Raw genomic sequence first — 55,250 nt, 5'->3', positions numbered from 1 at the left:
CGGTGGTGGCCGGCGCGTCCCCGGCGGCGGCGCGGAGGGCGGGGAGGAGGGTCGGTGTCATGAGCGTCCTTGGTCGAGCCGACGGCCAGCGGCCGGCTTTTGTCCGACATAACCTGCGTGTGTCCCGATCATGCCTGAAGATCGGCCGGGGCGCGACTCCGGCGATGGCAGGATGACCGCATGCCCGCGCCGACGCCCTCGCTGCACCACTCGGTGCTGGACGAGCTCGGCTCGCAGATCGTGCGCGGCGAGCTCGCGCCGGGCACCACCTTCAGCGCCGACGAGCGTGCGGAGCGGCGCGGGGTCTCCCGCTCGGTGATGCGGGAGGCGGTGCGCGTCCTCGAGACGCTCGGGCTCGTGACGTCCCGCCGCCGCGCGGGGACGCGGGTCCAGCCTCCGGAGTGCTGGAACGCCCTGGACACGCGGGTCGTCGCATGGGGACTGGACGGCCCGGACCGGCGGCGCCAGCTGCACCAGCTCAGCGAGCTCCGCCTCGGGGTGGAGCCGCTCGCGGCCCGGCTCGCCGCGGCGAACGCGACCGAGGAGCAGCGGCGGACGCTCACGGAGGCGGGCGACGCCCTCTCCACCCACTCCCGCGCAGCCGACCAGTCCGCCTACCTCGCCGCCGACACCGCCTTCCACCGCTCCCTCCTGGCCGCGTCCGGCAACCGGATGCTCGCGCATCTGGGCGATCTGGTCGCCGAGGTCCTCGCCGGCCGCACCCGCAATGCGCTCATGCCGCGCGAGGCCGACTCCACCGCGGTGCGGCTGCACCGGGCGGTGGCCGCCGCCGTCGCCTCGGGCGACGCGGACGCTGCGGAGGCCGCGATGCGGGCGATCGTCGAGGAGTCGGACCGGGCGGTGCAGGAGAGCTGACGGGGTTGCACGCCCGCAGCGCCGCGCGCACAGTGGAGCGCATGGTCGAGGGATACACGTCCGCGCAGGTGCGGGCCGCCGAGGCTCCGCACCTGGCCCGGCGGGAGCCGCTGATGCAGCGCGCCGCCGACGGCCTCGCCCGCGAGCTGCGTCTCGTGCTCGCCGGGCGCTCCGACCGCTCCCGTCCGGCCTCGGTGCTCGTCCTGGTCGGTCCGGGCGACAACGGCGGTGACGCGCTCTACGCGGCCGCCGAGCTCTCCTCCTCCGGAACCGACGTCGTCCTCGTCCTCACGGCCGAGCGGGTGCACCGCCGGGGCCTCGCCGTGGCGCTCGACGAGGGCTGCGGGCAGGTGCCGGCCGACGACGCGCCCGGCCTCGCCGCGGCGGTGGCGCGGGCGGATGTCCTGGTCGACGGGATCCTCGGCATCGGAGCGACGGAGCCCGCGCTGCGGGGGCGGCCGCGCGTCGTCGTCGAGGCGGTGCTCGACGCGCTGGAGCGGCGGGCCGAGCGCCCGGTGGTCGTCGCGGTCGACCTGCCGAGCGGCATCCATCCCGACGACGGGTCGGTCCCCGATCCCACCGTGCTGCGCGCCGATGTGACGGTCGCCTTCGGCGCGATCAAGGCCGGTCTGCTGCTGCCTCCGGGCGACTCCTACGCGGGCCGTCTGCGCCTGGTCGACATCGGCCTCGGCCCGGACCTGGCCGGAGTGGAGCCCGCGGTCCGCGAGTGAGCGAGCGGCTCAGGAGGGAGCGAGGAGGTGCGCCTTCTCGGGGTGCTGCTCGAACCACTGCCCGACGTACCAGCACATCGGCACGACGCTCCGCCCGCCGGCGGCCTCGATGTCGGCGACGGCGAAGGAGACCAGCTCCCCGGCGAGCCCGCGGCCTCGGAAGGGCGGGGTCGTGAAGGAGCGGACGAGGGAGACGCTGCCGGGCGCCTCGCGGTAGTCGAGGACGCCCACCAAGGCGCCGTCGAGGTGGAGCTCGTAGCGCGACGCGTCGTCCGCCCGGCGGAAGTCCTTGGCCATGCCTCCAGAGTAGGACGGCCCGGACGGATCAGGCCTCGTCGCCGAGCATCTCGCCGTCGACGTAGAGCCAGCGACCGTCCTCGCGCAGGAAGCGGCTGCGCTCGTGCACGAGGCCGGGGCCGGCGGGCGAGCGGTAGGAGGCGCGGAACTCGACCAGGCCCTCCTCGTCGCCCTCCCCGCCGAACGAGGTGTCGACGATCTGGAGCCGGCGCCACTGCACGTCGGGATCGAGGTCGATGCGGCGCGGCCGGGTCGAGGGGTGCCAGCTCGCGAGCAGGTAGGGAGCGCTGCCGAGGACGTTCGCGCTGTAGCGGCTGCGCATCAGGCGCTCCGCCGTCGGCGAGGGCTCCTCGCCGAGGTGGGCGGGGCGGCAGCAGTCGGCGTAGTGGCGGCGGCTTCCGCAGGGGCAGGAGTCGGCGGGATGCATCCGGCCAGTGTGGCAGGCGATGCGACGCCCCCGGCCCGCCGAGGCTCCGGCGAGCGCCGCGACTCCCCGGACCGTCCAGGTGTGCATCCCCTCCACATCCGCTCCGCCGCCTTGAGGGTGCCGCCGGATCCCGGCAACGTGGCCCCCTCATCGACCACGGACGGAAGGAACGACCCGATGCTCACGCTCACCGACAACGCCAGCACCGTCGTCAAGACCATCACCGGGCAGACCGAGACCCCCGTCGAGGGAGGACTGCGCATCAGCGGCACCGATCTCGACGCCCGCAACTTCGCTGTCGCGGTCGCCGCGGCCCCCGAGACGACGGACGCCGTCGTGGAGCAGGACGGAGCGCGCGTGTTCCTCGACGTCGCCGCCTCCGTCGCTCTCGGCGACAAGGTCCTCGACGCGCAGGTGGACGAGGGCGGCTCCGTCAGCTTCGGGATCGCTCCGCAGGGCTGACCCCGTCGACCCGGAGGCCGCCCCCACCGCAGTGCGGGAGGGCGGCCTCCGTCGTCCCCGGGATCAGGAGAGGACGTCGCGAGTGGTGAAGCGGCCGATCGCGAGCGACCCGAACACGGCGACGTAGGCGAGCTGGAGCAGCGCGTTCTCGCCGAAGGAGCTCCACGCGATCGGGTCGCGCAGGAGGTCGGCGAAGTCGAACCACCGGTCGGTCAGCAGGAACGGGTGGAGGGCGTCCAGCTGCGAGAGCGAGCCGACGATCTGCGCCGCGATGGAGACGACGACGGTGGCCGCCATGGCGCCGACCGGCACATCGGTCAGCGTCGAGATGAAGAGGCCGATCGCCGAGAGCCCGACCAGCGAGAGCGCCGCGTACACGGCGATCGCCAGGGCCCGGCCGATCGCGTCGCCGAGCGGGACGGTGCTGCCGGAGAGGAGCGTCACCGGTCCCGCCGGGAAGAGCGCCAGGCCGATCAGGATCCCGACCACCATGACGGTGAGTGCTGCGGCGAGGCAGAAGGCGAGGGAGGCGGCGAACTTCACCGCGAGCAGCCGCACGCGGCCGACGGGGCTGACCAGCAGGTAGCGCAGCGTCCCGAGCGAGGCCTCGCCCGCGATCGCGTCGCCGGCGACGACCCCGACCGTGAGCGGGAGGAACAGCGGGACGGCGACCGTGATGGCCGCGAAGCCGGTGAAGAGGCCGTTGCCGGCGATCGCGCCCACGAAGGAGGGCCCGCCTCCGTCGCCGCCCGAGAGCCGCACCGCGACGGCGAGCAGGATCGGGATGGCGGCCAGGGCCGCGAGCAGCGCCCAGGTGCGGCGCCGGCGGAAGAGCAGGGCGAGCTCGGAGGCGAGCAGGGACCCGATCCCTGCTCGGCGGACGGTCGCGTCAGCGCTCGACATCGAAGCCCTCCCCGGTCAGCTCGACGAAGCGCTCCTCGAGCGAGGGGCGGCGGACGGCGAACCCGCGGACGCGGACGTCGGCCCGCACGAGGTCGGCCACCAGCGTCTCGGCCGCGAGCCCGGGCGGCAGAGCGGCGACGACCAGCGGCGGATCGGCGGGGTGCGGGCCCGGCGCGGTGCGCGGCTCCAGACCCCGGGTGTGCAGGGCCACGATCGCGCGCTCGCGGTCGGGCGTCAGCAGCTCGACCGAGGCGGCGTCCCCGCGCAGCTCGTCGAGCCCGCCCTGGGCGACGAGGCGCCCGGTGCGCATGACGGCGGCGTGGGTGCAGAGCTGCTCGATCTCGGCGAGGAGGTGGCTGGAGACGAGGACGGTCGTGCCGTCCTGGTTCAGTCCGCGCACGAGAGCGCGGACCTCGCGGGTGCCCTGCGGATCGAGGCCGTTCGTGGGCTCGTCCAGCACGATCAGGTCGCGCGGCGAGAGCAGGGCGACCGCGATGCCGAGCCGCTGCTTCATGCCCAGGGAGTAGGAGCCGACCTTCTTGCGCGCCGCGGCCGAGAGACCGACGCGGGCGAGGGCCTCCTTCGCACGGGTGTCGCGGGTGCGGGACGAGGTGCCCGCCTCCGCGGCGTCGAAGCGCCGGAGGTTGGCCGCTCCGGAGAGGAACGGGTAGAAGCCCGGCCCCTCGACCAGCGCCCCCACCCGGGGCAGGACCTCGGCCGCGCGCCGGGGCATGGCCTGCCCGAGGACGGTGATGCTGCCCGCGGTCGGCGCGGCGAGGGCGAGCAGCATCCGGATCGTCGTGGTCTTGCCCGAGCCGTTCGGGCCGAGGAAGCCGAAGACGGCGCCGCGGGGAACGGCGAGGTCGAGACCGGAGACCGCCTCCTGGCGCCCGAAGCGTTTGGTGAGGCCCCGCGTCTCGACTGCGAGCTCGCCCGCCGTCACCGAGCGGAGGCCGCGTCGCGGAGCGTCTCGGCCGGGACCGCTCCGGCGAGGACGCGTCCGTCGTCGGTGACGAGGACGGTCAGCAGGGCGGAGGAGAGGATGCGGCCGCCGTCGACCGGCGTGGTGACAGCGTCGAGCGAGGAGAGCGCGTCGGCGTCACCGGCGGGCAGCTCGACGACGCTCGTCCAGCCGGAGCCCGTGGTGACGACGTCGGAGTGCTCGGCCGTGCCCGCGGCGGGCGCGTCGGAGGAGTCCGCCGCGTCGTCGACCGGAGCGGCCTGCTCCGTCACCTCGGCGCCGGCCGGGGGCGTGAAGGAGAAGAGGGACGCGTCGGGCGTCGAGAAGTCGATGCTCGTGTACGCGACGCTGAACGCGGGCGCGGTGCCCCCGCGGGCCGTCACCGCCACTCCGAGCGGGAGGCCCGTCTCGCCGTCGACCGAGACGGTCACCGAGCCCACGAGGGTGCCGCCGTCGCGGGGCGTGAGCACGAGCTCGTACGCGTCGCGCCCGGCGACGCTGACGTCCGAGCCGACCGCGACCGTGGTCGTCGGGTCGATCGCGGCGAGCAGCTGCTCGGCGGCGGACGACGGCGTGACGACCTGATCGCCCGGCGAGGCCTCGGGGGCTCCGCCCGCGGGAGGCACGAGGTGGGTGGCGGTGTTCGCGCTCGAGTCGTAGATCCAGACTCCGTCGGTCGTCGAGGCGACGACGTCGCGCTCGGCCAGCCGGTCGAGCACCTGGAGGCGCGCGCCCTTCTCGGCGTCGACGTACACGCGCGCCTGGTGCGAGCCCGTGGCGAGCTCGACGAGGGAGTCGGCGGGGTCGGCGGACGCCGAGCCGGCCGAGCCGCCGAGCGCCGAGAGGTCGGGCAGGCCGAGGTCCGAGGTCTGCCGGATCTCGCCGGAGAACGCCGTGGTGTCGGTCTCGGCGACGAAGGCGAGGAGGTCGGCGGCGGACTTCTCGGGGAGGTCTCCCGCGGCGCTCGCCGAGAGGGGGAGGGCGACGGCCGCGGCGACGACGACCGCGGGGACGACGGCGACGGGCGTCCAGCGCTTCCAGTCAATGCTCATGCCGGGAACGCTACGCCTCGAACCTCCGCGGCGGGCCGGGAACGTCCCGGTCCACAGCCTTCCGGAAGGGGGTGCGGTCCGAGACCGCGGCCCCTTCCGGAAGGGGGTGCGGTCCGAGACCGCGGCCGGGATGATCAGGGCATGGACCTCCCGTTCGCGCTCCCCGTCGCCCCGATGCTCGCCAAGGCCGTTCCTGCGGTGCCGGAGCAGACCGCCGTCGCGGGCGGATACTCCTACGAGCCGAAGTGGGACGGGTTCCGCGCGATCGTCTCGGTCTCCGGCGGGGAGTGCGAGATCGGGAGCCGCGGCTCCAAGCCGCTGACCCGGTACTTCCCCGAGCTCGTCGAGGCCTTCCTCCGGCTGCTCCCCGACGGCTGCGTGCTCGACGGCGAGATCGTCCTGGCGACCGGCGAGCCGGGTGCCCAGCGGCTCGACTGGGACCTGCTCTCGCAGCGCATCCATCCGGCCGCGAGCCGCGTGAGGATGCTGGCGGAGACCACCCCGGCGATGCTCGTCGCCTTCGACCTGCTCGCCGTGGACGGGCGCAGCATGCTCGAGGAGCCGTACTCGGCGCGGCGGGAGGCGCTCGCCGCGGTGATGGCCGGCGTCCCGCATCCGCTGCACCTCGGCCGCGCCACCGACGACGAGGCCCTGGCGCGCGACTGGCTGGAGCGCTTCGAGGGCGCAGGACTGGACGGCGTCGTGGCGAAGCCCCTGGCCGCGCCCTACTCCCCCGGGAAGCGCGCCGTGCTCAAGGTCAAGCACCACCGCACGGCCGACGTGATCGCGATCGGGTACCGCGAGCACGCCTCCAAGCCGGGCGTGGGCTCGATCCTGCTCGGCCTGCACGGCGACGACGGAGAGGTCCGCCAGGTCGGCGGGGCCTCGGCCTTCAGCGACGAGCGTCGCGTGCAGCTGCTGGAGGAGCTCGCACCCGCGGTCGAGCGCGACGCGGAGGGAGCACCGGTGCGCGGCGAGGGCGAGCGGAGCCGGTTCTCGAGCGGCCGCGACACCTCCTTCGTGCGTCTGCGTCCCGAGCTCGTGCTCGAGGTCCGCTACGACCAGCGCGAGGGCGACCGCTTTCGGCACACCGTGCAGTTCGAGCGCTGGCGCCCTGACCGCGACGCCGCCTCCTGCACCATGGAGCAGCTGGAGCAGCCGACCGCGTACGACCTCGGCGACGTCCTCGGCTAGGCCTTCTTCGCGCGGCTGGGCTGCACGCGGGGCGGCTCGCCCGGCATCTTGGGGAAGTCGGGCGGGAACGGCAGCTCGCCGAGGCCGGCGGCGACATCGCGCTCCCACCAGCCGAGCAGGGCGTCGAGGTGACCGGGGGCGTCGTGCATCCGGGCCCACGGATCACCGCGCTCGGCGAGGCGCGCCGGGACCGTGCGGATCGTGAAGGCCCGCGGGTCGACGCCGTCGAGCTCGTCCCAGTCCAGCGGAGTGGAGACGGGAGCGTGCGCGAGCGGCCGCGGGCTGTAGGCACCGGCGATCGTCCGGTCGCGGTTGGCCTGGTTGAAGTCGACGAAGATCCGCTCGCCGCGCTCCTCCTTCCACCACGCCGTCGTGACCTGCTCGGGCATCCGCCGCTCCAGCTCGCGCGCCGCGGCGATCACCGCGTGGCGGACGTCGAGGAACTCGTGCTCGGCGACGATCGGCGCGAAGACGTGCAGGCCGCGGTTGCCGGACGTCTTCACGAACGGGTCGAGGCCGGCCTCCCGCAGGACCTCCCGCAGCGCGTGCGCGGCGACGACCGCGTCGGCGACGTCGGTGCCGGGCTGCGGGTCGAGGTCGATCCGGAGCTGGTCGGGCAGGTCGGGCGCATCGGCGCGGGACGCCCACGGGTGGAAGACGACGGTGTTCATCTGCGCCGCCCAGACGGCGGCCGCGGGCTCGTCGATCACGAGCTGCGGATGCACCCGCCCGCTCGGGTACGTCACCGGGACGGACCGGACGTACTCGGGCGCGCCCTTGGGCGGGTTCTTCGAGAAGAACTGCTCGCCCTCGATCCCGGAGGAGAACCGCTGCAGCGAGACGGGGCGGCCGCCGTTCGCCGCGACGAACGGCTCGCCGACGGCGATCAGGTACTCCGCGACCTCGCGCTTGGTGATGCCCGGCTCCGGGAACAGCACGCGCTCGGGGCTCGAGATCCGCACCTCCCGGTCGCCGTGCGGTCCGGGGACGGTGAGGACGACGGCGTCGCTGCTGGGCATCTGCTAAGGCTAGCCCGCGGCGCCGCCCGGCGACAGGGGTCCTCCGGGGCGTCGCCGCAGCCGGATCGGGCCCTTCGCCCGCGAGGGGTCGACGACCTGTCCGCCCTGCACGATGTCGATCTCGCCCCGGTCGACCAGGCGGCGCGCGGCCCGGCGGACGGGCTCCATCAGCGGCCGCCACTCCTCGCCGCCGACCCGGCGCGCGACCTCGGACGGGCACGCCGTCGACGACGCCGCTCGCGCGAGCAGGACGGTGCGGATCTCCTCCTCGAGGCGCGCCTCCTCCGGTCCGACTCCGCGACGGCGGCAGGCGTCCGAGCAGTAGCGGACGTCCTCCCAATCCCGTGCCCACTTCGCGCGCCACTCGATCTCGCGACCGCAGGAGGCGCAGGTCTTGCTCTCGGGGTGCGCGGTGGACGTGCGCTGACGGTGGGCCATGCCCTCGAGTCTGCGCGCAGACCGCGGCCGCGGCGACGGGTTGCGCTGAGGGCGAGCGACGGGTGCGCGGGCTCCGGCGCCGAGGACGGGCACCCGATGCGGCGTGATCGGGAACAGGGAGCGGCGGATCGGCGTTCCCCGAGGTGGCGGCGTCATACTCCGCAATAGGGCGGCCCTCCCCCGGTCGGTGCGCCAGTCTGGAGGAGCCGTGCTGCGGCGCGACGGCGGGCCACCACCCCGTGCCGCACCCTCGATCGATCAGGAGTCTCCGATGAGCCGCGAGAACCTCGCCACCACCCCGGACCGCGAGCCGGAGCACCGCGCCTTCGCCGGACTCTCCCCGGAGGACTTCAAGCTCGCGTTCCGCAACCACGCCGCCGGAGTCGCGCTGATCACCGCGGACCCGGGCACCGGCCCGGTCGCCCTGACCGCGACCTCCGTCTTCTCGGTGAGCGCCGAGCCGCCGCTGTTCGTCTTCTCGCTCTCGTCCGCCTCGTCCAGCTCTCCGGCCATCCAGGCGTCCGAGACGCTGGTCGTGCACCTGCTCGGGGCGGAGCAGCTCGACCTGGCGCGTCTGGGCTCGACCAGCGGCATCGACCGCTTCGCCGACACGTCGCTCTGGTCGCGGCTACCCACGGGCGAGCCGTTCTTCCCGGGCGCCGCCGCCTGGATCCGCGGCACGGTGATCAACCGCATGGAGGCGGGATCGTCCACGATCGTCGCCGTGCACGCCCTCGAGGCCCACGTGCCCGAGGACTCCGAGACCACGGCGCCGCTCGTCTACCACAACCGCACCTGGCACCACCTCGGCGAGCACTCGCGCCTGAGCTGAGCTCCGCGCGCGATCCGAAGAAGGCGCTTCAGGCCTCCGACCCGGTCGCCACCGTCCGGCCCGGCGTGCTCGACCACTGCGACCAGGAGCCCGGGTAGAGCGCCGGCGCGAAGCCCGCGAGAGTGAGCGCGACGACGTCGACCGCGGCCGAGACGCCGCTACCGCAGTACACGCCGACGGGGGCGTGCTCCCGCACGCCGAGCGCCTCGAATCCGGCGCGCAGGTCGGAGGCGGGCCGGAACCGCCCCTCGGAGTCGAGCGCCGCGGACGCGGGAGCGTTCCGAGCGCCGGGGATGTGGCCCGCCCGCGGGTCGATCGGCTCGACCTCGCCGCGGTACCGCTCAGGGGCGCGGGCGTCGAGCAGGACGCCCGCCGAGGGCAGCGCCGCCGCCTCGTCGATGTCCAGCACCGGGAGCCGACCGTAGGCCAGCTCGACGTCGCCCCGCTCGCGCGGGACGTCGCCCGTCTCGAGCTCCCGCCCCGAGCGGATCCAGCCGGCGAGCGACCCGTCGAGCAGGCGGACGTCCTCCACTCCCGTCGCCCGCAGCAGCCACCAGGCCCGCGCGGCCGGGACGCTACGCGCGTCGTCGTACACGACGACGGACCGGCCCCGGCGGAGCCCCCAGCCGCGCGCCGCCTCCTGCAGCACCTCGATCGGAGGCAGCGGGTGGCGCCCCTCCTCCGGCTCGCCGTGGGCGGCCAGCTCGTGATCGAGGTCGACGTGCACCGCGCCGGGCAGGTGACCCGCGAGGTACTCCGGGCGGCCGTCGGGCCGGTCGAGGCGCCAGCGCACGTCGAGGACGAGCGGCGGCTCGGTGGAGGCCATGAGCTCGGCGAGCTCGTCAGGGGTGACCAGCAGGCTCTCGCGGCTGGAGGGGGTCGTCGGGGTCATGGCGTCCTTCCGATCCGCGTCGTCGGCGGAGTCCTGCCCCAGCATGCCGGGTCGCCCGGCGGCGCGGGAGCTCGGGCGGCAGCGGAGCATCAGTGCGCAAGGCGCCTTGTCGATGGTCGTCTGCCGGAGAGCCTCTCGCGCAGGCGGGTCGTGTTCACCACTCGAGACCCGCGGGCGCGGCCCGGAGGCCTGCAAGGGACCGCTCGGGCCTGAGAGAGGAGGGCGAGGCTCTCGACGTCGGAGGACAGCCGAAGGCCCGCCCCTCCGGCAGGGGCGGACCTTCGCTGCCTTCAGTTGGACTCGCAGGCGAACCCGTCGTCGTCCCTGTCGAGCCCTGCGACATCGCCGTAGTACGGGTAGTACAGGTCGAAGTACCGCTGAGCTGAGGCCTGGTCCGGGAAGTCGTCGCAGTTCACAGCGTCGCCGGGATAAGCAGGTCGTCCCGGGCCGGGCGCCGGTGCCGGCGCCGGCGCCGCGGCCTGCGTGCTCGCCCAGAGTGCGCGGCCCTGCGGCGAGTAGATCACCAGGTTGCCGTCGTTCTGCATGACCATCCGGGAGCCCGGGCTGCCCGCCGTGCCGGACTGCCAGCGCGCTCCGCCGGAGCCCGCGTAGACCACGGCGTTGCCGTCGGACTGCATCTCGAGCCGGTTGCCGCCTCCGGACGTGCCGGCCGCCCAGCGGGCCGAGCCGCGCGAGTAGACGACGAGGTTGCCGTCGCCCTGCATGACCGCCTCGCTCCCTCCGTCGGAGGAGCGCAGCAGCTGACCGGACGTGAGCCGGTTCCCGGAGGAGAGGGTGTCCCGGACGGCGGGCGCGGGCGGCGCCGGAGGAGTGTCGCTCGCCCACAGCGCGCGGCCCGAGGCGGAGTAGACGACCAGGTTGCCGTCGTTCTGCATCTGCAGGCGGGATCCCGGGTTGCCCGCCGTACCCGAGGCCCAGAGGGGTCGGCCCGAGGCGGAGGTGACCACGGCGTTGCCGTCGGACTGCATCGAGAGCGTCTCGCCCTCGCCCTGGGTGCCGGCGCCCCAGCGGACGTCCCCCCGCGAGTAGACCGCGAGATTGCCGTCGCCCTGCAGGGAGGCGCGCGACCGGCCGTCCGGCGAGGTGAGCTGCTGTCCCCGGCTGAGCCGCGAGCCGGAGGAGAGGACGTCGCGGATCTCAGGCGCGCGCGAGGTCGAGCTCGCCCAGAGCGGCCGTCCGGAGGCGGCGGTGATCACCAGGTTGCCGTCGTTCTGCATCCGCATCCGCGCGCCCGGGTTCCCGGGCGTTCCCGCCTGCCAGCGCACGCCGGACCCGGCGGCCGAGACCACCGCGTTCCCGTCGGTCTGCATCGCGAGGCGGTTGCCCGCTCCGGAGGTGACGGAGCTCCAGCGCGGGGATCCGTCCACGTAGACGACGAGATTGCCGTCGCTCTGCATCGCGGCGCGCGAGCGGCCGTCGGAGGCGGTCAGCTGCTGTCCCGGAGAGAGCTCGCGCCCGCTGTCGAGGACGTCGGCGATCGGCTCCGGCTCGGGCTCCTGCTCGTCGGCCGAGGACCAGGCCGTGTCCCCGTTCGGGCGGACGAGCACGAGCTGCCCGTCGTCCTGGATGAGGGCGAGCGCGCCGGTCTCTCCCGCGGTCCCGGACGCCCAGACGGGCGTGCCGGAGCCGGTCACGACGACGAGGTTGCCGTCCTCCTGCATCCGCACCGTGGTCGCTCCGGTGCCCTGGGTCCTGGTGCTCCAGACGGGGCGGCGCCCGGCGTCGTAGATCACGGCGTTGCCGTCCGCCTGCATCTCGAAGCTCGCGGAGTCTCCGTTCGAGAAGATGCGCTCCCCCGCGTCGAGCGAGTCGCCGCCGAGGAGAGCGTTCGTGTAGGTCTACGATCCGCGCGCCTCTGCGGGCGGAGTCTCCCCCGGGACGAAGGCGGTCGGAGTCTCGGCGACGGCCTGCGTCGCGAGGGCGGACGGCGCCAGAGCGGCGGAACCGCCCGCGGCGAGCAGGCAGGCGAGGGCCATCGCCGCGAGGCGATGAGGAGGTCGTGGCACGGAGAGCCCTTTCGGAGGCGGCGGCGGCGGAAGCCGGGGTCGAGCGGAGCCTGGCACGCGCTCGCCACGGCCGTCCATCCGGGCCGCGCGGAACCACTCAGCCGGAGCGGGCGATCCGCGCCGGCTGCGCGGGCGCCGCCTCCGGACCACGGAGCCTCCGGCCGGCTCGCGCGCCCCGGTCGGGGGCGGCGGCGATCGACGCGGATCGACGGAGGACGTGCTCCCACGGCCGGAGCGCACCCCGCGCGGGCGCCCCGGGAGGCGGCTCGGACCTCCCGCGGCACGGAGGAGGTCCCCGTTCCTCCTAAAATCGGAGACATGTCGAAAGTGTTGAGCAGTCTGCCCGTGGGCGAGCGTGTCGGAATCGCATTCTCGGGAGGCCTCGACACATCCGTCGCCGTCGCCTGGATGCGCGAAAAGGGCGCGGTGCCCTGCACGTACACGGCCGACATCGGCCAGTACGACGAGCCCGACATCGAGAGCGTCCCGTCCCGCGCGGCCCAGTACGGCGCCGAGATCTCGCGCCTCGTCGACGCGAAGAGCGCGCTGGTCGAGGAGGGGCTCGTCGCCCTGCAGTGCGGCGCCTTCCACATCCGCTCCGGCGGCAAGACCTACTTCAACACCACCCCCCTCGGCCGCGCCGTGACCGGCACCCTCCTCGTCCGCGCCATGCGCGAGGACGGCGTCGACATCTGGGGCGACGGCTCGACCTACAAGGGCAACGACATCGAGCGGTTCTACCGCTACGGCCTGCTCGCCAACCCCCGCCTGCGCATCTACAAGCCCTGGCTCGACGTGCAGTTCGTCAACGAGCTCGGCGGCCGCACCGAGATGTCGGAGTGGCTGGTCGCCCGCGGCTTCCCCTACCGCGACGCCACCGAGAAGGCCTACTCGACCGACGCCAACATCTGGGGCGCCACCCACGAGGCCAAGCGCCTCGAGGAGCTCTCCAGCGGCCTCGAGCTCGTCGAGCCGATCATGGGGGTCGCGTCGTGGCGCGACGAGGTCGAGATCGCCTCCGAGGTCGTCTCGGTGCGCTTCGAGGCCGGCCGCCCCGTCGCGCTGAACGGCGTCGAGTTCTCGGACGCCGTCGCGCTCGTGCTCGAGGCGAACGCGATCGGCGGACGCCACGGGCTCGGCGTCTCGGACCAGATCGAGAACCGGATCATCGAGGCCAAGAGCCGCGGCATCTACGAGGCCCCCGGCATGGCGCTGCTGCACATCGCCTACGAGCGCCTGCTGAACGCGATCCACAACGAGGACACCGTCGCCCAGTACCACTCGGAGGGCCGCCGTCTCGGCCGCCTGATGTACGAGGGCCGCTGGCTCGACCCGCAGTCGCTGATGCTGCGCGAGTCCATCCAGCGCTGGGTCGGCTCGGCCGTCTCCGGGGAGGTCACCCTGCGTCTGCGCCGCGGCGACGACTACACGATCCTCGACACGACCGGCCCCGCGCTGAGCTACCACCCGGACAAGCTCTCGATGGAGCGGGTCGGCGACGCCGCCTTCGGCCCCGAGGACCGCATCGGGCAGCTCACGATGCGCAACCTCGACATCGCCGACTCCCGCTCGCGGCTCGAGCAGTACGCGGCCGCCGGCCTCGTCGGCGGTCCGACCGCCGAGCTCGTCGGCGAGCTCGAGATCGGCGAGGCCGACGCGATCACCGAGGGCGGCGGGTCCGCAGCGGCCGATGCGCTCGGACGCGCCACCGACCTGGCCTCGGAGGGTGCGGCGTTCGACGCCGGAACCGACTGAACCCGCCCGCCCGACGCCCCCGCGCGCATCCGTCCCACGGGGACGCGAGGCGCACGGGGGCGTCGTGCTGTGCGGACCGACCCGGCGCGCCGGGTGCGAGGGCGGGCCCGGCGCGAGAGCGGTGCTCCGGCGTTCGTCGCGCCGGCCGTCAGGGCGCGGAGGACCGGACGAGCGCGAGCGCGGCGTCCACGGTGGCGAGCGACTGCGCCGGATCGACGCGGGCCAGCACGAGCGCGGCCACCAGCAGCGACACGAGGACGTCCGCCTGAGCCGACGCCCACGCCTGCGCGTCGGGCCAGCGGGCCAGCGCTCCGGTGCGCAGTGCGCCCAGCAGCTCGGCCCGGTAGTCGGCGATCACCTCGCGCACGGCGTCGTCGCGCGCGATCGGCGCGCCCGCGGCGTTGAGCAGCAGGCAGCCGCTCTTCGCCGAGAGCGTGCGGGAGTCGGCGAGCGCCGCCCGCAGCCCGGCGAAGTACTCCTCGAGCGCCGTCGGCGACGCCCCTCGCGGATCGACGAGCGGGGCGAGCCGGGGCCGCACCACCTCGTCGAGGTAGCTCTGCACGGCAGCGTCGAAGAGCCCGCGCTTGCTGCCGAAGGCGTGGTAGAGGCTGGAGCGGCGCAGTCCGGTCGCGGACTCCAGGTCCGGGAGCGACGCCTCCTCGAAGCCGCTCTCCCAGAAGACGGCGCGGGCGGCGCGGACGACCTGCTCGGTGTCGAAGCCCTGCGTGCGACCCACGGTGCTCCTCCTGAGGGGTGACAGCTGCGGCGCCGCACTGGCGCGGACCGCTCGCTCCAGTATATTGTGGACTGGTCGTTACACAATCGCTGCGGAGCCCTCCGCATCACGGCCATCGCCTGGAGGCCCGCCGTGATCGTTCTCGGACTGGTGCTCGCCGCTCTCGCCGCGGCGCTGCACGTCTACATCTTCGTGCTCGAGTCGGTCCTCTGGACGACCTCGCGCGCCCGATCGACGTTCGGCACGACCGCCGGCGAGGCGGAGGCGACGAAGGAGATGGCCTACAACCAGGGCTTCTACAACCTCTTCCTCGCCGTCGTCACCGCGGCGGGCATCGTCGCCGTCGCGATCGGCGCCACCGCCGTCGGCGCGGCCCTCGTGTTCGCCGGCGCCGGATCGATGGTCGCCGCAGCACTCGTCCTGCTCCTCTCCGCTCCGACCAAGCGCCGCGCCGCGCTGACCCAGATGACCCCGGGTCTGCTCGCGGTGATCGCGCTCGCCGTCGGCCTCTCACTCTGATCCCCTCCACCACCACGAAAGGTCCTATGAGCACCGTCACCAGCACCCAGATCCAGCTCGTCCGCCGCCCCGACGGCTGGCCCGTCGCCGAGGACTTCCGGACCGCGACCGTCGAGTACGGCGATCCCGCTGCGGGCGAGATCCGCGTCGAGAACGCCTTCCTCTCGGTCGACCCCTACATGCGCGGCCGCATGAACGACGTGAAGAGCTACACCCCGCCCTTCGCCCTCGGCGAGACCATGACCGGCGGTGCCGTCGGCCGGGTGACCGTCTCCGACGACCCCGCGTTCCCCGTCGGCAGCGCGGTCCTGCACCAGCTCGGCTGGCGCGACGTCGTGCAGGCCGAGTCGTCGCAGTTCCGCGTCGTCCCCGAGATCCCCGGAGTGCCGCTCTCGCTCCGCCTCGGCATCCTCGGGATGACCGGACTCACCGCGTACGTCGGGCTCACCGCCATCGCGGGCATGAAGGAGGGCGACACCGTCTTCGTCTCGGGCGCCGCGGGAGCCGTCGGCTCGGCCGCCGGCCAGATCGCGCGCCTCCTCGGAGCCGAGCGGGTCGTCGGATCCGCGGGTTCGGCCGAGAAGGTCGCCCTGCTGACCGAGAAGTACGGCTACGACGCCGCCTTCGACTACCACTCCGGCCCGGTCCGCGAGCAGCTGGCCGAGGCCGCGCCCGACGGGATCGACGTGTACTTCGACAACGTCGGCGGCGACCACCTCGAGGCGGCCCTCGACGCCTTCCGCGATGGCGGCCGCGCGGCGCTCTGCGGAGCGATCGCCGGCTACAACAGCACCGAGAAGACGCCCGGCCCCGACAACATGGCGAACATCATCACCCGCGGTCTCACGCTGCGCGGATTCACGCTGTCCGGCTACCTCGACCACGCGCCGGAGTTCAACCGGCTGATGGCCGGCTGGTTCGCCGACGGAGAGATCGCCTACGACGAGACCGTCGTCGACGGCATCGACCACGCCGTGGACGCGTTCCTCTCGATGATGCGCGGCGGCAACACCGGGAAGATGGTCGTCCGCGTCTAGCGCCGACCCCGGTGCGGCGGGCGCGAGGAGGGGCACCTCCGGACGCCCGCCGCATCCGTCCTCCGCCTCCCTGACCGGGACCTCCGAGAATGCTCGCGGATCCGCGGGGCCGATCGGTCCGGGCGGTGGCAGACTGCGGACATGAGCACGTTCTCGCACCGGACCGGCGCCTCCGCGCTGGCAGCAGCAGCACTCGTCCTCGTCCTCACCGGCTGCGCGGGCAGCGGCGGAGCCCCGTCCGCGCGGACGCCGCTCCCGACACCGACCGCGACCGCGACCCCGACGTCTTCGCCGACTCCCGCTCCGACGCCGACTCCCACCGTGACCGTGACGGTCACGGCGACCCCCGAGCCCTCGTCGACCGGTTCTCCCGCCGCGGATCCGGCGGCGGCGCGCTGCACGGGCTCCGACCTGACGATGGAGTACCGCCCCGACCCCGACGCGTCGGGTGCCGGGAACAGCGCCTTCGACCTCGTGCTCACCAGCACCTCCTCCTCCGACTGCGCTCTCGCGGGCATCCCCGGCGTCTACGCGACCGACGCCGACGGGAACCGGATCAGCGCGGTCGCCGACGCGTCCGGCCCGAACCCCGACGCTCCCGTGATCCTCGTCCCGGGCGCCCGGGCGGACGTCCGGGTCGCCTGGCACTCCCCCGGCGCCTACGGCTGCGCGGTCGGGACCTCCGCGTTCCTCGTCGCCGAGGTCCTCGACGCCCCGGACGGCGCGGTCCGCGCCCCGGCCGAGCTTCAGGTGTGCACCGACGACACCGTGATGATGGACGCCTCCGCCTACGCGCTGCTCTGAGCACTCCCCGAGCGCGCACGCCTCCCGCGCGGCCCGCTCACCGGGCGCGACCCCTTGACCGGGCGCGGCGCAGCCGGGACCCTCGCACTACACGTCCCCACCCCACCCCGGAGGTCACCATGAAGGTCGGCTCACTCGTTCTCCGTCTCGCCGTCGGCGGGCTCTTCGTCGGACACGGTCTACAGAAGCTGCGGGGCTCGTTCGACGGCCCCGGCCTCGACGGCACCGAGCAGATGATGTCGAGCCTGGAGATGCACCCGGCCCGGCGCAACGCCGTCGCCGCAGCGGTGACCGAGACGGCCGGAGGCGCCGCTCTCGCTCTCGGCGCCGCGACTCCGCTCGCCGCCGCCGGACTCGTCGCCACGATGGTCACCGCCGTGCGCAAGGTGCACTGGAGCAACGGCCTGTGGAACGCGGGCGGCGGGTGGGAGTACAACGCCGTCCTCGTCGCGGCGACGGCCGCGATCGTCGCGGACGGCCCCGGCGCGCTCTCGTTCGACGCCCTGTTCGGCAAGCGCAAGTGGGGAGCCGGCTGGGCGCTGTTCGCCCTGATCGGCGGAGCGGCTGCGTCGACCGCCCTGATCGAGGCCGGGCGACGCGCCGCGCCGGTCGGAGCGGGCACCTCCGGCTCCGACGACGGCGAGTCGGACGACGACGGCGCCGACTCGACCGCCTCGTAGCCCCGCTCCCCGCACTGTGCGGGCGCGGTAGCGTCGGAGGCGTGATCGAGACACGCGCCTCCGACCCCGACCGCCCCGAGACCGACGCGCTCGCCCTCTGGCTCGCGGCGGTCGAGCGCCTCGACGCTCAGGACGACCCGGACGGCGTCGTCGAGCGGATGCGCGTCCTCGCAGCCCGCTACCCGGGACACGACGGAGTCGCCGCTTTCGAGCTGGGCGGCGCCCTCGACAGCGCGGGACACGGGGCGGAGGCGGCGGTCGAGTACGAGCGCGCCCTCGCCGCCGGCCTGGATGACGAGCGGCGGGCGCGGTTGACGATCCAGTACGCCTCGACACTCCGGAACCTCGGCCGCACCGATGAGGCGATCGACCTCCTCGCCGGCGCCGCTGCGCACCCCGCGGTGGGCTCCGCGCGGGAGGTGTTCCTCGCGCTCGCTCTGCACAGCGCCGGGCGCGTCGACGAGGCCCTGCGGATCGCGCTGGAGGCGCTGGCTCCGGGGCTCCCCCGGTACCAGCGCTCCGTCCGCGCCTACGCCGCCGCCCTCACCGACCCCGAGCAGTAGCGCGGAGGCTCGGCGCGGCGAGCGCCGAACCTCCATGGGCGCCGACTCAGTCCTCGAGCAGGATCGCGTCGATCTGCCCCATCGCCTGGCAGAGTCCCTCCTCCATGCCCATCTGGACCATCTGCTCGAGCTGCTCGACCGACTCGAAACGGCTGCTGAGGACCATCCGCGTGCGCCCCGGCTCGATCTCGTCGAGGGTGACCGTGGCCCGGGTGATCCCCAGCGCGTCGACCGGGTCGCCGCGCTCGTCGGCGAAGCCGTCCTCGAACTCGAACCGCGTCGGCTCCTCCACCCGGGTCACGCGCCACCAGCCGCGCGCCTGCTCGCCGTCCGGTCCCGTCATGACGTAGGCGCTCCGTCCGCCCTCGACCGGCTCGTGCCGCTCGAAGGTAGCCGGCCAGGTCGGCGGCCCCCACCAGCGCTCGAGGCGGCGCGGATCCGTCCAGAGGAGCCAGACGCGCTCGATCCCCGCGTCGAACTCGGCGGTCACGGTCAGGGTCAGTTCCTCGATGTCCTTCACGGACTGCAGCACGCTCATCGCGCCTCTCCCTCCAGCAGATCCCGCGCGCCGGTCGGCTCGCGGGTGTCACTCCTCGTCGAGGAGGTCCGACATGCGGTCGATCCTCCCCGCCCACAGCTGCTCGTAGGCGTCGAGCAGGCGCGACGCCCGCCGCACTGCGGCGACCTCGCCCTGCACCAGCTGCTCCCGCCCCCTCCTCCGCTTGCGGACGAGTGCCGCCCGCTCGAGGACGGCCACGTGCTTCTGCACCGCCGCGAACGACATCTCGTAGCGCGCCGCGAGTGCGGAGACGGACTGCTCGCCGACCAGCACCCGGGCGACGATGTCGCGGCGGGTGCTGTCGGCCAGCGCCCGGAAGAGCAGGTCGATGTCGGCGTCCATTCGTACAACCATGTGGTTGCACATTAGGGCCGTCCCCTCCCCCGCGCAAGAGCATCCGTCTCCGGGGCGAGCGCACCGACCGGCGCCCGACCTCAGGCGCTCGCGGCATCGAGGGCCTCGGCAGCGGCCGCGAGCACCCAGTCCGGCAGGGGGCGGGCCGCGAACAGCGAGGCGTAGAGCCGGGCCATCGAGTCGTCGGGGTCGAGCCGCAGCGCCTCGTCGAGGTGGAGCCCGGCGAGGCTCGAGACTCCCCTCGCCCACCAGCACCACGCGAGAACGGTGAGCACGGAGGAGCGCGCCTCCTCCGGCGCCAGCGCGGCGGCACGGGCGAGGAGCCCGGTCGCCCGCGCCAGACGGGCGCGCTCCGGAGCGCGCCCGCTGCCGAGCAGCAGTGCCGACAGCTCGAGGTCGTGGTCGTCGTCCGTTCCGGCGCGGGCCTCGCCCACCGCGCCGGGCGGCACTCCCACTCCCGCCTGCGGGCTCCGCGCGATCTGCACGGTCACCCGGTCTCGGAGGGGCGGCGACTGCAGGGTCCGCACGATCAGTCCTTCGCGGCGGACGTCCCGCGGTCCGCTGAGCCAGCGCTCGACGAGCCGTTCCGTGTCGCCGACCAGGGGCGGCCGGCGGAGCACCTCCGCGACGAGCGCGCGATCCTCCTCGACGACCGGCGGCAGCACGGAGAGCGCGTCGATGTCCAGAGGCTCATCGGCCACCGCTCGGGCGAGGACGCCGGTCTCGCTCCGCTCGATCTCGAGGAGCGGACGTGGCCTGCGGCACTCCTCGGCGTCCGTGTAGCGCCCCCATCCGTCGGCGGCGATGCAGGCCACGGCGATGATGTCCAGGCGCGTGCGCTCCAGGCGCCGGAGCACCGCGTGGCCGAGGTCGAGATGCGGGATCCCCCGCTCCTCGGCGTAGCCCGCACGGGTGCAGACCACCACCAGCACACCGGTGGCCCGCGGCATCGTCTCCATCATGGCCGCGCAGCCGCCCGCCAGCGCCTCCGCCTCCATCCCGCGCAGCGTCTCCGGGAGCGGGATCCGGAAGCCTCCCCCGGCGCGCGTGCCGAGAAACGGCACCACCACGACGGACTCCTCCGGACGGATGCCGATGATGGAGGGGACGGCCGCCAGGAGGTCCTGGATCGCGCTCGCCCGCAGGACTTCGGGATCGCGGCGGCGGGACGGAGGAGCAGGGGTTCGCTGTGTGGATGTCATGTCCGACACCCTGCTCGCGTCGCCGGCGGTGCAGGATCCCGCAGGCTCGGACCGGGGAGAACCGGGGCGGACCGGCGCCTGTGGAGGAGCGTCCGGGGCCGGCGCCTCAGCCGGCCGCGGGAGCCCGCAGCACCTTCGCCATCGGCCGTCCCTTCGCGATCTCGTCGATCAGCTTGTCGAGGTACCGGATGCGCTGCATCAGCGGATCCTCGATCGTCTCGACTCGCACGCCGCAGATCACTCCCGTGATCGCCGAGGCCTGCGGAGGCAGGCGCGCCTCCGCGAAGAACTCCTCGAAGGTCGTCCTGCTCTCGAGGTGCCGGGCCAGCTCCTCGTCCGAGAAGCCGGTGAGCCAGCGGACCGCCTCGTCGACCTCCTCCCTCGTCCGGCCCTTGCGCTCCGCCTTCGCCACGTAGAGGGGGTGCACGTCGGCGAACGCCACGGAGAAGATCCTGCTCATGGCCGGGAAGCGTACTCGCGCGACGCCCGGCGCGGCAGAGGCGCCCGCACCGCTATCCTCCCCAGTGGCCCTCGCGCCTCCACCCCGCAGCCCACAGAGAGAACCACCGTGAGCCTCCTCCGCACCAAGTCCGTCGAGCAGTCGATCGCCGACACCGATGAGCCCGAGTACAAGCTCAAGAAGTCGCTGACCGCGCTCGATCTCACGGTCTTCGGCGTCGGAGTCGTCATCGGCGCCGGCATCTTCACCCTCACCGGCCGCGCCGCCCACGACATCGCCGGACCGGCGATCGTCCTGAGCTTCGTCGTCGCCGCATTCGCCTGCGCCCTCGCGGCCATGTGCTACGCCGAGTTCGCCTCCACGGTCCCGGTGTCGGGCTCCGCCTACACCTTCTCCTACGCCTCCCTCGGCGAGCTCTTCGCCTGGATCATCGGCTGGGACCTGATCCTCGAGCTGTTCCTCGGAGCGAGCGTGGTCGCGCAGGGGTGGAGCGCGTACCTCGGGTCGCTGCTGCAGCAGCTGGGAGTGACCCTCCCGCCGGCGCTCACCTACGGCGGCGTGGTCGACGTGCCGGCGATCCTGCTCGTCCTCGTGCTCGGCGCGCTGATGACCTTCGGGATCAAGGAATCGCTGCGCGTCAACCTGGTGCTCGTCGCGATCAAGCTGTTCATCGTCCTGTTCGTCATCATCGCGGGCCTGCAGTTCGTCAACACCGCCAATTACACGCCGTTCGTCCCCGCCGCCGAGCCCTCGCAGTCCGCGTCCGGTCTGACCCAGCCGCTGCTCCAGTTCCTCTCGGGCATCGAGCCGGCCACGTTCGGGGTCGGCGGCATCATCGCCGGCGCCTCCCTGGTGTTCTTCGCCTACATCGGGTTCGACGTCGTCGCGACGACCGCGGAGGAGACCCGCCGCCCCCAGCGCGACCTGCCCATCGGCATCATCGCCTCGCTGATCATCTGCACGGTCCTGTACTGCGCCGTCGCCCTCGTCGTGACCGGCATGGTCCCCTACCGCGAGCTCGACCCGTCGGCCGCGCTCGCCAACGCGTTCGCCTACCACGGGCAGACCTGGATGGCGACGGTCATCTCGGCCGGCGCCGTCGCCGGTCTGACCACCGTCGTGCTGACGCTGCTGATAGGAGCGACGCGCATCATCTTCGCGATGGCGCGCGACGGGCTCCTCCCCCGGCGCCTGGCCACCGTCCACCCGCGCCTGCGCACGCCGTGGTTCACCTCCGTGGTCGTGACCATCGTCGTCGCGCTGCTCGCCGGGCTCACTCCGATCGGCGTGCTCGAGGAGATGGTCAACATCGGCACGCTCTCGGCGTTCGTGCTGGTCTCGGTCGGCGTCGTGGTGCTGCGCCGCAAGCGGCCCGACCTGAAGCGCGGCTTCCGGGTCCCGCTGAACCCGTGGCTCCCGCTGCTCTCGGCCCTGATCTGCACCTACCTGATGCTCAACCTCTCGATCGAGACCTGGCTGCGCTTCCTGATCTGGCTGGCCGTGGGCTTCGCGATCTACTTCGCCTACTCGCGCAGCCACGCGAAGATCGGCACGAAGCCCTAGGGGGCCAGGCCCACCTTCGGCCTGGCCCAGGAGCGTCCGCGCGTGTCCTTAAGGATGTCGTACTCCACCTCGACGTGCGGCTCGATCGCGCTGTACTTGTCGTTCGGGGCGCCGATCACGAGCTGGAAGCCGAGACCGCGCCACGCACCGATCGCCCGCTTGGTGAAGTGGGCGTCGGCCTTGATCAGCGCCTCGTCCATGAAGACCGGGGCGTACCGGGGGCGGTCTGCTCCCGCGTCGCCGAGCTGATAGCGCAGCGCCGCTCCGACGATGAAGGCGATCAGCTCCTGCGACTCCCCGCCGGACTTCTCGCCGATGTGGTCGTACAGCGCAACGTGCGCTCGGGTGACGGCGTCCACGCGCTCGGCGCTGACCCGGACGTGGTTGCGGACGTCGACGAGGTCGCCGAAGTCGGGCGCGGTGCGCCGCAGCCGCTGGATGAGCCGGGACATCCGCCGGTAGACCTGCTCGCGCTCCTCCTCCGCGGACACGGCCTGGATCTGCGCGCGCACCTCGCGGAGCTCGCGGCGGAAGCGACGGCGCACCTCCGACTGGTTCTCGCGCGTCGTGATCTGCAGACGGTGGCCGTCGTCGTAGAACGGCAGATCCTGCATGATCACGTTGATCGGCTCGATCCGCTCGCGGATCTCCCGCAGTGAGCGGCCGAGCGTGGAGTCGAAGCTCGTGAGGTCGTTGCCGGAGAGCGTGAGCAGGCTGTCGCGCCACTCGGTCTCGAGCCGGTGCAGGCCGCTGGTCTCGAGGGCGTCGAGCAGCCGCTCGAAGTCGCCCGCGGACGCCTCGGGGTCCGCGAGCAGGTTGGGGTTCGGCCAGCGGTCGAGGAAGCCGGCCATGATCCGGCCGGCGCTCTCACGCTGCTGCTCGTGCGCCTCGGCCGCGGAGCGGCGGTCCTCCGCCAGTCGCTGCGCCGCCGTGGCGAGCGCTGCGTCGAAGCGGACCAGGACGTCCGAGGCGCTGCCGGACGCCGCGGCCTCGGTCAGCGTGAACCGGGCGTCGAGGAAGGCGCGCTGGTCGTCGTCGAGCTCGCGTCCGGCGCGCTCCGCCGCATCGAGAACCGCCTGGCTCGCGTCGACGTCGTCGACCACGACGGCCCACTCCGCCTCGATCCGCTCGCGTTCCACACCGGCGCGCGCGATCTCCTGGCGGACGCGCTCGAGGCGGCCGCGCAGCCCGTCGATCTGCTCCTGCAGGCCGGCGAGCTCGGGGTTCGCCTCCGCCGCCTCGGCGCCGACCGCCTCCCAGCGCTCCTGCTCGGCGAGCAGCGACTCGACGTCGACCGTCTCCCAGCTCACCAGCGCGAGGCGGGCGTGGCGCGTCATCCGGTCGTCGAGCGCATCGAGGGCCTCCTCCGCCGCCGACGCCGCCGAGACGGCCGCCGCGCTGCGGGCCCGGGCCGCCTCGACCAGGGCGTTCAGCTCGCGGAGTCGACGGGAGTTGGAGAAGCCGAGGACGTTCGCGGCGCCGTGGCCGCCGTGCGCACCGCGCTGCCCCTGCGAGAGCTGACCGGTGAGGGTCAGGGCGAGCCGGTGGCGTCCGAGCTCCGCAGCGCTGTCGACGCACACGTAGCCGAAGCGGTCCTCGAGCCGGTCCTGCAGCCAGCCGGTGAAGGCGGTGGCTCGGTAGTCGAGGCGCCCGGGCAGCGTCTGCGGGTCGAGGCCCCGCACCTCCTCGAGCCCGGTCTCCACGCCCTCGTAGCGGAGCCGGACCGGGAGCCGGAGGGAGTCGATGGCGCGGCGGAAGCGGTCGAGGTGGGCGGAGTCGATCATCAGCGTCGTCGCGAAGCCGCCGAGGGCGAGCGTGAACGCCTCGCGCCAGGGCTCGAACTCGGCACGCACCTCGACCAGCTCGCCGACGAAGGGCAGGTCGTCGGCGGTGAGGCCGGCTGCCTCCGCGATCCGCTCGCGCGCCTCGTGCAGAGGCCGGGGGATGCTGTCCCGACGGTCCGAGGCCGAGCGCTGCTCCGCCTCGAGCTCGGCGAGATCGCGCGCCGCGGCCTTCCGCTCGGCGACCGCGTCCGACCAGGCCGCACGGGTGCTGCGCTTGGCGTCGGCCGCGCTCGCCGCCCGGGCGAGCACCGCCTCGAACCGCTCGCGGGTGGTCTCCGGCTCGCCGAGAGCGCGCAGGTCCTCCTCGAGCCGGGCGCGGTTCTCGCGCGCCGCGCCCAGCCGCCGCTCCACCTCGCGGAGCTCGCGCTGGGCCGTCTCGAGGCGGTCGCCGCCGGAGGCCCGCAGCACCTCGGCGAGCCCGTCCCGCTCCGACTCCGCCGCCTCGGCGAGGGCCCGCTTCTCGCGGAGCACGGCGTCGACGGCGCGGGTGCGCTCGCGCAGCTCGGCCTCGACGTCGCGCAGCAGGCCGAGGCGCTGCTCAGCGCGCCATAGGGCCGCCGGCGACACCGGGGCATCGAACTCCCCGAGTGCGTCGATGAGGCGCACGCGCTCCGCGGACGCGGCGATGCGCAGGCGCAGGCCCCGCAACGGCTCGAGTGCCGCGACCTGCTGGCGCGCGGTGAGCATCCGCTGCCGCGTGCTCTCGAGCTCGTCGAAGTGGGCGACGACCGCGTCGGCGGAGGCCAGGGTCTCGGGCTCCTCGAGCACGAGCCGCTTGTAGAGGTCGTCGACGGTCGTGATCTGCTGACCGGCCTGGATGCGGGCGAGCAGGCTCATCGCCTTCGATCCGGCTCCCGCCGCTCCGATGCCCAGCACCGCGTGCAGACGCGCCGAGAACTCGCGGTCGGTGCCGAGCGGATCCAGGCCCGCCGCGCGCAGCGACGCGTCGGAGAAGCGGTGCGCCGCCGCCCGGTCGAGCGCGGCGAGGTCGACCGGGCCCTCGGCGCTCGCGCGGATCCGCACGGTCTCCTCGAGCACCCGGGAGCCGGCCGGGACGTACCAGGCGCGGACCGCGCTGAAGCGCGAGCCGTCGTGGTCGACCCAGGTCATCGCGACGGCGGTCCAGGTGTCGACTCCGTCGCCGCGCAGGACGCGCATGGTCGTGCCCTCGTCCGTGCGCGACTCGTCGAGCTTGCCGCGCGCGTAGGAGAGGATGTTGCGCTGGTCCTCGCCGCGCGGACGGCCCGTCACTCCGCCGTTCGAGGCGCCGTTGAACGGCGTGGTGTGCGGCATCATCAGGGCGATGTAGGCGTCCATCAGCGTGGACTTGCCGGAGCCGGAGCCGCCGCAGAGGAGCGTGGCGCCGGGCGAGAAGCGGACCCGGTGCGCGCCGTCGTAGCCGCCCCAGTTGACCAGCTGCAGGTCCTCGGCGAGCCACTGCTGACCGCGGGAGGCGGCGGGGATCAGGCCGAAGAGGGTGTCGAGCATCGTCATCGGGGGTCGTCCTCCGGGTCAGGGGTGTCGTCGTCGGTCGGCTCGTCGTCCAGCGGCTCGTCGTCCGTCGGCTCGTCGTCCGTCGGCTCGTCGTCCGCGACATCGGCTCCGCGCAGGACGCCGTCCGTGGGCGGGTCCGCGTCCTCGTCGAGGCCGTCGCCCTCGAGCGCGTCGTCGTCCGCCTGCTCCGGATCGTCCGAGCCGGGCTCCTCGGCGGGCGCCGCGTCTGCGACCACCGAGGAAGCGGCCTCGCCCGCCCGCCCGCGCAGCCAGTCGCTCAGCTCCCGCAGCTTCGGCGCGCTCAGCACGATCTCCACGATCGGGCTGATCCGGTACCGCCCTGCGGACTCCTCGTCGACGATGCCGTCGCGGCCGAGCCGCTCCAGCGCCTTGCGGACCATGCGCTGCCGGCGGGCGGTGTCGCGCTCGGCGTCGGCGAAGTAGCTGAGCACCGTCTGCTCGACCTCCTCGACGTCCACGCGCGCCGACGCCTCGCCGGCCGCCGACTCCCGCTGATGGACCGTGCGCAGGTGCACCAGCACCAGCGTCTCGGCGCGGGTGTAGGGGAGGTCGCGCAGCAGCACCGGCATCTCGACCTCGTCGGAGCGCACCTGCTGCTTGTAGGCGACCCCGCGCTCGTGGTCGACGACGAGCCGCACGAACAGGTCGTTCAGCCGCGACTCGATCAGCTGCCGGTGCTCCTGGAGCACGGCCCACTGCTCGCGGTGGCGGTCGGCGAGGAGGAAGCGGCGCTGCAGCACGTGCACGAGCACCCGGCGCACCTCGGTGTCGAGGACGCCGCGGTCGCCGGGGAAGAGCTCGTCGGGGTCCTCCTCCATCGACACGGGCGCGATGAACGGATCGGCGGCGGTCCCGTCGGTCGCCAGGGTGTCACTCATCGTCGGTCTCCTCCTCGGTGCGGGCGGTCACGGATCCGAAGGCGAAGCGGCGCACGGTCCCGTCGGGTCGGCGCGTGCTCACGACGGAGTAGCCCTCGCGGTCGACGAGGCCCGTCCGGTGCGCGATCTCGAGCAGCCCGAGCAGGTCGACGGGCCGTCGCGTGTCCTCCGGAGCCGCGCTGAACGCGTCCGCCAGATCGAACTCGTCGCCGAGCTCCGCCACGTAGGCCTCCAGCTCCGCGTAGCGGGGACCGCCCCAGGCCCGGCTGTCGTCGCCGACGAACTCGGCGTCGCCGTCGTCTCCGGCCAGGGGCGCCGGCCCGCCGGCCGGACGCACGTCTCCCAGGGTCTGGCGCAGGTGGCCGATCCCGGCGACGGGCAGGTGCCGCAGCGGCGCGACCGGCGCGTCCGGCGAGATCCCGCCCGTCCACTCCTGGAGCCCCGCCATCACGTCGCGCAGCAGCTCGTCCACCTGGCGGTCGCGAGCCGGGTCGTGGGTGCGGACCTGGCCCGTGATGACGTGGGACGCGCGGCGCTGCGCGGTCAGGACCTCCTGCACGCCCAGCTCCACCCGGCGGCCGATCGCGGCCAGCTCCGCGCGCTGGGCGGGGTCCATCAGGCGGGAGAACGGCTGCACGAGCACGGTGTGCAGCTGATCGGCGAGCGCGTCGATCCGCTCGGGGTCGCCCAGGAGGCGGAGGGCTCCGGCGAACGCACGGCCCTCGCTGGTGGCCTGCATCACGTGCTGACCTCGCTCGAGGTACTCCCGCAGCACCTCGCCGGTCGGGCGGACGTCGCGGCGCAGGTCCGCGACCACGTCGCGCTGCATCGCCTTGATCGACTCCGCCACCCGCGCGAAGTCGGCCGGCAGCTCGCGGGCGAGGTGCACCACGTTCTCGGCCTCCTCCAGGAGCTGCTCGTCGTCGGCCGGCTCGAGACCGGCGCCCTCCTCGAGTGCGGCGATCTCGGCGTCCAGGCGCGCCCGCTCCTCGCGGAGCCGCGAGAGGCGGGCCTCCGGGTCGGGATCGACATCCGCGGCCAGCCGCTCGACCGCCTCCAGCAGGGTGCGCACCCGCGAGTTCGAGACGCGCGTGCGTCCACCTCCGGTGCGCCCGGTGATCTCGAGGGCGCTCACGGCGTGGGCGCTCAGCCGGTAGACCTCGGCCTCGCCCTCGATCTGCGGCACGAGCCAGCCGACGCGGACCCAGTAGCGGCACACCTCGCGCGCCGTGCCGCTCGGCAGCGCGCGCTCGACCTCGTCGTACCCGGCCGAGCGCAGCTCCTCGAGCAGCTCCCCCACCTCGGCGTGCGCGTCAGCGACGGCCACCACCTGCCGGTCGACGGTGAACACGAGCGACAGGGCGGCGACGACGAACGGGGCGTACCGGCCGTGGAGGAGATCCAGGGTCGGCGTCCGGAAGGCGCCGAGGGAGCGCAGGTAGGCGGCCTCGGCGCGGGAGTTCGACATCGCCCTCAAGGATAGGCGGCGGGCCGGGCGCCCGAGGACGGCCGCGCCTGGGCCGCAATCCGACCAGCGCCTTCAGGCGCCGTCGGGGCGGAAGCCTTTGTAGAGCGTGAGCGCGAGGGCGGTGCGGTCGCGGAGGCCGAGCTTGCGCAGCAGCGCCGAGACGTGGTTCTTCACGGTGCCCTCGGCGAGCACGAGGGCGGCCGCGATCTCCCTGTTGTTCCGCCCTTCGGCCACCAGCTCGGCGACCACCCGCTCGCTCCGCGTGAGCAGCGTCAGCGGGCTCTCGCCGGTGCGACCCGGCTGGACGGCCGGCCGGGCGACGCGCGGATCGATCACCATCCCCCCGGCGATCACCGCGTCGAGGGCCACGACGAGACCCTCCACCGAGGTGTCCTTCAGGAGGAATCCGGAAGCGCCGGCCGAGAGGGCCGCCTGCACGAGCGCGTCGTCGTCGAAGGTCGTCAGAAGGAGGACGGGCAGACGCGGATGGAGCTGCGCACACTCGGCGGCGAGCTCCACGCCGCCCATGACCGGCATCCGCGCGTCGGTGACGACGACGTCCACCTCCGTCGTGCGCAGAATGTGCAGAGCAGCCTGTCCGTTCTCGGCCTGGGCCGAGACCACGACACCCTCGACCGTCGAGAGGAGCATGACCAGCCCACGGCGGATCATCTGCTGGTCCTACACCAGCAGCACTCGCCTCGGTGTCGTCTCCGTCACGAGGCGCGGCTCTCCCGTTCCCCGTCGGCGCCTCCGAGAGGGATCGAGAGGCGCAGGAGGAACCGGTCGCCGATGCGCCGCGCCGTCAACCGACCTCCGCGAGCCGTCGCGCGATCGTCGAGGCCGCGCAGCCCGAACCCCAGCACAGGCTCGCCGTCGCTGATCCCGTTGCTCCTTCCCGCGCCGATGTCGCTGAGCAGCGAGAGCTCGAGCCGGACGTCGTCCGTCTCGATATCGATGCGGACTCTGCGGGCAGCGCCGTGCCGCAGAGCGTTCGTCAGCCCTTCCTGCACGCCTCGGTAGACGACGAGCGCGGTCTCATCGTCGCTGGTGAGCACACGGTCCGACGCCTCGTCGCCGACCACATCCACGGTCACGCCCGTGCCGCGGAAGGACTCCGCGATCAACTCCAGCGCAGCCAGGCCGCGGGCGCCCGCGTCCCGGAAGGGACTGAGCGCTCGTACCCACATCCGCATGTCCGCGAGAGCCTCGCTCGACGTGGATCGGGCGGTGCGGACCTCGGCCCACGCCTGCTCGGCATCGGCGGAGCGCAGGCGATCAGCGAGCTCGAGACTCATCGAGACGAGGGTCAGCTTGTACCCGAGGCCGTCGTGGAGCTCGCGTGCGCTCCGGGCGCGCTCGTCCGACAGCAGCAGCTCCTTCTCCGTCTCGGAGGCGCGATGCAACCGCCTGATCACACGCTGGTCGGCGGATCGCTCGCTCTCGAAGCCGCGAAGAGAGAGTCCCAGGGCGATCCCGAAGCACATCAGCACGGCCACGGGCACCACGTTGAGCAGACCGTCGAGCACTCCGGAGAGCAGCGCCCTCCCCGAGCCGACGGCGCCCCCGACATGGAGGGCCAGTCCGACGGAGGCGATCCAGATCATCGCGTGCGCCCCTGCGCGGAGCGAGACGTCGACCACCGCGAACGCCACGACGAGGAGGAGGACCGGGATCGTGAAATCGAGCCGGCCGAAGACGACGACCGGCGTCGCCGCGACGATGGACACCGTCGTCACGGCGACCCCGTGTCCCGCTCGGATCAGTCGGGGCCGGACGGCCCAGAGCCCGGCGATCACAGGCACCAGCGCGAGCCATGTGACCGCGACCGCTGCACCCGTGCCTCTCTGCGCGGAGTCCACGACGCCCAGGATCCCTGCCAGGACGAGGCAGCACAGGGCGATCGCCTGAAGTGCGATGACGGTCCTGTCCACGGTGCTCGACAGGGACGGCGCGACCGCGACCCGCTCGTGTCCTGCCGCTGACGGCGCAGAGATCTCCGCCGCCGTCTCCGGAGTTGAGCCCATGTCGACAACTGTAGCTCCGACTCCGGGATGCCGACCCGTGACCGCAGTCACGCCCTCACCGTGACTCCGGTCATCCTCATCCGTGACTTCGGCGGGAGGTGGTCGACTGCGGACCTTCCTAGCCTCGAAGTCAGCGCCGGGAGCCGCATCCCGCACCGCGAGACAAGTCGGACAGGAAAGGGAAGCGATGCCGCTCGACCTCGAATATCTCCGGTACTGCCGCCCGGGCAACCCGTTCTACGCGGTCGCCGAGGAGGGGGACGACATCGATGGCGACGCCTTCGACGTCGCGTCCTTCGCTCCGGAGGACTGGCAGGTGAGGGAGTCGCGGCCGTGGCGGAACTGGATGCCGGACGGTTGCCTCCTCCCTCGTCAGGGATGGAAGCTCCACCTCTCGTCGACACTCGATGACGCGGAGAAGGTCCTCGCCGCTGCTGCACGCTACTGCTTCGCCTCCCGACTGCCTTTCAAGCATCTCTCGACCACCTCTCACCTTCTGATGCAGAACGGCAAGTACGCCGATCGAGCGGGAGCTGGGAAGTTCATCACCGTGTATCCCGGTTCGGACGACGAGTTCGCCCGAGCGCTGGAGGACCTCGACGTCCGTCTTCGCGGGTTCAGAGGCCCGTACGTACTGTCCGACCGGCGGTGGAAGTCCGGGCCTGTGCACTTCCGTTACGGCGCCTTCGTCCCGTCCGAGACGGAGAGCGGCTTCGTCTCGACGGTGCTCGACCCGGACGGGAACGAGGTGGAGGACGTCCGGCGGCCGACGTTCACACCTCCCCCGTGGGCTTCACTACCGGAGTCCGTCACTGTCGGGGCGGAGAACGAGGAAGAGGTCGCCTTCGGCTTCACGATGCTCTCAGCGCTGCACTTCTCGAACGGTGGTGGTGTCTATCTCGCTGAAGCGACAACCGACGAATTCGTGCCGATCGGGACGATCGTGGTCCTCAAGGAGGCGCGCCCGCACGCCGGGTTGGACGCCGACGGAGTCGACGCCGTGACTCGCCTGGCTCATGAGGAGGAGGTGCTCGTCGATCTGCAGTCCCTGGACTGCGTACCCGTCTTCTACGGATCCTTCACGGCCTGGGAGCACCGATACCTGGTCATGGAGTACATCGAGGGGAACGATCTGAAGCGCGAATGGATGACGAGGACTCCGCTGCTCCGACCAGCACCGTGGCGCGTCGGTGACCCTGCATACACCTCCTGGCTGACCACGACCGTCGCTCGCCTCGACGTTGCTCTCGCCTCCGTGCACCGCGCAGGATGGCTGCTCGGCGACATCCACCCGAAGAACGTCATCATGCGGAACGGCACGCACCCGTGCTTCCTCGACTTCGAGTTCGCGCATCGAATGGATCCGGAGTGGCGTTGTCGCCAGGGAGCGCCCGGCTACGAGCCCCTGGAAGGCCTGAAGGGGACGGAAGCGGACGAGTGGTCGCTCGGCATCCTCGAACTCGATCTCCTCTTCCCCCAAGCGACGATCGCCGACCAGGGCAACGTCGCGAAGATCGAGCAGCTCCTCCGAGCAGCCGCAGACGATCTCGCGGTTCCGCCCGCCGTGCTGCGGTCGATCAGGACCTCCACCCTCGACGTACTCCCCGCCTCCGGTCAGAGGTCGATCGACGAAGACGTCGGTCGACTCGCCGCCCTCTCGGACGACCAGCTGCGCGGCCAGATCGCCCGCGGTGTCGCATCGGTGCTTCAGTGGACGGACGACTCGCCGGTCGTTCCCGGAGACATCCCTGTCCTCGCCCGCGACAGCGCGGACCACCGTGCCGGATTCCCCTACGGCGCGGCTGGAGTCGTCGCTGTCTTAGGACGATCCGGAGATGTCGACCTCGAGGCCGCCGATCACTGGCTCGCCGCTCGCGTGGCCCAGGTGCGGTCGCGTGGTCTCTGCGGACGCGAGGGAATTCGCTACGCGGCTCGCCAGGCAGGACTCGCGCGCACACTCGAGGTCCTCGACCGCAGGCCCTCGGCCGCCCCTTCAGGTCCGACGCTGTGGTCGGGGTGGGCCGGTGCAGGGCTCGCCGAGCTCGCAGATGGAGGGGACCCGTCGGAGGCGGCCCACCATCTCACGGCTGCTCGATGAGGACGTCCGAGGAGCCTCCGTCGGCCTCCTGCACGGATGGTCTGCGGCCGCGATCCTGTTCGCCCGACTCCACGAAGCCACTGGCGACGACTTGTACATCACGCTCGCGATACGAGCCGTCGACGCCGATCTGGCGCGCTGTGCGAACACCCGGAACAACACTCTCGAGTTCGATGAGGGATGGAGGACTCTTCCTTACCTGGGGATCGGCTCGACCGGGCCCGGCCTGGCGATCCTGGAGCTGCGGCGGGTCACGGGCGAGGAGCTCTTCGCCGATCCCCTCGCGTCCATCGACGCCGCCGCGTCCTACCAGCAGTGCGCGCAGGCCTCACTCGCCCACGGTCTGTCCGGATTCCTCGTCTACCTCCGCCGCCGCGTACTGCACCGCCCGAGCGCGGAACTCGAGGAGGTCCTCCGCTCGCACGTCCGGTCGCTGCGCCTGCACGCCGTGCTCGACGACACCGGCGTCTTCTTCCGCGGCAACCAGAACCTCCGACTCTCGTCGGACTACCTGACCGGCTCGCTCGGAGTGCTCGCAGCGCTCGACGAGCTCGAGACCGGACGCTCCGCCCTGCCGTTCGGACTCTGACCGAGTCGGCCCGAGACGAGGAGAGGAGGTGATCACATGAACCGGATCCTCGATTTCCAGACCCTCGAAGGTGAGGCCGACGCGCACGACGCCGCGCGCGTCAGCACCTTCAGCGTCATCTCGCCGTGCCCGGGCTGGCCCAGCTCTATCACGTGGGGCAACTGCTGATAGTCGCTACCGGGCGCCCGCGATCCAGCATGACGTGGATCGCGGGCGTCTCACGAGTAAGACGTCCCCACCTTCGTCGAGGAGAAACGCTCATGATCCCCACCCTCCAGGCTCGAGCCGTCGAGCAGGTCATCACCGTAGGCCGGCAGCGGACGACCGTCCTGCGGGGCTGCGACATCGATCTGGAAGGGGGCGGGCTCACCGCTGTCGTCGGCCGCTCCGGCTCCGGCAAGTCCTCTCTCCTGATGTGCCTCAGCGGACTGGACCGGCCGACGTCCGGCGTCGTCGAGGTCAACGGCCGGGACGTGAACAGGCTGTCAGCGGCCGATCGCGCTCGCATGCTCCGCGCCCAGATCGGGTTCGTGTTCCAGCAGTACAACCTCGTGCCCTTCCTCGATGTCGAGGAGAACATCGCGCTCCCCTTCAGGCTCGACCGATCACCCGTGCCGCACGACCTGATCGGTGGACTCGTGGAATCGTTCGGCCTGCGCGACCGGCGCCGTGCGCCGGCGCGAACGCTCTCGGGAGGTGAGCAGCAGAGGACCGCTCTCTGCCGCGCCCTTGCACGGCGGCCCGGCATCGTCTTCGCCGACGAGCCGACCGGCGCCCTCGACTCGCAGAGCTCGCGGGTCGTCCTGTCGACTCTGAGGACGATGGCGGACGAGGGCCAGATGATCGTGATGGTCACGCACGATCTCGACGCCGCAGCCCTCGCGGACACGGTCGTGGTGATGCACGATGGTCGGACCGTGCGGACGACCGGACGCTGCACCAGCCATGAGCTGCTGAGCATCCTCGAAGAGGCCGGGGCCTGACTCGTGTCCCGTTACGTCGTACGCCTGTTCGCCGACGAGTGGCGCCGATGGTCTCCCGCGATCGCTGTGGTCGCCCTGATGGCGACGCTGATCGGGTTGTGCGTTCAGCAGTTCGCCTGGACCGGCGACCCCGCATTCACCGCCGCTGTCACGGAGGCCGGCGTCGCGCTCGGGGAGTTCCGGATCCTCTCGATCACGATCTACACTGTCGTGGCGCTCGTCGGCTGGGTCGCCCTGATTATCGTCGGCCGAGCGAGCGTTCTGGCCACAGGACGCACGCACGCGCTCTGGCTCCTGCTGGGCGCCTCCCGAGCCCAGGTGTTCGTCGTCACTCTCCTCGTGCTCGGCATCGTGAGTCTCCTCGGCGCCGGCATCGGAGCGCTCCTCTCGACACTGCTGGCGTTCTGGGCGGTTCCCGCATTCAACGGTGCCGTCTCGTCCGAGGTCGATCTTCCGAGCTTCTCGCTCGCGCCCTGGGCTCCGGTGGTCACGCTGGCGCTCGGCACGCTCACCGCTCTGGCGGGCGGAGTCCTGCCCGCGCGCCGCGCCGCCCGCACGCCGCCGAGCGCCGCGCTGCGTGAAGTCGGGAGCGGTCGACCGGGTACGGCGATGCGCGCGGTGCGGATCGGCTGCGGCATCGCCCTCCTCCTCATCGCCTCCGGCCTTGTCACGGCATCCGCCTCTGCTCGAGAACTCGGAGCGACCGGACCGGCGCCGATGTTCAACCTGGCCGTCGACGTAGGAGGCAGCGTCCTCGTGGCCGTCTACCTCCTCTGCCCGGAGGTGATCGCGCTCGTCTTCCGGGCTCTGCACGCGCTCTCCGCCCGATCGGGTCTCGTCGTCGCGGCTCTCGGAATCCGCGCGGCAGCAGCCCGGGTGCAGGTCAGCACCGCCACGATCGCGCCGCTCACGGCAGGGCTGGGGGCGATAGCCGTGCTCCTGTGCGCGGTGGAGTCCGTCGTCGCCATGACGACGGCGGTCCGGCCCGGGACCCGCGCCGATCTCACCGATGTTCTGACGATCGTCGCAGTCGTAGCCGTGTCGATGCTCGCCACCAGCGCCACTGTCGTCGCTCTCTCTGCGCAGAACCGCGAGCGCGAGATCGCCCTGCTCCAGGCAGCGGGCCTGCAGCGCCGACAGATCATCGGGCTCGTCGTCTCCGAGAGCCTCGCGATGTCCCTCGCCGCTTCCACAGCAGCTGCCGCACCCGTCGCCGCCACCGGCGCGGTCTGCTGGCTCGTCAGTCGCGCAGCACTGGGCGAAGGGGTAGTGATCTGGCCGGTCCCGAGCGTCGTTCTCGGCCTCATCGGCTCGTGGATCGTGCTCTCGCTGATCCTCCTGATTCCCGCGCAGGCTCGGCTTCGCCGTCCCCCTGGACCGAGGTTGCGTGAGCAGGGTGTCTGACGTGATCACGGGTCGCGACGGACTGCCGCCTCGGGTTTCTGCGATCGCCGGAGGGCTGCGACATCTCGCAGCTCTGCAGCCGTCGAGCGCAGCCGCGGAGCCGACAGGCCCCCGGCAGGTGCTCCTCCGGGATCCCGACGGGCGCCCCGTGCAGCACACCCTCGTCATCGCACCGCAGGAGTCTCTGGTGCTCTCGCCGGGCGCCGCCGCTTTCGCACTTGTGAGCGATCAGGACGGTGATGAGCATCACCGGATCCGCGTCGCCGTCGCGACCAGGAGCGGAGCCGTCGAGATCGTTCAGGACGAGCGCCCCGTCTCCCCGCGCATCCGATCGTTCTCGGACGGATTCCTCTGGATAAGGCGGAACGACGCGGGTCGGCCCTGGCAGGCGGTCTGGTGGCATCGCAGCCTGACGACTCCCCACGTGCTGCTCGAAGAGCCCGATCAGGCTCGGAGGCTCGATCTGCGCAGCGTCGCCGGGGCGATCGCCGTACTCGCATCGAGAGGGGCGCGCGACTCCCGGTACTGGGTGCTGACCGGAGAGGAGAGCAGTCCCCCGACGTGCCGTCGCCTCGACCTCGGCACGGAGAACGCGGATGTCTCCGCCTGCAGGGGCGGCCTCGCGGTCCTGTATCGACGGCACGGAGTCGTCCGGATGACCGGCTCGACGCGTCCTCTCGAGGTTCCCGTTCCGAAGGCCCTTCAGGCGGAGCACCTGCAGGAGGCCCAGGGTGAGCTCTTCGTACTCGGTCGGTCGTCCGGCAGGAGAGCGGTGTGGCTGCCCGGCGGCGGGGCAGACGCGCTCTGGCTCGCGCCGGCGGCCGGGACCCTTGTTCCCGCCGTCGATCCGATCACCCGCCACCCGATCATGCTCGTCTCCTCCCCTGCTCACCGCGCCCACTGCGTCACCCCTGTACCGGGTAAGGCACTCGCCACCGAGGTCACAGAACGGATGAAGGTCACGTCACTCACTGCGCCGAGCCGGGACGGCACCCTCGTCCCGCTCACCCTGATGACTCCTGACGGCGCCGACAGCTGTCCCGTCGTCGTCCACGTCTACGGCGCCTACGGCATCAGCCTCGAGGGGCCGTTCGATCCCTTCACGGACGACCTCCTCGCGCGCGGAGCCGCGATCGCCTACTGCCATGTCCGCGGGGGCGGAGAGAACGGCCCGGAGTGGCATCGGCAGGCGACCGGCCTCGGCCGCGAGCGCCCGATCGAGGACCTCCTCGCCTGCCTGGCGTTGCTTCGTGAGCTTCCAGGGATCGACTCGCACCGGCTCCTTCTCACCGCGGCGAGCGCGGGCGCGCTGGTCGCTGCGACGGTCTGCCTCCGTCGCCCCGCAGAACTCCGTGGCCTCCACCTCGTGCATCCCTTCCTCGATCCCGTCGGCGCGCTCGATGATCGCTCCGCAGCCGCGGCGGCGTCCGACCGTGAGGAGTTCGGTGACCCTGACTGGATCCTCGCGAGCGGGCTCTCTCCACTCGCGACGATCGCCACAATGGTGGGGCGGAGCCGACCGCTTCCGCGCGCGTGGATTCGAGCCGGTCTCCGCGATGCCCGAGTCGACGCGTCGGCGATCGCGGAATTCGCAAGCGCCTACCGGGCAGTGGCTGAGCGCGACGATCCCGCGCACGTCGTCCTCCGTGCGACCTCGGGCGGTCACCTCAGCGGACTGACGCCCGAGGAGTCCCACCAGGAGAACGTCCTCGCTCACGCCTGGACGCTCGACCTCCTCGGCCTGGCCTGACCCGTCGAGCGCAAGGACGAGGGCGATCGTTCCGGCGGGAGCCGATCTCGTCCAGGCGAGAACTGCCCTACGGCGTCACTGGCCGGCACCCGACACCCCGCTCGCCGAGCCGTGCGGCATCGCCACGCACCGCCACAACGAGAACCCGGTGACCGCGGAGGCGTGCTCTCCCGACTCCGTCGCCGCCGGCCCCCACTCCTGCAGCTGTGTGCATCCGTCCGCCACCACGGCCTTCCGCACCGACTCGGTCGGTGGCGCCGAGTTCTTCAGAACCAGCAGAGGCGTGCGTCCTGCCGCGATCATCCCGGCGACGTCCTGCTCGGTGAAGACCCGCGCCTGGCCGGAGTAGCCGCCGTCGGTGAGCACGCTCGCGCCGGTCGCCGTGATGATCGGCGCCGAGATCGCCCAGGAGTCGGTGAGGAACAGGGGCGCTCCGTCCACCCCGCCGCCGGCGGCACGAGCAGCGGCGACCAGTGCGGTCTCGTCGGCGGTCATCGAGTCGTGCCCGCCGACCGCGTCCGGCGACGAGACCGCGAACGGAGCCGAGGTCTCGGCCCTCTGCGGGAAGCGCAGGCCGACGAGCGCGTCCCCGCCCGACCCGTCGAGGGACGCGTCGAGCACCTGGAGGCTGAACGCGATCGGCCCTGCCAGGATCACGACGGCCGCTGCGAGCGCGACCGAACGATGCCGGGCCGCGCCTCTGCTCGCCGCCGCACCGCCCCTACTCCACCGGGCCGCCACCGCGACCACGACGAGCCCTGCTCCGGCGAGCGCCGCGAGCGGCAGGCCCAGCACCGACGGCAGCTGCCCGCCCACGGCGAGCGCCGCGCTCCACGCCGTCTGCCCGACCAGGAGGAGCGGCAGCACCAGCCGCGCGCCGACCCGGGGCGACGCGAGCAGCCGCACCCCCTCCGCCCAGCCCAGCGCGGCGAGGAGCGCCAGCTGCACGCCGATCGCCGCGACGTACGCCATGTGCGGCACCGTCGCCACCGAGAGCACGCCCGCCGCTGTCACCAGCCACACCGCGAGGCAGACCAGGAGGGCGAAGGCACCGCGGGCACCTCCCCGCCTCCCCCGCCGCGGCCACCAGCGCACGGCGCCGAGCACCAGCCCGGCGAGCGCCGCGGGATACAGCCAGCCGACCTGCGTCGCGTACTGCGCCAGCAGCAGCTTGGCCGGCGAAGACCCCGCTGCTCCGCCCATCGTCGCCACGTGGGCGGAAGCGACGACGGCGCCGGGCACCGCTCCCGGGATCAGCCGGTCGAGCCCGTTGAACCCGAACACCATCGCGAAGACGTCGTTCCCCGTCGACCCGTCGATGTAGGGCCGGTCCCCTGCCGGCACCGCCTGCATCGCGACCATCCACGCCACCGAGGCGCCCACCACGACGGCCAGGAGCCCGCCCGCCCAGGCGAGGGCTCGGCGCCACCCGCGCACCCCGACGAGAGTCGCCACCACGAGCGCCGGCAGGACGAACCAGGCCTGCATCATCTTCGCCTGGAAGCCGATCCCGATGGACAGCCCGGTCATCAGCAGCGGCCACCACCGCTCCGTCAGCACCGCGCGCTGCCACCACACCAGCGCCACGGCGAGTGCCGCCGTGAGCAGCCCGTCCTCCATCGGGTGCCCGAACATCGACACGAAGATCGGCGTGCTCGCCGCCGCTGCCGCCGCGACCAGCCCGAGCCCCCGGCCGCCCCATCGGAGCCCGACGACCGAGCACGCCGCGACCGTGATCAGCCCCTCGATCAGCTGCGGCAGCGCGATCGACGACGTCGACATGCCGAACAGCCGGATGCTCAGCGCTTGCGGCACCGCGAACCCCGCCAGCTTGTCCAGCGTCACCGTGGCGGCGGGATCGAAGGCTCCGAACGCCAGCGCGTGCCACGACTCCGACATCGACCGTGCCGCCGCCTCGTAGAAGACGGCGTCTCCGCCCCGGGCGAGATTCCAGCCGGTGAGGACCGTCGAACCGCACAGGATCGCGAGGAGGGTGAGCCGCGCCCACCAGGGTTCGCGCCACCAGCGGGCGAGCGGAGCGGAGTGGGTCACGTCCACCGACGCTAGGGAGCCGGCCTGCCGCCGCCCTTGCGGGCGGTCGGGGAGACGCCGTGCATGCCGCTCCGGCTTCTCAGTCCGGACGCCGCCGGCACGGCCGACGACCAGGAAGGGTGCCGCGCCGCCCCGGTGACCCTCTAGGGTGCGGACATGCCCCGCTCCATGGCCGACCTCTCCTTCCGCCGCGCCCAGTGGGAGCAGCGCTATGCACCGCACGTGGCTCCCGTGAACCGCTGGGTCGACGAGCTGCGGAACCCCTACGGACGCGGCTGGCTGCCCTACGTCGCTCCCCTGCACGGCGGAGTGGAGGCGCGCGTCCTCAGCGTCCTCCGCGATCCCGGCCCCGCCACCCAGGACGGCGTCGGAAGCGGCTTCCTCTGCACCGAGAACGACGACCCGACGGCGGAGATCATGGCCGGGCTGATGGACGAGGTGGGCCTCGCCCCCGCCGACCTGCTGCCATGGAACGCCTACCCCTGGTACATCAACCAGGCGCCGAACGCCGAGCAGCTCGACGCCGGCGTCGAGACCGTCCTGCATCTGCTCGCGCTCGCCCCCGACGTCGAGGTGGTCCTCCTGCAGGGCGGCGACGCCGATCACGGCTGGCGGCGCCTCCTCAGGCGACACCCGGCGATCGAGCGCGAGCGCGGCCTCACGGTGATCCGCACCTTCCATCCGTCGCGACAGGCGCTCTGGGCACGGGATCCCGCCGAGCGGGAGGCGCGCTCCGCTCGACGTCGCGAGGCCATCGCCGAGGTCGCCGCAGCGCTCCGGTGAGCGGTCCGCAGCGTCACGACGAGGCCCGGAAACGACGGAAGCCCTGACGACGACCAGTGGTCTCATCAGGGCTTTCCGTCGGGCTGACAGGATTTGAACCTGCGACCCCTTGACCCCCAGTCAAGTGCGCTACCAAGCTGCGCCACAGCCCGTGGCAGACCGGGCCGAGGCCCGGGCAACTCGACTACCTTAGCGGATGCCGACGCCGGAAGTGAAAACGAGCGGGCCCCGTAGACTCGCTGGGCGGAACGCGTCGGCACGGGTCGACGCGCCGTCGGCAGCTCGGGAGGCGTCAGCAGTGGATGCGCGGCAGAAGCGATCACAGGTGGCCCTGCACCGGGCGATCGTCGAACTCGCGACCGGCCGCGACGTCGCCACCCTCACCGTCTCCGAGATCACCGATCTCGCCGGCGTGAACCGCTCCACCTTCTACGCCCACGCCTCGTCCGCCGCGGAGCTGCTCTGCGCCGCCCTGCAGGACGAGCTCGACGCGATCCGGGAGGGCTACCTCCAGCAGCTCCGGAGCGGTGCCGCGACCGACGCGAGCATCCGCGAGGGCACCTCCCGCGTCCTCGGCCACCTGGACGGCCACCGCGACCTCTACCTCCGCGCCTTCGACGCCCCCGGCGGGGACTCGGGCCTCCGCGCGATGCTGGCAGGGCACTTCCGCACCGCCGTCTCCGCGACGCTCGACACGGGGATCCTCGACGTCCCGGCCGCGGACGCACCGCTCGGCTTCCTCGAGGACGCGACGGCCTCGTTCCTCGCGGCGGGCTCCGTCGGCCTGATGGAGCAGTGGCTCCGTCTGCCCGCGCCCCGCGATCCCGGCAGCTACCTCGCCGCCTACCGACGGCTCCTGCCGCCGTGGTGGCCCTTCGCCACCGGCGACTGACCGGCCTCGTCGGGCGCCGCTGCGCAGACGCTCGCCGAGAGAGTCGACCGCTCGGCTCGAGGGCGGCCGCAACTCCGCAAGCCGGACCGCGCGGCTCCTCGCTCCCTCTCGAGAGAGCTGTCCCGCTCGGCCGTGACGCCTCGGCAGCAGCATCCGCCCGCGCGACTCGATCGCTGCTCCTCCCGGAGACGCGGACGGCCCGCGGGAGGAGCTCCCACGGGCCGGACACGGTGCGGCTGCGCTCAGCGCGCGCGCTTCTCGCGGACGCGCATGTTGACGTTCACCGGCGACCCCTGGAAGCCGTAGATCTCGCGCAGGCGGCGCGCGATGTAGCGGCGGTAGCCCGGGTCGAGGAACCCGGTCGTGAAGAGGACGAATGTCGGCGGGCGCGACGAAGCCTGCGTGCCGAAGAGCACGCGGGGCTGCTTGCCTCCGCGGAGGGGGTGCGGGTGCGCCGCGGTGAGCTCGGCGAGGAACGCGTTGAACTTGCCCGTCGGGATGCGCGTGTCCCACGACTCGAGGGCGAGCTCGAGCGCCGGCACGAGCTTCTCGAGGTGGCGGCCGGTGCGGGCCGAGATGTTGACGCGGGGCGCCCACGCCACGTGGGCGAGGTCGGTCTCGATCTCGCGCTCGAGGTAGCGGCGGCGCTCGTCGTCGAGGAGGTCCCACTTGTTGAAGGCGAGCACGAGCGCCCGGCCCGACTCCAGCACCAGGTCGATGATGCGGACGTCCTGCTCCGAGATCGGCTGCGAGACGTCGAGGACGACGACGGCGACCTCGGCCTTCTCGAGCGCCGTCGAGGTGCGCAGCGACGCGTAGAAGTCGGCGCCCTGCTGGAGGTGCACGCGGCGGCGGATGCCCGCGGTGTCGACGAAGCGCCAGACCTTGCCGGCGATCTCGACCTGCTCGTCGACCGGGTCGCGCGTGGTGCCGGCGAGCTCGTTGACGACGACCCGCTCCTCCCCCGCCGCCTTGTTGAGCAGGCTGGACTTGCCGACGTTCGGGCGGCCGAGGATCGCGACGCGGCGCGGCCCGCCGACCTCGCGCTTGGCGACGGCCGACTCCAGAGGGAGCTTCTCGACCACCGCGTCGAGAAGGTCGGCGACGCCGCGGCCGTGGACGGCCGAGACGGGGCGGGGCTCGCCCAGGCCGAGCGACCACAGCGAGGCGGCGTTCGGCTCCTGGCGGGCGTCGTCCACCTTGTTGGCGGCGAGGAAGACCGGCTTCTTCGTCTTGCGCAGCAGCTTCACGACGTGCTCGTCGGTCGCGGTCGCGCCCACGTTCGCGTCGACGACGAAGATGACGGCGTCGGCGAGGTCGATGGCGATCTCGGCCTGCATGGCGACGGAGGCGTCGATGCCGCGGGCGTCGGGCTCCCAGCCGCCGGTGTCGACGATGGTGAACGCCCGGTCGATCCACTCCGCCTTGTAGGACACGCGGTCGCGCGTGACGCCCGGGGTGTCCTCGACGACGGCCTCGCGGCGGCCGAGGATGCGGTTCACCAGCGCGGACTTGCCGACGTTGGGGCGGCCCACGATCGCCACGACCGGGAGTGCGGGGAGGTAGCGGACCTCGTCCGAGTCCTCCCCGGCGAACTCGAGGAGGTCGAGGTCCTCCTCGTCGAGGTCGTAGTCCTCGAGTCCGCTGCGGAGCGCCTGCGCGCGCGAGGAGGCGAGCTGCTCGTCGAGGTCGCCGAGGCGCTCGACGAGGTCGTCGTCTCCGAAGTTCAGCTCGTCGTCACCGACGTGCGTGTCCTGTGCCATGACCGGCCCTTGCTCTCGAAGTTCGGACCTCGGCGACGACCGCGTCGACGGTCTGCTCGAAGTCGAGATGAGTGGAGTCGAGAAGAGTGACTCCTTCTGCGGCGTTCATGAAGTCGACCACCTGCGAGTCGGCGCGGTCCCTCGACCGCAGCGCCTGACCCGTCGCCTCGGCGGATTCCGTGGTGACCTCGCGCGAACGCCTGGCCATTCTAGCCTCTTCGCTCGCCGTCAGCAGGATCCGGACCGGAGCGGTCGGTGCGACGACCGTCGTGATGTCGCGGCCCTCGACGATGATGCCCTCCCGGCGCGTCTCGCCGATGATCCTCCGGAACAGCAGGGTGATCCTCCGACGGACCTCGGGGACCTTCGCCACGGCCGAGACCCGCGCGGTCACCCGGGGCTCGCGGATGGCGGCGGTCACCTCGGTCGGACCGACCCACACCGAGTACGACTCGGGGTCGGTGCCGATGGAGTAGTCGAAGCCGTCGAGCGCGTCGACGATCGCGTCCTGGTCCTCGAAGTCGAGGCCGCGGTCGAGCCCGTGCCAGGCGAGCGCGCGGTAGGCCGCTCCCGTGTCGAGGAACTCGAAGTCGAGGCGGCGGGCGGCAGCCCTCGACACGCTGGACTTGCCGCTGCCGGCCGGGCCGTCGATGGCGACCACGACGGCCTCGCCGAAGTCGCCCTGCTCGGCGGCCTCGGAGCGCGCCTCGCGCTCGGGAGCCGCGCCCCCGTCCTCCGGGATGCTCTGCTGTGCCCGGCGGGCGGGCGTCATCCTGTTCAGGCCGCCCTCCTGCCTGTTCTGCTCGGTGCTCATCCGGCGATCCTCCAGCCGCGTATGGTCAGTTCTTCGGTCAGCGGCGCGACCGCTTCGGGCACCACCGAGATCTCGGCGAGACCCACTCGGCGCCCCTGCGCGTGCTCGAGGCGCACGTCCTCGAGGTTGACGCCCGCCTCGCCGATCTCGACCAGGAGTCGCGCGAGGGTTCCGGGAGAGTCGTCGACGAGGACGATCAGGGTCGAGAAGCGCTGGTCCTGGCCGTGCTTGCCGGGCAGGCGCGCCACTCCGGCGTTGCCCGCGGCCAGGTGCTCGGCGAGCACGCGGCGCGAGCCGGGCGCCTCGAGGTCGCGGAGAGCGTCGGCGACCGCGGCGACGTCGTCGCGGAAGGCGTCGAGCACCGCGACGACGTGCTCGCGGTTCGCGGCCAGGATCTGCATCCAGAGCTCGGGGGCCGAGGCCGCCAGGCGCGAGACGTCGCGGACGCCCTGCCCGGCGAGGCGGAGCGCCGCGTTCGGGGCGTCGAGGAGGCGCTGGCCGAGCAGTGACGAGATCACCTGCGGGGCGTGCGAGACGAGGCCGACCGAGAGGTCGTGCTCCTCCGGGTCCATCTCGACGATGGTGCCGCCGAGGTCGAGAGCGAGGCCCTCCACCCGCGCGAGCGCGTCGGGCGCGGTCTCGCCGTCGCGGCAGATCACCCAGGGCCGACCGACGAAGAGGTCCCCCCGCGCGGCGACCGGTCCGCCGCGCTCGCGGCCGGCCATCGGGTGCGAGCCGATGTAGCGGGCGAGGTCGACGCCGCGGGAGCGCAGCTCGCGCAGCGGCTGGGTCTTGACGCTCGCCACGTCGGTGACGACGGCTCCGGGGTGCGCCGCGAGCTCGCGCTCGACGACGCTCGCGGTGACGTCAGGGGGGACGCAGACGACGACGACGGAGGGCCGGTCGTCGGCGGAGGCGGCGCGGCCGGCCCCGTAGTCGATGGCGAGGGAGAGGCTCGCGGGCGAGGCGTCGTCGAGGACGACGTCGATCCCGCGGGAGGCGAGGCCGAGGCCGATGGAGGCGCCGAGCAGTCCGGAGCCGACCACCCGCACCGTCCCGGTCGTCCGCATCGCGGGCGGCGCGGGGTGCAGGAGCTCGTTCACCCCGACAGCCTAGCGATCGGCGCGGCGCTGCTTGTCGGCGCCGGACCGGCGCGGAGGACCGTCGCTCCGCCCGCCGCCGGCGGAGGAGCCGCCGCGATCGGACGACCGTCCCGCCGAGCCGCCGCGGTCGGACGACCGTCCGGACGATCCGCCGCGATCCGAGGATCGCCCGGCCGAGCCGCGCTCCGCCGGGGCGACGCGCTCGCCGCTGTCAGGCCGGGGCCGCCGCGCACCCGCGCTCACCTTCTTCGAGGGGACCGCAGGAGCGGCCGCCACCGCCTCGCCGCCCTGCCGCGCGATCGTGAGCAGCGCGCCCAGCTCCTCCCGGGTCAGGTCGCGCAGATCGCCCGAGCGCAGGGTGCCCAGGTGCAGCGGCCCGAACTGGCGCCGGACGAGCTCGATCACCGGGTGGCCGACCGCCGCCATCATCCGGCGGACGACCCGGTTGCGACCGGAGTGCAGGGTGATCTCGACGAGCGAGGCGTTCGAGCGGCCCTCCGGCCGGCCGAGGAGACGCGCCTTGTCGGCGGCCACCGGTCCGTCGTCGAGCTCGATCCCGGAGGTCAGCGTCGCGATCGTCTGCGGGAGCACCTGCCCGTGCACCTTCGCGATGTAGGTCTTCGTCACTCCGAACGACGGGTGCGCGAGGACGTGGGCGAGCTCGCCGTCGTTGGTCAGCACCAGCAGGCCCGAGGTCTCGGCGTCGAGGCGCCCGACGTTGAACAGCCGCTCCTCGAAGTTCTTCGTGTAGAGGCTGAGGTCGGTGCGTCCGTTCTCGTCCGCCAGCGAGCTGACGACGCCGATCGGCTTGTTGAGCATGACGTAGCGGCGCGAGGTGTCCAGCTGCACCGCGACCCCGTCGACCTCGATCCGGTCGGTCGCCGGGTCGATGCGGCGGCCGAGCTCGTCCGCCACCTCGCCGTTGACGCGGATCCGCCGCGCCACGATCATCTCCTCGACCACTCGTCGGGAGGCGACCCCCGCTGCCGCGAGGACCTTCTGCAGTCGTTCGCCGTCGGGGCCGCTGTCAGGCGCGCTCATCGAATCCGTCTCTTCCGTCGCTCAGTAGGGGGGAGATCTTCGGCAGCTCGTCGAGCGAGGTGAGGCCGAGGTGCACGAGCAGCTGCTCGGTGGTGCCGTAGAGGACCGCGCCCGTCTCGGGGTCGTGGCCGACCTCCGCGATGAGGCCGCGGCCGAGGAGGGTGCGCGCGACGGAGTCGACGTTGACCGCGCGGATCTGCGCGACCTGACCGCGCGAGACCGGCTGCTTGTAGGCGATCACGGCGAGCGTCTCGAGCGCCGCCTGCGAGAGCCGCGTCGGGTTCTGCGTCAGGACGAAGTCCTTGACCACCGGGTCGTACTCGCGGCGCACGTAGATCCGCCAGCCGGCACCGACCTCGCGCAGCTCGAAGCCCCGGCGGATCGCCCCGTCGGCGCCGTCGTAGTCGGCGACCAGGCGCTCGATCGACTGGCGGACCACGGCGATCGGCCTCGACAGCGCGGTCGCGAGGGAGGCGAGCGGCTGCGGCTCGTCCGCGACCATCAGGATCGCCTCGATCGCCCGGTCGATCTCGAACGCGACGGTCCCGGGGCCGGCGTCAGGAGTCATAGTCGGCTCCGAGCGCGGCGAGGCTCGCATCGCTCCACTGCTCGGCGACCCAGCGCAGCGTGAGCTCGCCGAGCGGCTCCGGCTGGTCGAACGAGATCGCGGCGTGCCGGTAGAGCTCGAGCACGGCCAGGAAGCGCGCGACGATCACGCCTTTCTCGTCGGCGTCCGCGATCAGCTCGCCGAAGGTGGCCCTCCCGCGGGCGCGCAGCATCGCCACGACGTGGGCGGCCTGCTCCCGGATGCTGATCTGCGGGGCGTGCAGGTGGTCCAGGCCCACCGTCGGCAGCTCGCGCGGAGCGAGGGCGACGGTCGCGAGGGCGGCGAAGTCGGCGGGCGACAGGGTCCAGACGAGCTCCGGCTTCGCGGACCGGTACTCCTCCTCCAGAGGCACGTCGCGCACGTGGCGGGCGGTCTCGATCGCGATCCGCTCGGCGAACCACGACGACACCTGCTTGAAGGCCCGGTACTGCAGGAGCCGGGCGAACAGCAGGTCTCGCGCCTCCAGCAGCGCCGCGTCCTCCGCGTCCACGAGCTCGCCCTGGGGCAGGAGTCCGGCGATCTTCAGGTCGAGGAGCGTCGCGGCGACGACGAGGAACTCCGACGCGCGGTCCAGCCCCTCGAGCGAGTCGATCCCGTGCAGGTACGAGAGGAACTCGTCCGTCACGGCGCTCAGCGCGATCTCGGTGATGTCGACCTGCTGCTTCGCGATGAGGCTCAGCAGGAGGTCGAACGGACCCTCGAAGTTGGTCAGCGCGAGGTGGAACCCGGTGGGAGCGGCGCGCTCCTCGAGGAGGACCTCAGGCGACCGCGCCACGCGAGATCAGCTCCCTGGCGAGCTTGCGGTACGCCTTCGCGGCGTTGTGCTCGGGCGCGAACTGGGTGATCGGGACGCCGGACACGCTGGCGTCCGGGAACTTCACCGTGCGGCCGATCACCGTCTCGAGCACGCTGTCGCCGAAGGCGTCGACCACCCGGTCGAGCACCTCACGCGAGTGCAGGGTGCGGGAGTCGTACATCGTGGGCAGGATGCCGTCGAGCTCGATCACCGGGTTGAGCCGGTCGCGGACCTTGTCGATCGTCTCGATCAGCAGGGCGACGCCGCGCAGCGCGAAGAACTCGCACTCGAGCGGGATGAGGACGCCGTGGCTCGCGGTGAGCGCGTTGACCGTGAGCAGACCCAGCGAGGGCTGGCAGTCGATCAGGATGACGTCGTAGTCCGCGCTCACCTTGCGGAGCACGCGAGCGAGGATCTGCTCGCGCGCGACCTCGTTGACGAGATGGACCTCGGCGGCGGAGAGGTCGATGTTGGCCGGGATGACGTCCAGGCCCGGCACGCGGGTCCTCCGGATCGCCTCGGCCGGGTCCTTCACGGTGCCGAGGAGCAGGTCGTAGATCGTGATGGCGTCGTAGGTCGTGACCCCGAGGCCGGCCGAGAGGGCGCCCTGCGGGTCGAAGTCGATGGCCAGCACGCGGCGGCCGTACTCGGCGAGGGTCGCGCCCAGGTTGATGGTCGTCGTCGTCTTGCCGACGCCGCCCTTCTGGTTGCAGAGCGAGATGATCCGAGCGGGGCCGTGACCGGTGAGCTCCACCGGCAGCGGGAAGTCGCGCAGGGGGCGGCCGGTCGGGCCGAGCGTCGGGGCTTCGAGACCGGTGAGCTCGGCCTTGTCGTCCGTCTTGCGTGTCACCTGCGTCGTCCTCGCTTCCGTGGCGGCGTGCGCTCCCGCGCGGCCTCCGACGAGTGTACCGGCGCCCCGCTCCCCGGCCGCCGCGCCCCGCCGCGCGGGGCCGCGGCTCTAGCGCCGCGCTCGCGGGTGCGCGGACGTGTAGACGTCCCGGAGCGTGTCCGCCGTCACCAGCGTGTAGATCTGCGTCGTCGCCACCGAGGCGTGCCCGAGGAGCTCCTGCACCACGCGGACGTCGGCACCGCCCGCGAGCAGGTGGGTCGCGAACGAGTGCCGGAAGGTGTGCGGCGAGATCTCCCGGTCCAGCCCGGCCTTCTCGGCGACGGCGCGGATGACCAGCCAGGCGCTCTGCCGCGACAGGCGGCTCCCGCGGACCCCCAGGAAGAGCGCCGGCGTCGCGCGCCCCCTCCGCGAGAGCTCGGGCCGCGCACGGACGAGGTACTCGTCGACCGCCTCGCGGGCGAAGCGGCCGAGCGGCACCATCCGCTGCTTGGACCCCTTGCCCGTCAGCCGCACCACCTCCGCGGCGACCACGTCGTCGACGTTCAGGTCCACCGCCTCCGAGATGCGCGCGCCCGTCGCATAGAGCAGCTCCAGCAGGGCCCGGTCCCGCAGGTCCGCGAGCTCCTCGCCGCGCGCCGCGTCGAGCAGTGCCGCCATCTGCTCGACCGTGACCGCCTTCGGCAGGGTCATCGGGATCTTCGGCGGCACCACGTCCCGGGCCACGTCGTCCGCGACGACCCCCTCCTCGAGGGCGAAGCGGTGCAGCCCTCGGACGCTCGAGAGGATCCGTGCGCGCGAGCTCGCCGCGAGCGGCCGCTCCGGGCGTGCGGCCAGCCAGGAGGAGAACTCCCCCACGTCGACCCGTCCGAGCTGCGCCAGATCGACGGTCCCGCGCTCCTCGAGCCAGCCGAGGTAGAGCTCCAGGTCGCGCCGGTAGGCCGCGAGCGTGTGCGCCGAGAGCCCGCGCTCCACGCTCGCCTGCCGGAGGTACGCCTCGGCGCAGGCGCGGGGGCTCACCCCCGGGGGTGGCGGACCCGCGGGTGGCGCGTCCACGGCGAGGACGCGTCGCCCAGCCCGTCCCAGTCGCGCGAGCGGAACGCGTGCGCCGCGAGCACCGCGATCGTCAGCGAGGGGTTCTGCACCCGGCGGGCGAGGACCGCCTCGACCGCCTCGTCCAGCGGCACCCACCGCAGCTCCATGTCCGCCTCCTCCGCCTCGCGGTCGAAGGCGGAGCCGGTGGACGAGAGCCCGCGGGCCAGGTAGATCCGGATGACCTCGTCGCTGCCGCCCGGCGAGGTGGCGAACTCCGAGAGCAGGTCCCAGCGCTCGGCCTGCAGGTCCGTCTCCTCGCCCAGCTCCCGCTGAGCGGCGACCAGGGGATCCTCGCCCTCGACGTCGAGCAGGCCGGCCGGGATCTCCCACTCGCGGGTGCGGACAGGGTGCCGGTACTGCTTGATCAGGGCGACGCGGTCCTCGTCGTCGAGGGCCAGCACGGCGACGGCTCCCGTGTGATCGAGGAACTCCCGGCGCAGCTCGCCGCCGCCGTAGCGGAACGTCTCGGCGCGGACGCCCCAGACCATCCCGTCGAAGACGCGCTCACTGGTCAGGACCTCCGGCTCGACGAGCTCGTCCGACAGCGGCTCACTCATCGGCGCCCGCCTCCGATGCCGGGAAGAGGCGCGAGGCCTCCTGACGCTCGAGGGCGGCGGTCACGAGGCCGCGGAAGAGCGGGTGCGCGGCGTTCGGGCGCGAGCGGAGCTCCGGGTGCGCCTGCGTGCCCACGTAGTAGGGGTGCTTCTCGCGGGGCAGCTCGACGTACTCCACGAGGTGGCCGTCGGGCGAGAGGCCCGAGAACCAGAGCCCCGCCTCGGCGATCCGGTCGCGGTAGCGGTTGTTGACCTCGTAGCGGTGACGGTGGCGCTCGGCAGCCTCAGGTGCGCCGTACACCTCGGCGACGATCGAGCCCTCGGCGAGCTCGGCCGTGTAGAGGCCGAGGCGCATCGTGCCGCCCATGTCCCCGGACGCGAGGATCTCGACCTGCTCGGCCATCGTCGCGATGACGGGGAACTCCGTCTCCGGGTCGAACTCCGACGACGAGGCCCCCTCGAGGCCGGCCTCGTTGCGGGCGTACTCGATGACCATGCACTGCAGGCCGAGGCAGAGCCCGAGGGTCGGTATCCCGTTCTCCCGCGCGAAGCGCAGCGCGCCGAGCTTGCCCTCGATGCCGCGGATGCCGAAGCCGCCGGGCACGCAGATGCCGTCGAGCTCGGAGAGCGCCTTGGCCGCAGCCTCGGGGTCCTCGAGCCCGTCGGAGGCGATCCAGCGGATGGCGACCTTCGTCTGCTGCGCGAAGCCGCCGGCTCGCAGAGCCTCCGTCACGGAGAGGTAGGCGTCGGGCAGGTCGATGTACTTCCCGACCAGGCCGATGGTGACCTCGTGCTTGGGCTCGTGCACGGCCTCGAGCAGTCGCGACCAGCCGTCCCAGACGACCTCGCCGGCCGGGAGGCCCAGCTGGTCGATGATGTAGGCGTCGAGGCCCTGCTCGTTGAGCATCTGCGGGATCTCGTAGATCGACGCGACGTCCTTGGCGTTGACCACGGCCTGCTCGTCGACGTCGCACATCAGCGCGATCTTGCGCTTGTTCGACTCCGACACGGGCCGGTCGCTCCGCAGCACCAGGGCGTCCGGCTGGATGCCGATCGAGCGCAGCGCCGCGACGGAGTGCTGGGTGGGCTTGGTCTTCTGCTCACCGGAGGCGCCCATGAAGGGCACCAGCGAGACGTGCACGAAGAAGACGTTGCGGCGGCCGAGCTCGTGGCGGACCTGGCGGGCCGACTCGATGAACGGCTGGCTCTCGATGTCGCCGACGGTGCCGCCGATCTCGGTGATGATGACGTCCGGCTGCGGGTCGTCCTCCGACTGGAGTCGCATGCGCCGCTTGATCTCGTCCGTGATGTGCGGGATGACCTGGACCGTGTCGCCGAGGTACTCGCCGGCGCGCTCGCGCGCGATGACCCTCGAGTAGATCTGGCCGGTCGTGACGTTCGCGGCCTGGTTCAGGTTGATGTCGAGGAAGCGCTCGTAGTGGCCGATGTCGAGATCGGTCTCGGCGCCGTCGTCGGTCACGAAGACCTCGCCGTGCTGGAACGGGTTCATCGTCCCCGGGTCCACGTTGAGGTACGGGTCGAGCTTCTGCATGACGACGCGCAGCCCGCGCGCGGTCAGCAGGTTGCCCAGGCTCGCGGCCGTGAGTCCCTTGCCGAGCGAGGAGACGACACCGCCGGTGACGAAGATGTGCTTCGTGATCTTCGAGGGGGCGTCCTGCCCGGCCGTCGAAGCGTTCCGGGTCGAGGACCCGGAGGAGCCCTCGGGATCCGAGGGAGAAGAAGAGGAAAGGCCCGCGTTCGTAAAGTCCACCACGGGGTTCCACCGTAACAGCAGAACGGCGGCGGCGGACCGCCCGGGACGGATCGATGTCGTCCAGGGCCGCTCGCGATCAGCCCCGCCGACTCGATTCGAGGAGCTCCCGCGCATGAGCGAGAGCGTTGGCGGAGTCGGTGAGCCCCGAGAGCAGGCGCGCCATCTCGGACACCCGCTCCTCGGAGTCGAGCTGCGTCACGGCGCTCGAGGTCACCGCGCCGTCCGAGCCCTTCTCGACGCGGAGGTGGTTCGTGGCGAATGCGGCGACCTGCGCGAGGTGGGTCACCACGATGACCTGCGACGTCTCGGCGAGCCGCGCGAGCCGTCGGCCGATCTCGATCGCCGCCGCTCCGCCGACCCCTGCGTCGACCTCGTCGAAGACGAACGTCGGCACGGGGTCGTTGGCGGCGACCACGACCTCGATCGCGAGCATCACCCGCGAGAGCTCGCCTCCCGAGGCTCCGCGGGCGAGGGGCCGGGGTGCGGCCCCGGTGTGCGGCTGGAGCAGCATCTCGACGGAGTCGCGCCCGTGGATGCTCGGCTCCCCCGCGGCCGTCACCTTCACGTGCAGGCGCGCATCCGCCATGGCCAGCGCGGTGAGCTCGTCGCTGACCCGCTCCCCCAGCTCGGCGGCCGCCGCGGTCCGCAGCTCGGTCAGCCGGGTCGCGAGGCGGTCGACGAGGTCCGCGTCGGCCGCGGTGTCGGCCTCGAGAGCCGCGATCCTCTCGTCGTCGCCGTCGAGCTCGAGCAGGCGGAGTCCGGAGGAGTCCACCAGGTCGAGCACGTCGTCCAGCGTCGGTCCGTAGGTGCGGGCGAGCAGGGACAGCTCCGCCCGACGGTTCTCGATCAGCTCCAGGTCGTGCGCGCCGTCGAGGTCGAGCTCCGCCAGGTACGAGGAGAGCCCTCCGGCGGCGTCGACGAGGAGCACCGCCGCCTCGCCGAGCGTCTGGACCGTCGGCTGCAGCGCGGCGTCGTGCTCGGCCGCCCGCTCCAGCACGCGCCGCGCCGTCTCGAGGAGCCCGAGCGCGTCCCGCCCGTCCAGCTCCTCGGACGAGATCGCCTCGCGGGCCTCGCCGGCGGCGAGCCGGAGCTGCTCGATGCTCCCGAGCCGGGCGGACTGCGCCGCGAGCTCGACGTCCTCCCCGCGCTGGGGGGCGACCACCTCGATCTCGGCGAGGGCGGAGCGGAGCCGTTCGGCTTCGCGGGCGCGCGTCTCCCGGGCCTCGGTGAGCGAGTCGAGCTCCTCCCGGTTGGCCCGCCAACGCTCGAAGGCGCTCGCGTAGTCGCGGAGGGCGTCGGCGAGACCGGGTCCACCGAACCGGTCGAGCGCCTCGCGCTGCGCCGCGGCGGAGCGGAGGCGGATCTGGTCCGACTGCCCGTGCACGACGACCAGCTGATCGGCGAGCTCGCTCAGCACGCTGACCGGTGCGCTCCGGCCGCCGACGACGGCTCGCCCGCGTCCCTCCGCCGAGACGGACCGCGCGAGGAGCAGCTCCGGGCCGTCGAGATCGCCGCCGGCGTCGTGGACGCGCTCGGCGACCGGGCCCTCCTCGGGGACCAGCCAGCGCCCCGACACCCAGGCCTGCTTCGCTCCCGAGCGCACCGCGGACGCGTCCGAGCGCGCGCCCAGCACGAGGCCGAGCGCCGTGACCACCATCGTCTTGCCAGCGCCGGTCTCGCCGGTGACCGCGGTGAAGCCCGGTCCGAGCGGGAGCGTCGCCTCGGCGATCACTCCGAGGTCGCGGATCTGCAGCTCTTCGAGCATCGGGCCTTACTCCGTCTCCGCCGACCCCCGCCATCCGCGGATGGGGAGACCGAACTTGTGCACGAGTCGATCGGTGAAGGGGGCGTCGTGCAGGCGTGCGAAGCGCACGGGCACGGGCGAGCGCCGGTAGACGACGCGCGCTCCCGGCGGCAGCTCGTAGGCGCGCCGGCCGTCGGCCCAGAGGACGCCGACGCCGTCGGTCCTCTCCTTGACCTCGACGGCGAGGCTCGACGACGGGCCCACGACGAGGGGCCGCGCGAAGAGGGCATGGGCACTGAGCGGAACGAGGAGCATCGCCTCGACGGTCGGCCACACGACGGGGCCGCCCCCGGAGAAGGCGTAAGCGGTGGAACCGGTCGGAGTGGACACGACGATGCCGTCGCAGCCGAAGCTCGACAGCGGACGTCCGTCGACGCCCACCATGACCTCGAGCATCCGCTCGCGGCTGCCCTTCTCGACGGTCGCCTCGTTGAGCGCCCAGGTCTCGTAGACGACGGCCTCGTCGATCTTGACGCGCACCTGCAGGGTCATCCGCTCCTCGACCGCGTAGTCGCCGTCGAGCGCACGGGCGACGGCGTCGTCGAGATCGTCCCGCTCGCTCTCCGCGAGGAACCCGACGTGGCCGAGGTTCACGCCGAGCAGAGGGGCCGTCCCGGACCGGACGATCTCCGCTGCGCGGAGGATGGTCCCGTCCCCGCCGAGCACGAACACGAGCTCGATGGACTCGAGCGGGACGTCGGACCCGAGCACGGCGACGTCGCTCAGATCCGGAGCGACCGCGACGATGTCGCCCTTGTCGTCGGCGCAGAGGACGGGGTGGGCGCCGGAGTTCCGGAGGCGCTCGACGACGAGGACCGCCGCATCGAGGGAGTCCGTCCGTCCGGTGTGGGCGACGACGAGGATGTTGCGCTCGTCACGAGGGGACTGCATCGAGGGTGTGTCCTTCTGGTCGGTCGACAGCGGCGGACACGATCGCGTCATCCGGTGGTGAGCGCGGTGACCGCGTCCCTCCATTCTGTCGGAATCGTTCCGCGGTCGCGGTGGAGGTGCGCCAGATACTCACGATTCCCAGCGCCCCCCGGGAGTGGCGACTCGGCCAGGCCGACGACGCCGAGCCCCAGGTCCCACGCCGACCACAGGACGTCCGCGAGGGCCTCGCGACGCAGCTCGGGATCCCGGACGATCCCCTCCCGCACTCCCAAGCGGCCGACCTCGAACTGCGGCTTCACCAGCACCACGAAGTCGGCGAGCGGATCCACAGAGGCGGCGACCGGAGGCAGAACCATCCGCAGGGAGATGAAGGACACGTCGGACACGACCAGGTCCGGCACGAGCGCGGTGCTGGCTGCTTCGGCGAGCCGGGCGGCGGTGAGATCCCGCGCATTGAACCCCTCCACCACGTGGACGCGATCGTCGGACCGGATCCGGGGAGCGAGCTGCGCGTGCCCGACGTCGAGGGCGATCACCGAGGCGGCGCCGCGCTCGAGCAGGACCTGCGAGAACCCGCCCGTCGACGCCCCGACGTCGAGAGCGTTCCGGCCGGCGACTCGCACCGTCACGAAGGTGTCCAGGGCGGCGAGCAGCTTGTGGGCGGCCCGGCTGACGTAGTGGTCGAGGCCGGCGACCGCGACATCCTGATCGTCGCGGACGCGGATCGAGGGCTTCAGTCCAGGGACGCCGTCCACCGTCACCAGACCGTCGGCGATCATCCGAGCGGCATGGGTGCGGGACCGGGCGATGCCCCGTTCGGCGAGAGCCGAGTCGAGTCGCGAGTCGTCGGTCATCGGTCGCGGTCCGCGTTCTCGAGTCGGATGCGCAGCTGCTCCTGCAGCTGGACGTATCCGGCCGCCCTCTCGCTGAGCGGAGTCCGCTCGATCCGGAGGAGCTCGTCCGACAGGACGTGCTCTTTCACGGCGTCGAAGCCGTTCTGGAGCGGCCTCGATTCCGGGTAGGGCGTCGGGTCGTGCTGAGTCATCGCTGCTCCTCGTTCCGGAGTCGGGCGACGACGGTCATCGTCGCTCCGGCCGGCCCTGTTCCTCCTCGAACAGAGACCGACCGGTTAAACAGCGATGGCCACCCATTTCTGGGTGGCCATCGTGAATGGTGTCCGGCGGTGTCCTACTCTCCCACAGGGTCCCCCCTGCAGTACCATCGGCGCTGAGAGTCTTAGCTTCCGGGTTCGGAATGTGACCGGGCGTTTCCCTCTCGCTATGGCCGCCGTAACCCTGGCGACACACGCACCCGAGGGCACATGGTCAAATCTGGGTTACACGCCGTGCGTGTATTCAATTGTTCCGCTCCTCCCGAAGGAGGATGCGGGGTGCCCGTCTTCTGGGAACCACAAAGTGGACGCAAGCAATCTCTGACCACTCCTACCAGCCTTTACAACGGTATGAGTGTAGTGATTATCAAGTTATCGGCTTATTAGTACCGGTCAGCTCCGACAGTCTTTAGTCCTGTCTTCC

55 protein-coding genes, 1 tRNA gene, 1 rRNA gene and 1 pseudogene (1 of these 58 running past the window's edge) are annotated in these 55,250 nt (G+C 72.7%); 20 read left to right on the top strand and 38 right to left on the bottom strand.

The window, feature by feature from the left end; genetic code table 11:
- A protein-coding gene (locus tag C5C36_RS09035) for a GntP family permease (protein WP_104309604.1) crosses the window boundary here: on the bottom strand, positions 1 to 61 show its start. Its footprint begins 1,346 nt before the window's first position; 61 of the gene's 1,407 nt are visible here — the first part of the coding sequence; it begins with the start codon at positions 59 to 61; its stop codon lies beyond the left edge, outside the window.
- 119 nt (positions 62 to 180) lie between these two features.
- Here C5C36_RS09035 and C5C36_RS09030 point away from each other — a divergent pair, with 119 nt between their 5' ends.
- Both C5C36_RS09030 and C5C36_RS09025 read left to right on the top strand, forming a co-directional pair.
- Positions 181 to 876 (top strand): FadR/GntR family transcriptional regulator, encoded by a 696-nt coding sequence (locus tag C5C36_RS09030; protein WP_104222556.1) that lies wholly within the window; start codon positions 181 to 183, stop codon positions 874 to 876.
- Between the two features lie 41 nt (positions 877 to 917).
- Positions 918 to 1,607 carry an NAD(P)H-hydrate epimerase gene (locus C5C36_RS09025; protein WP_104225395.1) on the top strand — a complete coding sequence of 230 codons (690 nt, stop codon included), beginning with the start codon at positions 918 to 920 and terminating at the stop codon, positions 1,605 to 1,607.
- Between the two features lie 9 nt (positions 1,608 to 1,616).
- Here the strand turns inward: C5C36_RS09025 and C5C36_RS09020 are convergent, their stop codons facing one another.
- Positions 1,617 to 1,904, bottom strand: coding sequence for a GNAT family N-acetyltransferase (locus C5C36_RS09020; protein WP_104225396.1), 288 nt, complete (start codon positions 1,902 to 1,904; stop codon positions 1,617 to 1,619).
- A gap of 28 nt (positions 1,905 to 1,932) precedes the next feature.
- Positions 1,933 to 2,331: a YchJ family protein gene (locus C5C36_RS09015; RefSeq protein WP_104225449.1), complete on the bottom strand. Its 399-nt coding sequence runs from the start codon at positions 2,329 to 2,331 to the stop codon at positions 1,933 to 1,935.
- 177 nt (positions 2,332 to 2,508) lie between these two features.
- On the opposite strand from C5C36_RS09015, the gene C5C36_RS09010 reads away from it, so the two are divergent.
- Positions 2,509 to 2,793, top strand: coding sequence for a hypothetical protein (locus C5C36_RS09010; protein ID WP_104225397.1), 285 nt, complete (start codon positions 2,509 to 2,511; stop codon positions 2,791 to 2,793).
- 63 nt (positions 2,794 to 2,856) lie between these two features.
- On the opposite strand, the gene C5C36_RS09005 is transcribed toward C5C36_RS09010, so the two are convergent.
- The 3 genes from C5C36_RS09005 to C5C36_RS08995 are packed head-to-tail and all read right to left on the bottom strand — an operon-like array spanning position 2,857 to position 5,709.
- Positions 2,857 to 3,696 carry an ABC transporter permease gene (locus C5C36_RS09005; RefSeq protein ID WP_104250736.1) on the bottom strand — a complete coding sequence of 280 codons (840 nt, stop codon included), beginning with the start codon at positions 3,694 to 3,696 and terminating at the stop codon, positions 2,857 to 2,859.
- A complete protein-coding gene (locus C5C36_RS09000; protein WP_104225399.1) occupies positions 3,683 to 4,639 on the bottom strand; it encodes an ABC transporter ATP-binding protein in 957 nt (318 codons plus the stop codon). Before C5C36_RS09000 ends, C5C36_RS09005 begins: the two co-directional genes overlap by 14 nt.
- The gene (locus C5C36_RS08995) at positions 4,636 to 5,709 is read right to left on the bottom strand and encodes a DUF2092 domain-containing protein (protein WP_104309603.1); all 1,074 of its coding nucleotides are present in this window, start codon (positions 5,707 to 5,709) and stop codon (positions 4,636 to 4,638) included. The genes C5C36_RS09000 and C5C36_RS08995 overlap by 4 nt, the downstream gene beginning before the upstream one ends.
- Positions 5,710 to 5,850: 141 nt before the next feature.
- On the opposite strand from C5C36_RS08995, the gene C5C36_RS08990 reads away from it, so the two are divergent.
- Entirely contained in the window at positions 5,851 to 6,903 is a 1,053-nt protein-coding gene (locus C5C36_RS08990) for an ATP-dependent DNA ligase (protein WP_104225401.1), read from the top strand.
- Here the strand turns inward: C5C36_RS08990 and ligD are convergent.
- Positions 6,900 to 7,922 (bottom strand): non-homologous end-joining DNA ligase, encoded by a 1,023-nt coding sequence (gene ligD / locus C5C36_RS08985; RefSeq protein ID WP_181027141.1) that lies wholly within the window; start codon positions 7,920 to 7,922, stop codon positions 6,900 to 6,902. The genes C5C36_RS08990 and ligD overlap by 4 nt on opposite strands.
- Before the next feature lie 9 nt (positions 7,923 to 7,931).
- Entirely contained in the window at positions 7,932 to 8,360 is a 429-nt protein-coding gene (locus tag C5C36_RS08980) for a DUF2256 and DUF3253 domain-containing protein (RefSeq protein ID WP_104233370.1), read from the bottom strand.
- Between the two features lie 271 nt (positions 8,361 to 8,631).
- Between C5C36_RS08980 and C5C36_RS08975 the strand changes: the two genes are divergently transcribed.
- Positions 8,632 to 9,192, top strand: coding sequence for a flavin reductase family protein (locus C5C36_RS08975; protein ID WP_104222547.1), 561 nt, complete (start codon positions 8,632 to 8,634; stop codon positions 9,190 to 9,192).
- Positions 9,193 to 9,220: 28 nt separating this feature from the next.
- Here C5C36_RS08975 and C5C36_RS08970 read toward each other — a convergent pair whose 3' ends face one another.
- From C5C36_RS08970 to C5C36_RS17590, 3 genes are all read right to left on the bottom strand, one after another.
- Complete coding sequence (locus C5C36_RS08970; protein WP_104261141.1) at positions 9,221 to 10,084, bottom strand: sulfurtransferase; 864 nt, start codon at positions 10,082 to 10,084, stop codon at positions 9,221 to 9,223.
- A 290-nt stretch (positions 10,085 to 10,374) separates the two neighbouring features.
- Complete coding sequence (locus C5C36_RS18040; protein ID WP_104309602.1) at positions 10,375 to 11,859, bottom strand: excalibur calcium-binding domain-containing protein; 1,485 nt, start codon at positions 11,857 to 11,859, stop codon at positions 10,375 to 10,377.
- 84 nt (positions 11,860 to 11,943) lie between these two features.
- A complete protein-coding gene (locus C5C36_RS17590) occupies positions 11,944 to 12,081 on the bottom strand; it encodes a hypothetical protein (protein WP_181133797.1) in 138 nt (45 codons plus the stop codon).
- A 348-nt stretch (positions 12,082 to 12,429) separates the two neighbouring features.
- Here C5C36_RS17590 and argG point away from each other — a divergent pair, with 348 nt between their 5' ends.
- On the top strand, positions 12,430 to 13,866 hold the full coding sequence (gene argG / locus C5C36_RS08960) for an argininosuccinate synthase (RefSeq protein ID WP_104222545.1): 1,437 nt from the start codon (positions 12,430 to 12,432) through the stop codon (positions 13,864 to 13,866).
- A gap of 148 nt (positions 13,867 to 14,014) precedes the next feature.
- On the opposite strand, the gene C5C36_RS08955 is transcribed toward argG, so the two are convergent.
- Positions 14,015 to 14,602: a TetR/AcrR family transcriptional regulator gene (locus C5C36_RS08955; protein ID WP_104261132.1), complete on the bottom strand. Its 588-nt coding sequence runs from the start codon at positions 14,600 to 14,602 to the stop codon at positions 14,015 to 14,017.
- A 132-nt stretch (positions 14,603 to 14,734) separates the two neighbouring features.
- On the opposite strand from C5C36_RS08955, the gene C5C36_RS08950 reads away from it, so the two are divergent.
- The 5 genes from C5C36_RS08950 (at position 14,735) to C5C36_RS08925 (ending at position 18,205) form a co-directional block, all read left to right on the top strand.
- Positions 14,735 to 15,121 (top strand): DUF1304 domain-containing protein, encoded by a 387-nt coding sequence (locus C5C36_RS08950; protein ID WP_104269170.1) that lies wholly within the window; start codon positions 14,735 to 14,737, stop codon positions 15,119 to 15,121.
- A gap of 26 nt (positions 15,122 to 15,147) precedes the next feature.
- Positions 15,148 to 16,158, top strand: coding sequence for an NADP-dependent oxidoreductase (locus tag C5C36_RS08945; RefSeq protein WP_104222542.1), 1,011 nt, complete (start codon positions 15,148 to 15,150; stop codon positions 16,156 to 16,158).
- Between the two features lie 141 nt (positions 16,159 to 16,299).
- Positions 16,300 to 16,962 (top strand): DUF4232 domain-containing protein, encoded by a 663-nt coding sequence (locus C5C36_RS17585; RefSeq protein ID WP_181133796.1) that lies wholly within the window; start codon positions 16,300 to 16,302, stop codon positions 16,960 to 16,962.
- A gap of 119 nt (positions 16,963 to 17,081) precedes the next feature.
- On the top strand, positions 17,082 to 17,642 hold the full coding sequence (locus C5C36_RS08930) for a DoxX family protein (protein WP_104273310.1): 561 nt from the start codon (positions 17,082 to 17,084) through the stop codon (positions 17,640 to 17,642).
- A gap of 41 nt (positions 17,643 to 17,683) precedes the next feature.
- Positions 17,684 to 18,205, top strand: a complete 522-nt coding sequence (locus C5C36_RS08925; protein WP_258072239.1) for a tetratricopeptide repeat protein — start codon at positions 17,684 to 17,686, stop codon at positions 18,203 to 18,205.
- Between the two features lie 46 nt (positions 18,206 to 18,251).
- Here C5C36_RS08925 and C5C36_RS08920 read toward each other — a convergent pair whose 3' ends face one another.
- The 4 genes from C5C36_RS08920 to C5C36_RS08905 form a co-directional block, all read right to left on the bottom strand.
- Positions 18,252 to 18,743, bottom strand: coding sequence for an SRPBCC domain-containing protein (locus C5C36_RS08920; RefSeq protein ID WP_104309600.1), 492 nt, complete (start codon positions 18,741 to 18,743; stop codon positions 18,252 to 18,254).
- A gap of 48 nt (positions 18,744 to 18,791) precedes the next feature.
- A complete protein-coding gene (locus C5C36_RS08915) occupies positions 18,792 to 19,118 on the bottom strand; it encodes a metalloregulator ArsR/SmtB family transcription factor (RefSeq protein ID WP_104222609.1) in 327 nt (108 codons plus the stop codon).
- Between the two features lie 80 nt (positions 19,119 to 19,198).
- A complete protein-coding gene (locus C5C36_RS08910; protein ID WP_104309599.1) occupies positions 19,199 to 20,320 on the bottom strand; it encodes a DUF4192 family protein in 1,122 nt (373 codons plus the stop codon).
- 106 nt (positions 20,321 to 20,426) lie between these two features.
- Complete coding sequence (locus tag C5C36_RS08905) at positions 20,427 to 20,780, bottom strand: DUF2200 domain-containing protein (protein WP_104222536.1); 354 nt, start codon at positions 20,778 to 20,780, stop codon at positions 20,427 to 20,429.
- 108 nt (positions 20,781 to 20,888) lie between these two features.
- Between C5C36_RS08905 and C5C36_RS08900 the strand changes: the two genes are divergently transcribed.
- A complete protein-coding gene (locus C5C36_RS08900; protein WP_104292439.1) occupies positions 20,889 to 22,343 on the top strand; it encodes an amino acid permease in 1,455 nt (484 codons plus the stop codon).
- On the opposite strand, the gene C5C36_RS08895 is transcribed toward C5C36_RS08900, so the two are convergent.
- From C5C36_RS08895 to C5C36_RS08875, 5 genes are all read right to left on the bottom strand, one after another.
- On the bottom strand, positions 22,340 to 25,681 hold the full coding sequence (locus C5C36_RS08895; RefSeq protein ID WP_104309598.1) for an ATP-binding protein: 3,342 nt from the start codon (positions 25,679 to 25,681) through the stop codon (positions 22,340 to 22,342). The two genes, C5C36_RS08900 and C5C36_RS08895, sit on opposite strands and share 4 nt — an antisense overlap.
- Entirely contained in the window at positions 25,678 to 26,580 is a 903-nt protein-coding gene (locus C5C36_RS08890; RefSeq protein WP_104309597.1) for a DUF4194 domain-containing protein, read from the bottom strand. Before C5C36_RS08890 ends, C5C36_RS08895 begins: the two co-directional genes overlap by 4 nt.
- Positions 26,573 to 28,048, bottom strand: a complete 1,476-nt coding sequence (locus tag C5C36_RS08885) for a DUF3375 domain-containing protein (RefSeq protein ID WP_104269178.1) — start codon at positions 28,046 to 28,048, stop codon at positions 26,573 to 26,575. Before C5C36_RS08885 ends, C5C36_RS08890 begins: the two co-directional genes overlap by 8 nt.
- 72 nt (positions 28,049 to 28,120) lie before the next feature.
- Positions 28,121 to 28,720, bottom strand: coding sequence for a response regulator transcription factor (locus tag C5C36_RS08880; RefSeq protein ID WP_104247187.1), 600 nt, complete (start codon positions 28,718 to 28,720; stop codon positions 28,121 to 28,123).
- Between the two features lie 44 nt (positions 28,721 to 28,764).
- Positions 28,765 to 30,075, bottom strand: a complete 1,311-nt coding sequence (locus C5C36_RS08875; protein WP_104222531.1) for a sensor histidine kinase — start codon at positions 30,073 to 30,075, stop codon at positions 28,765 to 28,767.
- Positions 30,076 to 30,262: 187 nt separating this feature from the next.
- On the opposite strand from C5C36_RS08875, the gene C5C36_RS08870 reads away from it, so the two are divergent.
- The 6 genes from C5C36_RS08870 to C5C36_RS08850 all read left to right on the top strand — a co-directional run bounded on the left by C5C36_RS08870 (position 30,263) and on the right by C5C36_RS08850 (position 36,899).
- Positions 30,263 to 32,173 (top strand): hypothetical protein, encoded by a 1,911-nt coding sequence (locus tag C5C36_RS08870; RefSeq protein ID WP_104309596.1) that lies wholly within the window; start codon positions 30,263 to 30,265, stop codon positions 32,171 to 32,173.
- Positions 32,174 to 32,264: 91 nt separating this feature from the next.
- Positions 32,265 to 32,762, top strand: a complete 498-nt coding sequence (locus tag C5C36_RS08865) for a hypothetical protein (RefSeq protein ID WP_146085320.1) — start codon at positions 32,265 to 32,267, stop codon at positions 32,760 to 32,762.
- Positions 32,763 to 32,798: 36 nt separating this feature from the next.
- Positions 32,799 to 32,930 carry a hypothetical protein gene (locus tag C5C36_RS18035; RefSeq protein ID WP_258059251.1) on the top strand — a complete coding sequence of 44 codons (132 nt, stop codon included), beginning with the start codon at positions 32,799 to 32,801 and terminating at the stop codon, positions 32,928 to 32,930.
- A 92-nt stretch (positions 32,931 to 33,022) separates the two neighbouring features.
- Entirely contained in the window at positions 33,023 to 33,745 is a 723-nt protein-coding gene (locus C5C36_RS08860) for an ABC transporter ATP-binding protein (protein WP_104225415.1), read from the top strand.
- Positions 33,746 to 33,748: 3 nt separating this feature from the next.
- Entirely contained in the window at positions 33,749 to 35,149 is a 1,401-nt protein-coding gene (locus tag C5C36_RS08855) for an FtsX-like permease family protein (RefSeq protein WP_104309594.1), read from the top strand.
- Between the two features lie 148 nt (positions 35,150 to 35,297).
- A complete protein-coding gene (locus C5C36_RS08850) occupies positions 35,298 to 36,899 on the top strand; it encodes a prolyl oligopeptidase family serine peptidase (protein ID WP_146078818.1) in 1,602 nt (533 codons plus the stop codon).
- A gap of 75 nt (positions 36,900 to 36,974) precedes the next feature.
- On the opposite strand, the gene C5C36_RS08845 is transcribed toward C5C36_RS08850, so the two are convergent.
- Entirely contained in the window at positions 36,975 to 38,951 is a 1,977-nt protein-coding gene (locus tag C5C36_RS08845; protein WP_104309619.1) for a glycosyltransferase family 39 protein, read from the bottom strand.
- 156 nt (positions 38,952 to 39,107) lie between these two features.
- On the opposite strand from C5C36_RS08845, the gene C5C36_RS18030 reads away from it, so the two are divergent.
- Positions 39,108 to 39,734 (top strand): uracil-DNA glycosylase, encoded by a 627-nt coding sequence (locus tag C5C36_RS18030; RefSeq protein ID WP_104309593.1) that lies wholly within the window; start codon positions 39,108 to 39,110, stop codon positions 39,732 to 39,734.
- A 78-nt stretch (positions 39,735 to 39,812) separates the two neighbouring features.
- Here the strand turns inward: C5C36_RS18030 and C5C36_RS08835 are convergent.
- Positions 39,813 to 39,886, bottom strand: a tRNA-Pro gene (locus tag C5C36_RS08835).
- A 173-nt stretch (positions 39,887 to 40,059) separates the two neighbouring features.
- On the opposite strand from C5C36_RS08835, the gene C5C36_RS08830 reads away from it, so the two are divergent.
- Entirely contained in the window at positions 40,060 to 40,626 is a 567-nt protein-coding gene (locus C5C36_RS08830; protein ID WP_104225419.1) for a TetR/AcrR family transcriptional regulator, read from the top strand.
- A 242-nt stretch (positions 40,627 to 40,868) separates the two neighbouring features.
- Here the strand turns inward: C5C36_RS08830 and der are convergent, their stop codons facing one another.
- From der to rrf, 15 genes and pseudogenes are all read right to left on the bottom strand, one after another.
- Positions 40,869 to 42,389, bottom strand: a complete 1,521-nt coding sequence (gene der, locus C5C36_RS08825; RefSeq protein WP_104263035.1) for a ribosome biogenesis GTPase Der — start codon at positions 42,387 to 42,389, stop codon at positions 40,869 to 40,871.
- Positions 42,364 to 43,203, bottom strand: coding sequence for a (d)CMP kinase (gene cmk / locus C5C36_RS08820; protein WP_244229618.1), 840 nt, complete (start codon positions 43,201 to 43,203; stop codon positions 42,364 to 42,366). The genes der and cmk overlap by 26 nt, the downstream gene beginning before the upstream one ends.
- Positions 43,200 to 44,273 (bottom strand): prephenate dehydrogenase, encoded by a 1,074-nt coding sequence (locus C5C36_RS08815; protein ID WP_104222605.1) that lies wholly within the window; start codon positions 44,271 to 44,273, stop codon positions 43,200 to 43,202. Before C5C36_RS08815 ends, cmk begins: the two co-directional genes overlap by 4 nt.
- Positions 44,274 to 44,588: 315 nt before the next feature.
- Positions 44,589 to 45,347, bottom strand: a pseudogene (locus C5C36_RS08810) (pseudouridine synthase); the annotation flags it as partial.
- A complete protein-coding gene (scpB, locus tag C5C36_RS08805) occupies positions 45,334 to 45,915 on the bottom strand; it encodes an SMC-Scp complex subunit ScpB (protein ID WP_104238575.1) in 582 nt (193 codons plus the stop codon). The pseudogene C5C36_RS08810 and the gene scpB, both read right to left, overlap by 14 nt.
- Positions 45,905 to 46,729 carry a ScpA family protein gene (locus C5C36_RS08800; RefSeq protein ID WP_104267431.1) on the bottom strand — a complete coding sequence of 275 codons (825 nt, stop codon included), beginning with the start codon at positions 46,727 to 46,729 and terminating at the stop codon, positions 45,905 to 45,907. Before C5C36_RS08800 ends, scpB begins: the two co-directional genes overlap by 11 nt.
- Complete coding sequence (locus tag C5C36_RS08795; RefSeq protein WP_104222502.1) at positions 46,713 to 47,600, bottom strand: ParA family protein; 888 nt, start codon at positions 47,598 to 47,600, stop codon at positions 46,713 to 46,715. The genes C5C36_RS08800 and C5C36_RS08795 overlap by 17 nt, the downstream gene beginning before the upstream one ends.
- A 108-nt stretch (positions 47,601 to 47,708) precedes the next feature.
- On the bottom strand, positions 47,709 to 48,617 hold the full coding sequence (gene xerD, locus C5C36_RS08790) for a site-specific tyrosine recombinase XerD (RefSeq protein WP_104238573.1): 909 nt from the start codon (positions 48,615 to 48,617) through the stop codon (positions 47,709 to 47,711).
- Entirely contained in the window at positions 48,614 to 49,249 is a 636-nt protein-coding gene (locus C5C36_RS08785) for an NUDIX hydrolase (protein WP_104233392.1), read from the bottom strand. Before C5C36_RS08785 ends, xerD begins: the two co-directional genes overlap by 4 nt.
- The gene (locus C5C36_RS08780) at positions 49,242 to 50,906 is read right to left on the bottom strand and encodes a CTP synthase (RefSeq protein ID WP_104222604.1); all 1,665 of its coding nucleotides are present in this window, start codon (positions 50,904 to 50,906) and stop codon (positions 49,242 to 49,244) included. Before C5C36_RS08780 ends, C5C36_RS08785 begins: the two co-directional genes overlap by 8 nt.
- A gap of 190 nt (positions 50,907 to 51,096) precedes the next feature.
- Entirely contained in the window at positions 51,097 to 52,785 is a 1,689-nt protein-coding gene (gene recN / locus C5C36_RS08775) for a DNA repair protein RecN (RefSeq protein ID WP_104222499.1), read from the bottom strand.
- A gap of 6 nt (positions 52,786 to 52,791) precedes the next feature.
- Positions 52,792 to 53,715: an NAD kinase gene (locus C5C36_RS08770; RefSeq protein ID WP_104222498.1), complete on the bottom strand. Its 924-nt coding sequence runs from the start codon at positions 53,713 to 53,715 to the stop codon at positions 52,792 to 52,794.
- A gap of 47 nt (positions 53,716 to 53,762) precedes the next feature.
- Positions 53,763 to 54,569 (bottom strand): TlyA family RNA methyltransferase, encoded by an 807-nt coding sequence (locus C5C36_RS08765; protein WP_104309592.1) that lies wholly within the window; start codon positions 54,567 to 54,569, stop codon positions 53,763 to 53,765.
- Entirely contained in the window at positions 54,566 to 54,760 is a 195-nt protein-coding gene (locus C5C36_RS08760) for a hypothetical protein (protein ID WP_104309591.1), read from the bottom strand. Before C5C36_RS08760 ends, C5C36_RS08765 begins: the two co-directional genes overlap by 4 nt.
- 130 nt (positions 54,761 to 54,890) lie before the next feature.
- A 5S ribosomal RNA gene (rrf, locus tag C5C36_RS08755) occupies positions 54,891 to 55,007 on the bottom strand.
- Positions 55,008 to 55,250 lie beyond the last annotated feature (243 nt).

This window comes from Rathayibacter sp. AY1G1 (assembly GCF_002932095.1).
In the GTDB taxonomy this organism is placed as follows: Bacteria; Actinomycetota; Actinomycetes; order Actinomycetales; family Microbacteriaceae; genus Rathayibacter.
This window is presented reverse-complemented; position numbering and strand designations above follow the sequence as displayed.

Bases quoted from the DNA above. Each gene is read 5' to 3' on its own strand.
- C5C36_RS09015 (WP_104225449.1), bottom strand. From the start codon at position 2,331: ATGCATCCCGCCGACTCCTGCCCCTGCGGAAGCCGCCGCCACTACGCC.
- C5C36_RS08995 (WP_104309603.1), bottom strand. From the start codon at position 5,709: ATGAGCATTGACTGGAAGCGCTGGACGCCCGTCGCCGTCGTCCCCGCG.
- C5C36_RS17590 (WP_181133797.1), bottom strand. From the start codon at position 12,081: ATGGCCCTCGCCTGCCTGCTCGCCGCGGGCGGTTCCGCCGCTCTGGCG.
- C5C36_RS09005 (WP_104250736.1), bottom strand. From the start codon at position 3,696: ATGTCGAGCGCTGACGCGACCGTCCGCCGAGCAGGGATCGGGTCCCTG.
- C5C36_RS08915 (WP_104222609.1), bottom strand. From the start codon at position 19,118: ATGGTTGTACGAATGGACGCCGACATCGACCTGCTCTTCCGGGCGCTG.
- recN (WP_104222499.1), bottom strand. From the start codon at position 52,785: ATGCTCGAAGAGCTGCAGATCCGCGACCTCGGAGTGATCGCCGAGGCG.
- C5C36_RS08905 (WP_104222536.1), bottom strand. From the start codon at position 20,780: ATGAGCAGGATCTTCTCCGTGGCGTTCGCCGACGTGCACCCCCTCTAC.
- C5C36_RS08785 (WP_104233392.1), bottom strand. From the start codon at position 49,249: ATGAGTGAGCCGCTGTCGGACGAGCTCGTCGAGCCGGAGGTCCTGACC.
- argG (WP_104222545.1), top strand. From the start codon at position 12,430: ATGTCGAAAGTGTTGAGCAGTCTGCCCGTGGGCGAGCGTGTCGGAATC.
- C5C36_RS08860 (WP_104225415.1), top strand. From the start codon at position 33,023: ATGATCCCCACCCTCCAGGCTCGAGCCGTCGAGCAGGTCATCACCGTA.
- C5C36_RS18040 (WP_104309602.1), bottom strand. From the start codon at position 11,859: ATGCAGGCGGACGGCAACGCCGTGATCTACGACGCCGGGCGCCGCCCC.
- C5C36_RS09020 (WP_104225396.1), bottom strand. From the start codon at position 1,904: ATGGCCAAGGACTTCCGCCGGGCGGACGACGCGTCGCGCTACGAGCTC.
- C5C36_RS08875 (WP_104222531.1), bottom strand. From the start codon at position 30,075: ATGGGCTCAACTCCGGAGACGGCGGCGGAGATCTCTGCGCCGTCAGCG.
- C5C36_RS08895 (WP_104309598.1), bottom strand. From the start codon at position 25,681: ATGACGATGCTCGACACCCTCTTCGGCCTGATCCCCGCCGCCTCCCGC.
- C5C36_RS08980 (WP_104233370.1), bottom strand. From the start codon at position 8,360: ATGGCCCACCGTCAGCGCACGTCCACCGCGCACCCCGAGAGCAAGACC.
- C5C36_RS09030 (WP_104222556.1), top strand. From the start codon at position 181: ATGCCCGCGCCGACGCCCTCGCTGCACCACTCGGTGCTGGACGAGCTC.
- C5C36_RS08760 (WP_104309591.1), bottom strand. From the start codon at position 54,760: ATGACTCAGCACGACCCGACGCCCTACCCGGAATCGAGGCCGCTCCAG.
- C5C36_RS08990 (WP_104225401.1), top strand. From the start codon at position 5,851: ATGGACCTCCCGTTCGCGCTCCCCGTCGCCCCGATGCTCGCCAAGGCC.
- C5C36_RS08890 (WP_104309597.1), bottom strand. From the start codon at position 26,580: ATGAGTGACACCCTGGCGACCGACGGGACCGCCGCCGATCCGTTCATC.
- C5C36_RS08880 (WP_104247187.1), bottom strand. From the start codon at position 28,720: ATGATCCGCCGTGGGCTGGTCATGCTCCTCTCGACGGTCGAGGGTGTC.
- ligD (WP_181027141.1), bottom strand. From the start codon at position 7,922: ATGCCCAGCAGCGACGCCGTCGTCCTCACCGTCCCCGGACCGCACGGC.
- scpB (WP_104238575.1), bottom strand. From the start codon at position 45,915: ATGACTCCTGACGCCGGCCCCGGGACCGTCGCGTTCGAGATCGACCGG.
- C5C36_RS18030 (WP_104309593.1), top strand. From the start codon at position 39,108: ATGCCCCGCTCCATGGCCGACCTCTCCTTCCGCCGCGCCCAGTGGGAG.
- C5C36_RS08765 (WP_104309592.1), bottom strand. From the start codon at position 54,569: ATGACCGACGACTCGCGACTCGACTCGGCTCTCGCCGAACGGGGCATC.
- C5C36_RS09010 (WP_104225397.1), top strand. From the start codon at position 2,509: ATGCTCACGCTCACCGACAACGCCAGCACCGTCGTCAAGACCATCACC.
- C5C36_RS08815 (WP_104222605.1), bottom strand. From the start codon at position 44,273: ATGCGGACGACCGGGACGGTGCGGGTGGTCGGCTCCGGACTGCTCGGC.
- C5C36_RS08910 (WP_104309599.1), bottom strand. From the start codon at position 20,320: ATGACATCCACACAGCGAACCCCTGCTCCTCCGTCCCGCCGCCGCGAT.
- C5C36_RS09025 (WP_104225395.1), top strand. From the start codon at position 918: ATGGTCGAGGGATACACGTCCGCGCAGGTGCGGGCCGCCGAGGCTCCG.
- C5C36_RS08885 (WP_104269178.1), bottom strand. From the start codon at position 28,048: ATGTCGAACTCCCGCGCCGAGGCCGCCTACCTGCGCTCCCTCGGCGCC.
- C5C36_RS08870 (WP_104309596.1), top strand. From the start codon at position 30,263: ATGCCGCTCGACCTCGAATATCTCCGGTACTGCCGCCCGGGCAACCCG.
- C5C36_RS08920 (WP_104309600.1), bottom strand. From the start codon at position 18,743: ATGAGCGTGCTGCAGTCCGTGAAGGACATCGAGGAACTGACCCTGACC.
- cmk (WP_244229618.1), bottom strand. From the start codon at position 43,203: ATGAGCACCGAGCAGAACAGGCAGGAGGGCGGCCTGAACAGGATGACG.
- C5C36_RS18035 (WP_258059251.1), top strand. From the start codon at position 32,799: ATGAACCGGATCCTCGATTTCCAGACCCTCGAAGGTGAGGCCGACGCG.
- C5C36_RS08945 (WP_104222542.1), top strand. From the start codon at position 15,148: ATGAGCACCGTCACCAGCACCCAGATCCAGCTCGTCCGCCGCCCCGAC.
- C5C36_RS08930 (WP_104273310.1), top strand. From the start codon at position 17,082: ATGAAGGTCGGCTCACTCGTTCTCCGTCTCGCCGTCGGCGGGCTCTTC.
- C5C36_RS08970 (WP_104261141.1), bottom strand. From the start codon at position 10,084: ATGACCCCGACGACCCCCTCCAGCCGCGAGAGCCTGCTGGTCACCCCT.
- C5C36_RS17585 (WP_181133796.1), top strand. From the start codon at position 16,300: ATGAGCACGTTCTCGCACCGGACCGGCGCCTCCGCGCTGGCAGCAGCA.
- der (WP_104263035.1), bottom strand. From the start codon at position 42,389: ATGGCACAGGACACGCACGTCGGTGACGACGAGCTGAACTTCGGAGAC.
- C5C36_RS08770 (WP_104222498.1), bottom strand. From the start codon at position 53,715: ATGCAGTCCCCTCGTGACGAGCGCAACATCCTCGTCGTCGCCCACACC.
- C5C36_RS08975 (WP_104222547.1), top strand. From the start codon at position 8,632: ATGAGCCGCGAGAACCTCGCCACCACCCCGGACCGCGAGCCGGAGCAC.